The organism is Rosettibacter firmus (assembly GCF_036860695.1).
GTDB classification, from domain to species: domain Bacteria; phylum Bacteroidota; class Ignavibacteria; order Ignavibacteriales; family Melioribacteraceae; genus Rosettibacter; species Rosettibacter firmus.
In genome coordinates this window covers 649,044-706,714 of the sequence record NZ_JAYKGJ010000002.1, presented here as the reverse complement: position 1 = coordinate 706,714, position 57,671 = coordinate 649,044, and the positions used below count along the sequence as shown (strand labels likewise).

The 57,671-nt window shown below is 29.3% G+C and carries 62 protein-coding genes and 1 tRNA gene (2 of these 63 cut by a window edge); 16 read left to right on the top strand and 47 right to left on the bottom strand.

The window, feature by feature from the left end:
• From VJY38_RS09915 to VJY38_RS09875, 9 genes are all read right to left on the bottom strand, one after another.
• Positions 1-292: the beginning of a diacylglycerol/lipid kinase family protein gene (locus VJY38_RS09915; protein ID WP_353680536.1), read on the bottom strand. Its footprint begins 629 nt before the window's first position; only the first 292 of its 921 coding nucleotides appear in the window; its start codon is at positions 290-292; its stop codon lies off the left edge, out of view.
• 3 nt (positions 293-295) lie between these two features.
• Positions 296-1,219, bottom strand: a complete 924-nt coding sequence (gene ftsY / locus VJY38_RS09910) for a signal recognition particle-docking protein FtsY (RefSeq protein ID WP_353680535.1) — start codon at positions 1,217-1,219, stop codon at positions 296-298.
• A complete protein-coding gene (locus VJY38_RS09905) occupies positions 1,216-1,794 on the bottom strand; it encodes a CDP-alcohol phosphatidyltransferase family protein (protein WP_353680534.1) in 579 nt (192 codons plus the stop codon). The genes ftsY and VJY38_RS09905 overlap by 4 nt, the downstream gene beginning before the upstream one ends.
• On the bottom strand, positions 1,795-3,264 hold the full coding sequence (gene purF, locus VJY38_RS09900) for an amidophosphoribosyltransferase (RefSeq protein ID WP_353680533.1): 1,470 nt from the start codon (positions 3,262-3,264) through the stop codon (positions 1,795-1,797).
• A gap of 122 nt (positions 3,265-3,386) precedes the next feature.
• Positions 3,387-3,460: transfer RNA gene (locus VJY38_RS09895), tRNA-Pro, on the bottom strand.
• Position 3,461: 1 nt separating this feature from the next.
• The gene (locus tag VJY38_RS09890) at positions 3,462-3,833 is read right to left on the bottom strand and encodes a MerR family transcriptional regulator (RefSeq protein ID WP_353680532.1); all 372 of its coding nucleotides are present in this window, start codon (positions 3,831-3,833) and stop codon (positions 3,462-3,464) included.
• 66 nt (positions 3,834-3,899) lie between these two features.
• Positions 3,900-4,334 carry a type II 3-dehydroquinate dehydratase gene (locus tag VJY38_RS09885; protein WP_353680531.1) on the bottom strand — a complete coding sequence of 145 codons (435 nt, stop codon included), beginning with the start codon at positions 4,332-4,334 and terminating at the stop codon, positions 3,900-3,902.
• Entirely contained in the window at positions 4,331-4,603 is a 273-nt protein-coding gene (locus VJY38_RS09880) for a hypothetical protein (protein ID WP_353680530.1), read from the bottom strand. Before VJY38_RS09880 ends, VJY38_RS09885 begins: the two co-directional genes overlap by 4 nt.
• A complete protein-coding gene (locus tag VJY38_RS09875; RefSeq protein WP_353680529.1) occupies positions 4,600-5,115 on the bottom strand; it encodes a hypothetical protein in 516 nt (171 codons plus the stop codon). Before VJY38_RS09875 ends, VJY38_RS09880 begins: the two co-directional genes overlap by 4 nt.
• Positions 5,116-5,155: 40 nt before the next feature.
• Here VJY38_RS09875 and VJY38_RS09870 point away from each other — a divergent pair, with 40 nt between their 5' ends.
• Complete coding sequence (locus tag VJY38_RS09870) at positions 5,156-6,076, top strand: Ppx/GppA phosphatase family protein (protein WP_353680528.1); 921 nt, start codon at positions 5,156-5,158, stop codon at positions 6,074-6,076.
• Here the strand turns inward: VJY38_RS09870 and VJY38_RS09865 are convergent.
• The 9 genes from VJY38_RS09865 to VJY38_RS09825 are packed head-to-tail and all read right to left on the bottom strand — an operon-like array spanning position 6,052 to position 13,094.
• Positions 6,052-6,756 (bottom strand): hypothetical protein, encoded by a 705-nt coding sequence (locus VJY38_RS09865; protein ID WP_353680527.1) that lies wholly within the window; start codon positions 6,754-6,756, stop codon positions 6,052-6,054. The genes VJY38_RS09870 and VJY38_RS09865 overlap by 25 nt on opposite strands.
• A complete protein-coding gene (locus VJY38_RS09860; protein WP_353680526.1) occupies positions 6,753-7,250 on the bottom strand; it encodes a DUF5683 domain-containing protein in 498 nt (165 codons plus the stop codon). Before VJY38_RS09860 ends, VJY38_RS09865 begins: the two co-directional genes overlap by 4 nt.
• On the bottom strand, positions 7,234-8,175 hold the full coding sequence (locus VJY38_RS09855; RefSeq protein WP_353680525.1) for a ParB/RepB/Spo0J family partition protein: 942 nt from the start codon (positions 8,173-8,175) through the stop codon (positions 7,234-7,236). Before VJY38_RS09855 ends, VJY38_RS09860 begins: the two co-directional genes overlap by 17 nt.
• Positions 8,172-8,963: a ParA family protein gene (locus VJY38_RS09850; protein ID WP_353680524.1), complete on the bottom strand. Its 792-nt coding sequence runs from the start codon at positions 8,961-8,963 to the stop codon at positions 8,172-8,174. Before VJY38_RS09850 ends, VJY38_RS09855 begins: the two co-directional genes overlap by 4 nt.
• Before the next feature lie 8 nt (positions 8,964-8,971).
• Positions 8,972-9,649, bottom strand: coding sequence for a metal-dependent hydrolase (locus VJY38_RS09845; RefSeq protein ID WP_353680523.1), 678 nt, complete (start codon positions 9,647-9,649; stop codon positions 8,972-8,974).
• Between the two features lie 50 nt (positions 9,650-9,699).
• Positions 9,700-10,491: a diadenylate cyclase CdaA gene (gene cdaA / locus VJY38_RS09840; protein ID WP_353680522.1), complete on the bottom strand. Its 792-nt coding sequence runs from the start codon at positions 10,489-10,491 to the stop codon at positions 9,700-9,702.
• Complete coding sequence (gene folP, locus VJY38_RS09835) at positions 10,484-11,677, bottom strand: dihydropteroate synthase (RefSeq protein ID WP_353680521.1); 1,194 nt, start codon at positions 11,675-11,677, stop codon at positions 10,484-10,486. The genes cdaA and folP overlap by 8 nt, the downstream gene beginning before the upstream one ends.
• Before the next feature lie 13 nt (positions 11,678-11,690).
• Positions 11,691-12,359, bottom strand: coding sequence for a ribulose-phosphate 3-epimerase (gene rpe / locus VJY38_RS09830; RefSeq protein ID WP_434968564.1), 669 nt, complete (start codon positions 12,357-12,359; stop codon positions 11,691-11,693).
• 6 nt (positions 12,360-12,365) lie between these two features.
• Positions 12,366-13,094 (bottom strand): PASTA domain-containing protein, encoded by a 729-nt coding sequence (locus VJY38_RS09825; RefSeq protein WP_353680520.1) that lies wholly within the window; start codon positions 13,092-13,094, stop codon positions 12,366-12,368.
• A 194-nt stretch (positions 13,095-13,288) separates the two neighbouring features.
• On the opposite strand from VJY38_RS09825, the gene VJY38_RS09820 reads away from it, so the two are divergent.
• Genes VJY38_RS09820 through ispE form a run of 6 tightly spaced genes read left to right on the top strand, consistent with a single transcriptional unit; the run spans position 13,289 to position 19,800 of the window.
• Positions 13,289-14,884 carry an NFACT RNA binding domain-containing protein gene (locus VJY38_RS09820; RefSeq protein WP_353680519.1) on the top strand — a complete coding sequence of 532 codons (1,596 nt, stop codon included), beginning with the start codon at positions 13,289-13,291 and terminating at the stop codon, positions 14,882-14,884.
• Positions 14,885-14,886: 2 nt separating this feature from the next.
• Positions 14,887-15,909 (top strand): glycosyltransferase family 9 protein, encoded by a 1,023-nt coding sequence (locus VJY38_RS09815; RefSeq protein WP_353680518.1) that lies wholly within the window; start codon positions 14,887-14,889, stop codon positions 15,907-15,909.
• Between the two features lie 52 nt (positions 15,910-15,961).
• Positions 15,962-16,972: a glycosyltransferase family 9 protein gene (locus tag VJY38_RS09810; protein WP_353680517.1), complete on the top strand. Its 1,011-nt coding sequence runs from the start codon at positions 15,962-15,964 to the stop codon at positions 16,970-16,972.
• Positions 16,960-18,090, top strand: coding sequence for a glycosyltransferase family 9 protein (locus tag VJY38_RS09805; protein WP_353680516.1), 1,131 nt, complete (start codon positions 16,960-16,962; stop codon positions 18,088-18,090). The genes VJY38_RS09810 and VJY38_RS09805 overlap by 13 nt, the downstream gene beginning before the upstream one ends.
• On the top strand, positions 18,087-18,977 hold the full coding sequence (locus tag VJY38_RS09800) for a homocysteine S-methyltransferase family protein (RefSeq protein WP_353680515.1): 891 nt from the start codon (positions 18,087-18,089) through the stop codon (positions 18,975-18,977). The genes VJY38_RS09805 and VJY38_RS09800 overlap by 4 nt, the downstream gene beginning before the upstream one ends.
• Positions 18,958-19,800 carry a 4-(cytidine 5'-diphospho)-2-C-methyl-D-erythritol kinase gene (gene ispE / locus VJY38_RS09795; protein ID WP_353680514.1) on the top strand — a complete coding sequence of 281 codons (843 nt, stop codon included), beginning with the start codon at positions 18,958-18,960 and terminating at the stop codon, positions 19,798-19,800. The genes VJY38_RS09800 and ispE overlap by 20 nt, the downstream gene beginning before the upstream one ends.
• Here ispE and VJY38_RS09790 read toward each other — a convergent pair.
• The 11 genes from VJY38_RS09790 to nuoE (VJY38_RS09740) all read right to left on the bottom strand — a co-directional run bounded on the left by VJY38_RS09790 (position 19,745) and on the right by nuoE (VJY38_RS09740) (position 33,417).
• On the bottom strand, positions 19,745-21,205 hold the full coding sequence (locus tag VJY38_RS09790) for a sensor histidine kinase (protein WP_353680513.1): 1,461 nt from the start codon (positions 21,203-21,205) through the stop codon (positions 19,745-19,747). The genes ispE and VJY38_RS09790 overlap by 56 nt on opposite strands.
• 95 nt (positions 21,206-21,300) lie before the next feature.
• Positions 21,301-23,217, bottom strand: coding sequence for an NADH-dependent [FeFe] hydrogenase, group A6 (locus VJY38_RS09785; RefSeq protein ID WP_353680512.1), 1,917 nt, complete (start codon positions 23,215-23,217; stop codon positions 21,301-21,303).
• Entirely contained in the window at positions 23,207-24,403 is a 1,197-nt protein-coding gene (locus tag VJY38_RS09780) for a complex I 51 kDa subunit family protein (protein WP_353680511.1), read from the bottom strand. The genes VJY38_RS09785 and VJY38_RS09780 overlap by 11 nt, the downstream gene beginning before the upstream one ends.
• 8 nt (positions 24,404-24,411) lie before the next feature.
• Positions 24,412-24,885: an NADH-quinone oxidoreductase subunit NuoE gene (gene nuoE / locus VJY38_RS09775; protein ID WP_353680510.1), complete on the bottom strand. Its 474-nt coding sequence runs from the start codon at positions 24,883-24,885 to the stop codon at positions 24,412-24,414.
• 1 nt (position 24,886) lies between these two features.
• Entirely contained in the window at positions 24,887-25,264 is a 378-nt protein-coding gene (locus VJY38_RS09770) for a response regulator transcription factor (RefSeq protein WP_353680509.1), read from the bottom strand.
• Positions 25,265-25,286: 22 nt separating this feature from the next.
• Entirely contained in the window at positions 25,287-26,762 is a 1,476-nt protein-coding gene (locus VJY38_RS09765) for an ATP-binding response regulator (RefSeq protein WP_353680508.1), read from the bottom strand.
• 5 nt (positions 26,763-26,767) lie between these two features.
• Positions 26,768-27,166, bottom strand: a complete 399-nt coding sequence (locus VJY38_RS09760; RefSeq protein WP_353680507.1) for a response regulator — start codon at positions 27,164-27,166, stop codon at positions 26,768-26,770.
• A 14-nt stretch (positions 27,167-27,180) separates the two neighbouring features.
• A complete protein-coding gene (locus VJY38_RS09755) occupies positions 27,181-29,169 on the bottom strand; it encodes a [Fe-Fe] hydrogenase large subunit C-terminal domain-containing protein (protein WP_353680506.1) in 1,989 nt (662 codons plus the stop codon).
• 27 nt (positions 29,170-29,196) lie between these two features.
• A complete protein-coding gene (locus tag VJY38_RS09750; RefSeq protein WP_353680505.1) occupies positions 29,197-30,927 on the bottom strand; it encodes an NADH-dependent [FeFe] hydrogenase, group A6 in 1,731 nt (576 codons plus the stop codon).
• A 16-nt stretch (positions 30,928-30,943) separates the two neighbouring features.
• On the bottom strand, positions 30,944-32,929 hold the full coding sequence (locus tag VJY38_RS09745; RefSeq protein ID WP_353680504.1) for an NADH-ubiquinone oxidoreductase-F iron-sulfur binding region domain-containing protein: 1,986 nt from the start codon (positions 32,927-32,929) through the stop codon (positions 30,944-30,946).
• Positions 32,926-33,417 (bottom strand): NADH-quinone oxidoreductase subunit NuoE, encoded by a 492-nt coding sequence (gene nuoE, locus VJY38_RS09740; protein WP_353680503.1) that lies wholly within the window; start codon positions 33,415-33,417, stop codon positions 32,926-32,928. Before nuoE (VJY38_RS09740) ends, VJY38_RS09745 begins: the two co-directional genes overlap by 4 nt.
• 318 nt (positions 33,418-33,735) lie before the next feature.
• On the opposite strand from nuoE (VJY38_RS09740), the gene cdd reads away from it, so the two are divergent.
• From cdd to VJY38_RS09720, 4 genes are read left to right on the top strand one after another with little or no spacing between them, the layout of a single operon-like run.
• Positions 33,736-34,140: a cytidine deaminase gene (gene cdd, locus VJY38_RS09735; protein WP_353680502.1), complete on the top strand. Its 405-nt coding sequence runs from the start codon at positions 33,736-33,738 to the stop codon at positions 34,138-34,140.
• Positions 34,133-34,705 (top strand): thymidine kinase, encoded by a 573-nt coding sequence (locus tag VJY38_RS09730; protein ID WP_353680501.1) that lies wholly within the window; start codon positions 34,133-34,135, stop codon positions 34,703-34,705. The genes cdd and VJY38_RS09730 overlap by 8 nt, the downstream gene beginning before the upstream one ends.
• 15 nt (positions 34,706-34,720) lie before the next feature.
• On the top strand, positions 34,721-36,073 hold the full coding sequence (locus VJY38_RS09725) for a NupC/NupG family nucleoside CNT transporter (protein ID WP_353680500.1): 1,353 nt from the start codon (positions 34,721-34,723) through the stop codon (positions 36,071-36,073).
• A complete protein-coding gene (locus VJY38_RS09720; RefSeq protein WP_353680499.1) occupies positions 36,073-36,894 on the top strand; it encodes a purine-nucleoside phosphorylase in 822 nt (273 codons plus the stop codon). Before VJY38_RS09725 ends, VJY38_RS09720 begins: the two co-directional genes overlap by 1 nt.
• Here VJY38_RS09720 and VJY38_RS09715 read toward each other — a convergent pair.
• The 13 genes from VJY38_RS09715 to VJY38_RS09655 all read right to left on the bottom strand — a co-directional run bounded on the left by VJY38_RS09715 (position 36,878) and on the right by VJY38_RS09655 (position 48,498).
• The gene (locus VJY38_RS09715; protein ID WP_353680498.1) at positions 36,878-37,588 is read right to left on the bottom strand and encodes a 16S rRNA (uracil(1498)-N(3))-methyltransferase; all 711 of its coding nucleotides are present in this window, start codon (positions 37,586-37,588) and stop codon (positions 36,878-36,880) included. The two genes, VJY38_RS09720 and VJY38_RS09715, sit on opposite strands and share 17 nt — an antisense overlap.
• A gap of 8 nt (positions 37,589-37,596) precedes the next feature.
• Positions 37,597-38,019, bottom strand: a complete 423-nt coding sequence (locus VJY38_RS09710) for a CoA-binding protein (protein WP_353680497.1) — start codon at positions 38,017-38,019, stop codon at positions 37,597-37,599.
• Positions 38,016-40,907: an aminomethyl-transferring glycine dehydrogenase gene (gene gcvP, locus VJY38_RS09705; protein ID WP_353680496.1), complete on the bottom strand. Its 2,892-nt coding sequence runs from the start codon at positions 40,905-40,907 to the stop codon at positions 38,016-38,018. The genes VJY38_RS09710 and gcvP overlap by 4 nt, the downstream gene beginning before the upstream one ends.
• Before the next feature lie 190 nt (positions 40,908-41,097).
• Complete coding sequence (gene rnc / locus VJY38_RS09700) at positions 41,098-41,844, bottom strand: ribonuclease III (protein WP_353680628.1); 747 nt, start codon at positions 41,842-41,844, stop codon at positions 41,098-41,100.
• 14 nt (positions 41,845-41,858) lie between these two features.
• A complete protein-coding gene (gene fabF / locus VJY38_RS09695; protein WP_353680495.1) occupies positions 41,859-43,103 on the bottom strand; it encodes a beta-ketoacyl-ACP synthase II in 1,245 nt (414 codons plus the stop codon).
• 87 nt (positions 43,104-43,190) lie between these two features.
• A complete protein-coding gene (locus VJY38_RS09690) occupies positions 43,191-43,424 on the bottom strand; it encodes an acyl carrier protein (RefSeq protein ID WP_353680494.1) in 234 nt (77 codons plus the stop codon).
• 62 nt (positions 43,425-43,486) lie between these two features.
• Complete coding sequence (gene fabG / locus VJY38_RS09685; protein WP_353680493.1) at positions 43,487-44,254, bottom strand: 3-oxoacyl-[acyl-carrier-protein] reductase; 768 nt, start codon at positions 44,252-44,254, stop codon at positions 43,487-43,489.
• Positions 44,238-44,855, bottom strand: a complete 618-nt coding sequence (locus tag VJY38_RS09680) for a DUF3109 family protein (protein WP_353680492.1) — start codon at positions 44,853-44,855, stop codon at positions 44,238-44,240. The genes fabG and VJY38_RS09680 overlap by 17 nt, the downstream gene beginning before the upstream one ends.
• Entirely contained in the window at positions 44,855-45,769 is a 915-nt protein-coding gene (fabD, locus tag VJY38_RS09675; RefSeq protein WP_353680491.1) for an ACP S-malonyltransferase, read from the bottom strand. The genes VJY38_RS09680 and fabD overlap by 1 nt, the downstream gene beginning before the upstream one ends.
• A complete protein-coding gene (locus tag VJY38_RS09670) occupies positions 45,769-46,776 on the bottom strand; it encodes a beta-ketoacyl-ACP synthase III (RefSeq protein WP_353680490.1) in 1,008 nt (335 codons plus the stop codon). Before VJY38_RS09670 ends, fabD begins: the two co-directional genes overlap by 1 nt.
• Positions 46,751-47,794 (bottom strand): phosphate acyltransferase PlsX, encoded by a 1,044-nt coding sequence (gene plsX, locus VJY38_RS09665; RefSeq protein ID WP_353680489.1) that lies wholly within the window; start codon positions 47,792-47,794, stop codon positions 46,751-46,753. The genes VJY38_RS09670 and plsX overlap by 26 nt, the downstream gene beginning before the upstream one ends.
• A 13-nt stretch (positions 47,795-47,807) precedes the next feature.
• Positions 47,808-47,987 (bottom strand): 50S ribosomal protein L32, encoded by a 180-nt coding sequence (gene rpmF / locus VJY38_RS09660; protein ID WP_353680488.1) that lies wholly within the window; start codon positions 47,985-47,987, stop codon positions 47,808-47,810.
• A 13-nt stretch (positions 47,988-48,000) separates the two neighbouring features.
• Entirely contained in the window at positions 48,001-48,498 is a 498-nt protein-coding gene (locus VJY38_RS09655) for a DUF177 domain-containing protein (protein WP_353680487.1), read from the bottom strand.
• 93 nt (positions 48,499-48,591) lie between these two features.
• On the opposite strand from VJY38_RS09655, the gene VJY38_RS09650 reads away from it, so the two are divergent.
• From VJY38_RS09650 to VJY38_RS09630, 5 genes are all read left to right on the top strand, one after another.
• Positions 48,592-49,545 (top strand): PrsW family intramembrane metalloprotease, encoded by a 954-nt coding sequence (locus tag VJY38_RS09650; RefSeq protein ID WP_353680486.1) that lies wholly within the window; start codon positions 48,592-48,594, stop codon positions 49,543-49,545.
• 1 nt (position 49,546) lies between these two features.
• Positions 49,547-50,128: a nicotinate-nucleotide adenylyltransferase gene (gene nadD / locus VJY38_RS09645; RefSeq protein WP_353680485.1), complete on the top strand. Its 582-nt coding sequence runs from the start codon at positions 49,547-49,549 to the stop codon at positions 50,126-50,128.
• Positions 50,129-50,318: 190 nt separating this feature from the next.
• Positions 50,319-51,008, top strand: coding sequence for a hypothetical protein (locus VJY38_RS09640; RefSeq protein ID WP_353680484.1), 690 nt, complete (start codon positions 50,319-50,321; stop codon positions 51,006-51,008).
• Positions 51,008-52,360, top strand: coding sequence for a sigma-54-dependent transcriptional regulator (locus VJY38_RS09635; protein ID WP_353680483.1), 1,353 nt, complete (start codon positions 51,008-51,010; stop codon positions 52,358-52,360). The genes VJY38_RS09640 and VJY38_RS09635 overlap by 1 nt, the downstream gene beginning before the upstream one ends.
• Before the next feature lie 3 nt (positions 52,361-52,363).
• A complete protein-coding gene (locus VJY38_RS09630; protein ID WP_353680482.1) occupies positions 52,364-52,714 on the top strand; it encodes a histidine triad nucleotide-binding protein in 351 nt (116 codons plus the stop codon).
• Positions 52,715-52,721: 7 nt separating this feature from the next.
• Here the strand turns inward: VJY38_RS09630 and purD are convergent, their stop codons facing one another.
• From purD to recA, 5 genes are all read right to left on the bottom strand, one after another.
• Complete coding sequence (purD, locus tag VJY38_RS09625) at positions 52,722-53,996, bottom strand: phosphoribosylamine--glycine ligase (protein WP_353680481.1); 1,275 nt, start codon at positions 53,994-53,996, stop codon at positions 52,722-52,724.
• Positions 53,993-55,288, bottom strand: a complete 1,296-nt coding sequence (locus VJY38_RS09620; RefSeq protein WP_353680480.1) for a glycosyltransferase — start codon at positions 55,286-55,288, stop codon at positions 53,993-53,995. Before VJY38_RS09620 ends, purD begins: the two co-directional genes overlap by 4 nt.
• Positions 55,289-55,316: 28 nt before the next feature.
• A complete protein-coding gene (gene guaB, locus VJY38_RS09615) occupies positions 55,317-56,795 on the bottom strand; it encodes an IMP dehydrogenase (RefSeq protein WP_353680479.1) in 1,479 nt (492 codons plus the stop codon).
• A gap of 228 nt (positions 56,796-57,023) precedes the next feature.
• Positions 57,024-57,656, bottom strand: a complete 633-nt coding sequence (locus VJY38_RS09610) for a regulatory protein RecX (protein ID WP_353680478.1) — start codon at positions 57,654-57,656, stop codon at positions 57,024-57,026.
• A protein-coding gene (gene recA, locus VJY38_RS09605) for a recombinase RecA (RefSeq protein ID WP_353680477.1) crosses the window boundary here: on the bottom strand, positions 57,653-57,671 show its end. The gene runs 1,034 nt beyond the window's last position; only the last 19 of its 1,053 coding nucleotides appear in the window; the start codon falls outside the window, past its right edge; the stop codon is at positions 57,653-57,655. Before recA ends, VJY38_RS09610 begins: the two co-directional genes overlap by 4 nt.

The window sequence follows — 57,671 nt, the reverse complement described above, 5'->3', positions numbered from 1 at the left end:
CAAAATCATTTCCTGTACCAATTGGTAACAAGCCAATTGTATTAAAAGAATTAACATCTAATCCATTGATAAGTTCATTTAGTGTACCATCTCCTCCTACAGATATAAGATGAGTAAAATTCTTACTGAGTGTTTTAACAAGCTCACGAATATGTCCAGGAAATTGTGAAACTTCTATATGATGTGAAATTTTTTTCCTTGCCAGATATTTTTTGATTTTGTCAACTACTTTAAGTCCTCTCCAATTTCCAGCAGCGGGATTTATAATAAATAAATAGCTATTTGTTTTCATATTTCAATCAAATAATGCTTCAACAAAATCGATAGGAGAAAATGTTTGTAGATCTTCAATTCCTTCCCCTACTCCAATATATCTAATTGGAATCTTTTTTTCAGCTGCAATTCTAAATATTATACCACCTTTGGCTGTACCATCTAATTTAGTGACAATTAAACCAGTTATATTTGTGTATTTTTCAAATTCATTAACCTGATAAAGAGCATTTTGGCCATTAGTACCATCAATAACAAGAAAAATTTCATTTGGAGCATAAGGGAGTAAGTTATTTATTACTCTTTTTATTTTATTCAATTCATCCATTAAATTTTTTTGTGTATGTAATCTTCCAGCCGTATCAATTATTACAATATCTGAAAGATTTTTTTGTGCTGCTTTTATGGTATCGTAAGCTACAGCCGAAGGTTCTTTTGTATTAACATTAATAATATCGACGCCTGCTCTATTAGCCCAAATTTCTAATTGATCATTTGCTGCTGCTCTAAAAGTATCTGCTGAGCCAATTGTAACTTTTAAGTCGGCTTTTTTAAAATTATAAGCTAATTTACCTACTGTTGTAGTTTTTCCTGAGCCATTTACACCTATTACTAAAATTACAAAAGGTTTATAATTATCTAAATCAAAATTTTTATAAGTAATATTAACTATAGATATCAACTCATTTTTAATGATATCTTTAAGTTTTTCAATTGATCTGTCTTTTTCTTTTAATAATAAAGTTCTGGCACGATTGATAATATTTTCTGTTGTTACTGTACCAATATCGCTTGAGATTAAAATTTCTTCTATTTGTTCTAAGGTTGTTTCATCAATTTTAGCTTGTTTAGTTAAAGTTTCAGAAATTTTATTAAATATATTATTTCTTGTTTTTGTTAATCTCTCTTTTAGCTTTGTAAAATTAATGTTATTAAATAATTTCATTTTGCAACTCGCTTAATTGCTTCATAAGCTCTTAAGGAATAACCAATTACTGATAATATGCTTAATGTTATACTAAGGTAAAAGAATATTTTATAAAGCCAGAAAATTTTACTTACTCCAAGTACAGTCATAAATAAAAATATTCCTATTGATAGAACAGTAATTTTTCCTAATAAATTTGATGGTAAAACTTTACCTAATTTTTTACTAACAAAGATACCACCTATAAATATTATCACATCTCTTAAAAAAATTATCCAGAAATAAATACTTACTATCTCTCCTTTCATAAATAATTGAAAGACTAAAATGAAAATAAATATTTTGTCTGCTAATGGATCTATTATTTTGCCAAATTCGGTAACTAAATTTTTCTTTCTTGCAATGTAGCCATCAAGAAAATCACTAAAGAATGCAATTAAGATTAAAAGTAGAATAGCATAGCGAATATTTGGAGTTGTATCCAGGTATTGGAAAGAAATAAACAATGGTATACTTAATAGAAGTCTAAAAGTACTAATTAAATTTGGTAGATTTAGAACATTATCGAAAAAATATTTTGGGAATAAATTCATTTAATCATACTCTTCTTTTTTAAGTCCAAATTCAACTGGGATGGGGTAATTTCCTGAAAAGCAAGCAGTACAAAAATTTTCTTTTTTATGATCAACCATTGCATCGAGCATTTCATCTATTGTTAAATATTCAAGACTATCTACTTCTAAATACTCTCTTATTTTTTCAATGTCTTTATTAAATTTATTAGCAATTAACTCGTTTGCTGAAGGGAAATCCATTCCATAATAACACGGACTAATTATAGGTGGCGAAGAAATTCTTAAATGAATTTCTTTTGGTTTAGCTTCTCTTATTAATTTAACTAATTGTTTTGATGTAGTACCTCTTACGATTGAGTCATCTACTATGACAACTGTTTTATTTTCAAGAACTCCTTTTACTGTATTAAATTTTATTTTAACACCAATTTCTCTTGCTTTTTGACCTGGTAAAATAAAAGTTCTACCAATGTAGTGACTTCTTATTAATCCAATTTCTAATCGTGATGGAATTCCCTGTTTGGCTAATTGAGTTTGATATCCAATTGCAGCAGTATTTGAACTATCAGGAACACTTATTACAATTACTTTATCTCCATCTTTATCTATCACTGGATGTTTTTCAGCAAGAACTTTTCCTAATTTTCTTCTCATTTTATCTACATTCGAACCAAATATCTTGCTATCTGGTCTTGAAAAGTAAATATATTCAAATATACAATGTTGGATATTATTTTTTGTATTATGAATATCGAATGACTTAATAGTTCCATTTGATAAAGTATCTTTATCGATTACAATAAGTTCATTTGGATTTACATCTCGAATAAATTCAGCTGATAAAATATCGAAGGCACAGGTTTCAGAAGCAACAATATAAGAATTATTTAGTTTACCAATGGATAAAGGACGGAAACCGTGTGGATCTCTTGCTGCTATTAATTTATCATCAGTAAGAATAACTATACTGTATGCACCTTCTACTTTTCTTAAAGCTTCGATTATTTGTTCTATTTGGTTATCTAATTTACTTCGTGCAATTAAATGGAGAATTACTTCAGTATCACTTGTAGTTTGAAATATTGCTCCGTCATTTACTAATTGTTTACGCAGGTTTTTTGCATTTGTTAAATTACCATTATGAGCTATAGCAATATTACCTGATTTATAATTTACTACAAAAGGTTGTATGTTTTTTTCAGAGTCGGCTGATCCGGTAGTTGAATATCTATTATGTCCTATTGCGGATGTTCCTACTAAAATATTTTTGAAGATTTCCTGATTGTTATAAACTTCAGAGACTAAACCAAAGTTCTTATAAATATTAAAAATCTTTTTTTCATTATCTTTAATGTTTGATGTAACAATTCCAGTGGCTTCCTGACCTCTATGTTGTAATGCATGTAAGCCATAATAAGTTTTTATTGCTGCATCGTTACAGCCAAAGATACCAAATACTCCACAATTACATTTAGGTTTATCGTTCATAAAAGAAAAAATTTTTGGTGTGAAATATAAAGGTTGTATTTAATATAAAAAAGGATACTTAAAAATCTATTTGAATAAAAATAATGTTATGTTCTTAAAATTATTTTTTAATTAGTTCATTGTCGGAACGGCGGGATTTGAACCCGCGACCCCTTGAACCCCATTCAAGTGCGCTACCGGGCTGCGCTACGTTCCGATTATAGATTATTGTAAATATATGTTAATATTTCTTTTATCTCTTCTAAATCTTTCTTTAATGAAGTTTCGGATTTTAATTTATTTGTGTTTTCTTCATCTGATTTGTTGACTTGCTCTGTATTGAAATTCATTCCTGCTAATATTTTTTTAGCTCCTTCAATTGTATACTTTTCGTCGCGTAATAATTTTTTTATTTCTAAAATAAGTTTAATGTCCTTATTTGTATATATTCTATTCCCTGCTCTGTTTTTACTGGGTTTGAGTTGTTCAAATTCTGTTTCCCAGTATCTTAATATATATTGTTCTAAACCTGTTAATTTACTTACCTCGCTTATTGAGTAATATAACTTTTTAAGACCAAAGTCTTTCATGTATTTACCTTATAACTACTTTAGGTAAAATAAATTAATTCTATATAATTAGCAATATTAAACATTTTATTTGTTAATATTAATTAGGTTTATTAAAGCATAAACACCTAATATGTAACTATAAGATTTGAATCCACTTATATAGCCATCACAAACAGAAGCTGTAATTGATTTATTTCTAAAACTTTCTCGTGCCTGAATATTTGAGAGATGAACTTCAACCTTAGGAATTTTACAGATTTCCAGGGCATCTCTTATTGCTACACTCGTATGAGAGTAACCTCCAGGATTAATTATTAGCCCATCAAATTTGTTTGTAGCCTCATTTATAGATTTAATTATTGAACTCTCATCATATGATTGGAAGAATTCAAACTCAATATCAGGAAATTTGTTTTTTATAATTTCTTGGATTGAATTTAAATCCGTAGCCCCATAATAATCAGGGTTTCTTAATTTAAGTAGATTTAAGTTAGGACCGTTAATTATAAGTATTTTCATGAGCTCTCACTTAATTCTTCAATTATTTCTCTTAATTTTGGAGTAAGATAAACTTCGTCAATACCAAGTTCTTTAAGAGCTGATGATAGTATTAGAACTTTTTTTTGCAATGTGGATAGTTTATTTATTACTATTATTTTATCTTCTCTAATTATGCAATATCCACCTTTAAAGTCTCCTCTCTCAAACCGAACTTTTGCTCCCATCTGATTTGCAAGTTGTTTCAAATCCTGTAATATGTTTTCTAAATCTTTTTCTTTTATTTTCATTTTACTTTTCTTAATGGCTTGAAAACCAGTAGAAAGATAATTGCGCAATAAGAGAAAATTTCAATTAAAGAGAAACCATTTAAAGAAGTGATTCTTTCACGAATAAAATTGATAATTGTAACAGCATCGGTAAGATTATAATAAATACTCTTTGAGATTTGATAATCTTTGACCAGTAAATAAATTTCAAATGGTGCAGTAATTATGATTATCAAAGTTGTTATTAATAACCATCCTTCATTTTTCAAATTTATTTTTGAAATAAAAAGAAATAAAATAAATGTAATTAAAAAAATGATATAACTAATTATATTGAAAACGAATAATGGTAAAATGAGATACAAGTTTACATTTAGTGAATTATTTTGGAAGAGTGGTTTTAATTCAAGATTTTCCGGCTCGAAGAATTGATATATTACTAAATGACGAGCAACATATCCACCAAGCCAGAATATTAAAAATAATAATGTAATAAAAAGTATTGTTTTAGAAATATTGGTTAGTTTTTCCATAAAAGTTATATTTTTATAATAAAAAAAATAAGAAAAAATTATGATTATTGCTTCTATAGATATTGGATCAAATACAATATTATTACTTATCGCAAGGATTAATTTAGAAAAAGCTAAATTAGAAACAATACAAAATTATTATAGAGCACCAAGAATTTCTCAAGGTTTACTTGAAAATGGTAATATTTCTTCTGAAAAAATAAATAAGTTATTAAATGTACTTGAAGAGTATAAATCAATTATCGAGCAATATAATTGTAGTAAAGTTTTTATTGTAGCTACGAATGCTTTTAGAATTGCTAATAATGCAAAAGAAATTTTGGACTTAATTAAAATAAAATATAATTGGACGATTAATATTATTGATGGTGAAGAAGAAGCAAAACTTTCATATTTAGGAGCTACTTATGAATATTCAAGTAAAGAAAAAGTTGTAATCGATATTGGGGGTGGAAGCACAGAAATTATTTATGGTCAAAATGATGAAATAAGATTTAAAAAAAGTTTTCCGATAGGTGTGGTTTCACTAACGGAAAAATTTATTAAAAATGAAATTCCTACTGAGACAGAAATTATAAAATTAACAAATGAACTTAACGAAGTTTTCAAAATTCTTGATAATATTCCCAAGAAAATATTTACCATTGCAGTAGCTGGTACTCCTACTACACTTTCCTGCATCAAACAAAATATTAAAAATTACAATGAACAATTAGTTGATAATTCTATACTTACCTATAATGATGTTACTAACATAGCAGATACTCTTGCAAGTATGTCTGGCATGCAAATAAAAGAAAAATACGGTCAAGTAGTCGAAGGCCGGGAAGATGTTTTGTTTACCGGTACTATTATCCTAAAAACTATAATGGAAAAATTAGAATTAGAAAAGATTACGGTTAGTAACAAAGGATTAAGATATGGTGTAATAGTTGATTACATGAAAAATTTATTGCAATAAATAATGATTGGTAAAAATGTAATGGTTGTGAATGATATAGTTCCTATAACAATAGAGTAAATAAGATTTCTCGTTTGTACAAATGAAGAGATAATGAATAATAGATAACTCCATAAAATAAATATAGCTTCAATAAAATATAAAATGTAAGCTGGAACTTTTTTTATAATCAAAGGCGAAGGATTCGAAGTAAACCAATAATTTCCAAATATTGCATATTCAACAGGCGTTAATATCATTAAAGAAAAAATTATTGGTATAAAAGAAAAAGTGTAAATAGCAATATTATCTTTAAATCTGTTTTTGAGTTTAAAAAAGTTATTTGAAAGTGTTATTAATGTTGTCATTATAATAAATAACATTATAGCATATAAACTGATAAATAAAATATCTTTTAAGTAAGCACTGCTTTCACAGAAATTAATGATGTTATTTAATGTGAATAAATTAATTGAAATTTTTGTAACTGATAGAAAGATCAAAGTTAATAAATAGTTTTTATGTTCAGCATGAATTATATTTTCGAAGGCTAATTTAGGGGATTCAATTAACTTACCAATTGTTATCCACAGATCTATATTAGGAATCTTGGTTCTCAAAAAAGCTTTGCAATTCTTACAAATTAATGCATAAAATGGATTTTCGTAGTTACAGTTGCTGCATAAAATTACATTTTTCAAAAACTCAGCCTCACTTTTAAATTTATTTGATTCTTCATTAAAGATGGAGATACATCAAAATCATAAAAATGAGCATCAACATATGCATCTAAAATATTTAATAAGTAAGTTAGACCAATAAATACAGTTGTTAAATCACGCTGGTCTCTATAAAATTCTCGTAAATCTCTATATCTCAGATTTCCATTAGGATTCGAAGCAGTAATACTTTGATTGTATAAATCTCTGTAATTTTTATACTCTTTATTTTGATTATCCCAGTTGTATCCCAGATATATTAAAGCTCCCCAAATTATTGGAATTTTCCAGTAAGATTCATTATAAAATTGTCCAAAACCAGGTAATATTGCACTTCGTAACACAGCACCTGCAGGAGACTTTTTCATTATAAAATTAATTGTATCAACTTCTGTTGTATCTTTAGAATTTATAACTTCCTGTGCAAAGTTATTAGATAAAGCAATTAATAAAAGGATGTTAATGAGTATTCGCATTTATTATTTCAAAGAGTTCGAAAAGTCTTTCTAATTCATCATGAGAATAAAATTCAATAATAATCTGTCCAGTACCAGAATTATTTATTTTGCAATGTACTTTTGTACCAAGAATACCTTGAAGGCGTTCTTCTAAATTTTTTTGTGAAGCATTCATTAAATTATCTTTTATGGTGCTTAAATTTTTAGTGCCTTTACCGTTTTTTGATTCCAGGTATTTTCTTACTAATTCTTCTACTTTACGTACCGAGAGATTTTTTTTAATAATTTTATCGTGAATTTCGAGCTGGATAGTTTCGCTGGGTAAATTTATTAAAGCTCTTGCGTGACCAGTAGTAATTTTATTTTCTATTAAACTTTTTTGAATTATCTCGGGTAGTTTTAGAAGACGTATAAAATTTGTGATTGTTGTTCTATCTTTGCCTACTCTCTTAGCAATTTCTTCTTGAGAGAGATTACATTCTTCCATTAATCTTTTATATGCATTTGCCACTTCGATTGGATTTAATTTTTCTCGCTGTATATTTTCAATTAATGATAAGGCTAACATAGCCTCTTTTGTATCAACTTTAATTATGTAAGCAGGAATTTCTTTAATACCTATTTCTTTGCATGCTCTTAATCTTCTTTCACCTGAAATTAATTCATATTTATCCTTCCCTGCTCTTCTTACAGTTATTGGTTGTATTAATCCATTTTCTAATATTGATTTTTTCAACTCTTCTAAAGCAGAAGGTTCAAATACCGAGCGTGGTTGATAAGGATTAGGACTAATTTGCTCAACAGGTATTTTGATGAGAATGTCGATAGACTTACCATCATCTTTCGGTAATTCTTTACTCGAAATTGCTACGGGTGCATCAATTTTATCTTTAATTTGTGGATTTATCAGTGCATCAAGTCCTCTTCCTAAAGCTGATTTCATATTTCTTCTTCCTTTTCTTTTCGTATTTGTAAATTATTTCTTTCTAATATTTCTGAAGCAAGTGAAATATAATTTTGTGCACCAACCGAGCTTGCATCATATAATATTACTGGCTTTGCATAACTTGGTGATTCTGATAATCTTACATTACGATGAATAATTGTGTTATAAACTTTAGCACCAAAGTATTTTCTAACTTCTTCAACTACTTGTAGAGAAAGACGAAGTCTTTTGTCGAACATTGTTAGTAAAACGCCTTCAATCGTAAGATCTTCATTAAAATTTTTTTTCACAATATTAATTGTATTCAGAAGCTGTCCTAAACCTTCAAGTGCAAAATATTCACATTGAACAGGAATTAAAACAGAATCAGCTGCTACAAGGGCATTTAAAGTTAATAAACCAAGTGAAGGTGGACAATCAATAAAAATAAAATCATATTTATCTTCAATTGATTTGATAGCATTTTTAAGTAAGAACTCTCTATTTTCAACCGATACAAGTTCTACTTCAGCACCTACTAAATTAATTGTTGAAGGAAGAATATCAAGGAAAGGCATATACGTATTCAGAATACTTTCTTCTATGGTATTTATACCAACAAGAACTTCATATATTGTTTTATCAGATTTATCTGAACCTATGCCTGAAGTAGAATTTGCCTGGGGATCAATATCAATTAAAAGAGTTTTAAATTCTGCTGCAGCAATTGAAGCAGAAAGATTTATTGCGGTGGTTGTCTTCCCTACCCCACCCTTTTGATTAGCTATAACAATTTTTTTTGCCATAATAAAATTTATAATTCTATTTCCTGTCCGTATTCCATAACTATACAAGATTTCCCCATTTGTTCAATTTTGTTTTTGAACTCATAGGGATCTGCTTGAATTACCGGGAATGTATTATAATGCATTGGTATTGCAATTTTGGGATTTGCTAATTCAACAGCTTTTACTGCATCTGTTATACCCATTGTAAAATTATCTCCAATAGGAACCAGCATATAATCTAATGGTGTCATTTCTCCAATAAGTTTCATATCATAAAATAATCCTGTATCACCAGTATGATAAATATTTTTTCCGTCAATAGATAGAATTACACCTGATGGTTCACCTGCATAATAGTTATCGGATGTCATTGAACCATGATGTGCTATTGTTAATTTAACTCTACCAAATTCAAAATTATATGAACCACCAATGTGCATGTTATGAGCATTAAAACCTTTACTTATACAATAGTTGGCTAATTCATTTACGCAAATAAACATAGAATTACTTCTTTTAGCAATCTTGAAAGCATCACCAATGTGGTCGCCATGACCATGAGTTAAAATAATATAATTTGCTGAAACTTCATCTGATTTAACTGGAGAAGTAGGATTGCCATCAAAGAACGGGTCAATTAATATTTTTATTCCATTATTTGTAGTTATTTGAAAAGCCGAATGAGAAAAATATTTTAATTTCATATGACCCTCCTTTTATTAATTTTAAAATATAATTTCCATCAATTTGCAACTTAATTTACTTCTCTTTTATGTTTTCTTTGACTGAAGTTTTTTAAAAGGTAATTTTTTAATGACTCTTTTGATAAACCTCTAATTAATTTTCCATTTTCTGCAATTGAAATACTTGCTGTTTCTTCTGATACAATAACACAAATTACATCTGCTTGTTCTGAAATTCCAAGTCCTGCCCGATGTCTCATTCCTAATGGAATTCCATCAATTTGTGTGACACTTGATAAAGGTAATGTACATCTTGCAGCTTCAATAATTCCATTATTAATTATAACTGCACCATCATGCAAAGGTGAGCGAGGATAAAATATTGAGCGTAATAAATTTTTTGTAACTCGTGAATTAATTATCTCACCTGTTTCTACAATACCTCTTATTCCTACTGATTTAACAATTACAATTAAAGCACCATGTTGATTTTGAGCTAATTCGAAAGCAGTATCTGCAATAATTTCAGCAATGTTATGTTGATCTGTTTTAATAAAAAATCTTAGAAGCGGACTTCTACCTACAAGAACTAATAATCTTCTTATTTCAGGTTGAAATAGTATAATAAATGCTATAACCCAGATATCAGAAATTAATTTTAATAACCAGCCTGTAGCTTTGAAATTTGCAACCTGTGCAATAAAAGATAAAAATAAAACAATTAGTAATCCATAAAAAATTTGAGCAGCAATCGTTCCTTTAATTGTATTATATAATTTAAAAAATATGAAAGATATTAGAATTATATCTAAAATGTCTGTAAACTTAACCGATATAAAACCAATCTTAAAAATCTCAAACATTATTTAATAACTCAGGTTTATCAATAAATTGATTGATTAACGAAGCATATCTGGCATTTTTTACGTTATGAGTTCTAATAAATCTTGCTCCATTCTGAATAGCGATTGTTTCAGCAATTAATGTTGCTTCTTCTCTCTCATCGATTCCTAAATTAAGTGCTTTTCCTAAAAAAGATTTTCGGGATAAACCTATATAAATTGGAAATCCCAAACCCTTAAATTCATTTAATCTTCTAATTAATTCATAATTATCCAGTACTCGTTTACCAAATCCAATACCAGGATCAATTAAAATATTTTTTATTCCACCTTTTTGAGTCTCATTAATTTTACAAATAAAAAATTCGTATAACTCTGAAACTACATCTTCGTAATAAGGATTATCTTGCATTGTTTGTGGATTACCTTTCATATGCATTAAAACATAAGTGGCATTATGTTTTTTTACAATATCAAGCATATTCGGATCAAAATTGAACGAGCTAATATCGTTAATTATTTTAGCTCCAATTGATAAAGCTGAATCTGCTACTTTTGATTTTGTTGTATCAACAGAAATAATTGCATCGGGTTTTATTTTTAAAATTTCTTCTATTACTGGAAGAACTCTTTTTTCTTCTTCAGATTCACTGATTGGCATTGCTCCTGGTCTACTGGATTCACCTCCAATATCAATAATTTCAGCTCCCTCTTCCAGAAGTTTTAGTGCATGTTCTACAGCAGCATTTTTTTCATAATATTTACCACCATCTGAAAATGAATCAGGCGTTACATTAAGAATTCCAACAAGATGAGCTTTGTTCATCTCAAAATTTTTATTCCCGATTTGAATGTTTCTGGTGTCATAATCAATTATGTTTTGGATTACTTTATTAATTTTAAATCCAATGTCCTCGTTCCCTATTGCAATTATTTCTTTTGCTAATTCTTTAAAGATTGATAACGTTCCCAGTGATAATATATCAACCAGCTGTGGATCTTTTGTTTGTACTAAATAACAAATTTCTTTATTTGATAATATGATTTTTTTAATTCGTTGTCCCAGTTTAAAATCTACATTTCTAATTTCTAATCCAAATAAATCTTTTTCATATAATTCACGATAAATATTATACCTGGAGCTATATTTCTTAAAAACATCAGCGTGATGAAGATTGATGAATTGTATTATTAAGTTATTTTTCACTTCCAATATAATCTTAGTTTTGTAATAATAAATTTTTAAACTCTGTAGTTACAGCAGTTTTATTGTCATTGCCAAAAATTGACCAGCCTACAACAAAAACATTACAACCAGCTTCCGATATTTCTTTAATATTTTCCTTTGTAATACCTCCATCTACTTCAATTAAAAAATTATAACCCATTGCTTCTCGCATTTCAGAAAGCTCTTTTATTTTTCGAATGCTACCTGGAATAAATTTTTGTCCACCAAAACCAGGATTAACAGACATAATTAAAACAAGATCCACATCTTCCAGAATTTCTTTCAACATATTTACTGGTGTAGCTGGATTAATAGATACACCTGCTTTAACACCTTTACTTTTAATGTAATTTATAGTTCGATGTAAATGAACTGTAGCTTCTTGATGTACCGTTAAATAATTTACCCCTGCTTCGATGAAATTATCAATCATATTTTCTGGATTTTCAACCATTAGATGAGCATCAATTGGAAGATTCGTTACTTTTTTGATAGCATTAATTATTAATGGTCCAAATGTTAAATTTGGAACAAATCTTCCATCCATAACATCACAATGAATTATATCTGCACCACCTAATTCAACATACCTTATTTGTTGAGAGAGATTTGAAAAATCTGCTGAAAGAATTGAAGGAGCCAATAGTTTAATATTTTTCATGGTAACTCACTTATTTAGTGTTACAACAACGTTAATACTATCACCAACATTTAGTAATGTATTTTCTGAAGGTTGCTGGTCAACTATTGTATTAGGTAAAAGTGATTTTGAATAAATATATGTTTTTAATCCAATTTTTAAAGAATAATTTTTAAGTATTTTTTCTGCTTCAATTAACGATTTGCCTATTAGATTTGGAGCTTTAATCTTTCCTATTTGTGGACCTATACTAACTTTTAATCTTACTTTAGTACCAACAGGTAATTCCATTCCTTCTGGATATTGTTGTTCTGCAATAGTATTTGGTGGAAAATCGGATACAATATTTTCCAGCGAGTCTATTACAAGACCTAATTTTTGAAGTGTTATTTGAGCATCTCTTACAGATTTATTTATTAAGAATGGCATTTTAACAGTTTGCAGTCCCCCACTAATTGTTAAATATATTTTACGATTTTCTTTAACATAAGTATTTGGCAATGGCTTCTGAAATATGACGTAATCTTTATCATATTTTTCATCGTATCTCGAAGTAGTTATAATGGGATTGAGATTTAAATCTCTTAAAAGTTCTATAGCTTTATCTTTATGCATTCCTATTACATTAGGTACTTTGAGCTCATCACCGCTAACATAATAAGGCATTATAATAGAATTGATTATAATTATAGTAACTATAAAAGATAATCCATATAAGGATAATTTGAATAAGGTATTTTTAGAAATTATTCTCATGACGAAAAATTAATTATTCTATAAGTAAAAATAATAAACTTTATTGTGAATATAATTTGAATAAATATATTTTTGCTACTTTAGTATAGTTACTTTGTAACAAACTTATTAAAAAGTGCCGTCTATCTAATAATGTTAATTTGAAGCTTAACATAAAAGCATATTTATTGTTATATAATATATAAAATTAATCAATGTACAAGAATTATTTGTATTTACTACGTGGTTTTAATGAGATTCAACCATTAATAATTAACCAGACAGTATTAGAAATTTATACACAGGAAAAAGATAAATTATTTATATCTATTCCTCTAAAGGATAAAGATTATTTTCATATTGTTGTTTCTTCGAATCCACAATTCCCTTATTTAATTATTAAAAATGAACATCATAAAGCAAAAAAAAATGTTTTGAATTTTTTTAAAGAATTTTTACCTGCAAAGTTAGATAATATAGAAATTGCTTATGCTGATAGAATTATCAAATTCTCACTTTCTACTTGCTCTCTGTTTTTCAAAGTGCAGGGGCCATTTACCAATTTCTATTTAATAGATGCTAATAAAAAATTAATTCCCTTTAAAAAAATTGATAAACTCGATGAGAATGAGATTCTCCTTGAATTATTAAATGCCAGGTATATAAATGAACCGAATAAATTCTTTCAAGAACTTCAAAATAAAACCGACGAACAAATTTTAAACGAATATAAATTTATCGATAAATCTATAATAAATGAGCTAAAAGTTCGTAATGGTGATTCAATCAAAAATATTTTCAGTGAAATTATTTATGACGATATAAGAATTTCAATCTCTCCTAACGAAGGTATTGTCAAATTTGAACCTGCAAAATTCTATTTACCTCAAAATTACAATATACTCGCTTACTATAAGAGTTATTATGATGCTTTGAATGACTATTTAATTGAGTTTAATAAACTTAAAAAAAGAAAAGAACTTTACTTAGAAATAAAGAAATTTTTGAACAAAGAAATAGAAAGAATTTCGAACAAGCTAAACAATATAAAAGCAAAAATTGATGAGGGTTCAAAATCTGAATATTATTCTAAATTGGGAAATCTATTACTTTCAAATATCTTTCTTTTGAAAAAAGGGATGAAAGAAATTGAATTAATTGATAATGAGAATAATAAGGTTCATATTGAGTTAGACGAAAAATTATCTCCTAATCAAAATATTGATAGTTATTTTGAGAAAGCAAGAAATGAAAAAATACAGTTTGAGAAGTTCCAGAATCTTTATGAAGAATTAAAGAATAAATATCAAGAATTAATAGAAATGCATAATAAGTTAGAAAATAATTTAGATGATGAAGAATTATTGAAAATGAAAAAAGAATTAAAAGTAAAACAAATGACTCTTGAAAAAAGTGAAAACTCAAAAATTAATTTTCGACATTACATAATTGAAAATAAATATCATTTGTTTGTTGGAAAAGATAGCTATAATAATGATGAACTAACTTTAAAGTTTGCTAAACCAAATGATTATTGGTTTCATGCTCGTTCTGTTAAAGGTTCTCATGTTGTATTAAGAGTAGAAAATTCTAAGGAATCAATTCCTAAAAAAATTATAGAAAAATCAGCATCCATTGCTGCTTATTATAGTAAAGCTCGAACATCTGGTTTAGCTCCGGTAAGCTATACTCTTAAGAAGTATGTAGTTAAAAGAAAAGGAATGGAACCTGGACAGGTTTCTTTATTAAAAGAAGATGTTATAATTGTAAAACCTGAAATACCGGCAAATTGTGTATTAATTACAGAATAATTATGATTGATAAAAGCATAAAAAAAATTCTCGTTATAAAATTAAGGGGCATAGGCGATATAGTTCTTTCAACTATAATTCTTGATAACTTGAAACAACACTTTCCTGATGCAAAAATTGATTACTTAACAGATCCAGCGGGAAAACCTGGACTTGAAGGCCTCCCTCAGATAAATTCTGTAATTTTATTTCCAAGAAATAATTTATTAGAAAGATTAACATTGATATATAAAATATTTAGAGAAAACTATGATGTTGTATTTGATTTTTTTTCTAATCCTTCCACAGCATTAATAACATTTTTTAGCAGAGCAAAATATAGAGTTGGATTTCCTTATAGAGGCAGAAAATATGCATATAATTTATTTGGTCCTAATGAAAGAGGAAAATATCATTCAGCGATATTGCATTTAAAATTACTCGAAGGAATTGGTATTGTTACAAAATTTTCTAATTTACATTTTTATATATCAGACAAAGATCAAAAATTTGCTGATGAATTTTTTGAATCTCAAAATCTTAAAGGAAAATTTGTTATTGGTATATCACCATCTGGAGGATGGCAATCAAAGAAATGTGATCCAGAAAAATTTGCTGAATTTGCTAATGCATTAAAAGACAAATATAATTGCAGTATTTTAATTCTCTGGGGTCCCGAAGATAAAAATGATGCTCTCATAATAAACAATTTAGTAGAAAAATCTATACTTGCTCCGCCCTCAACAATAAGAGAGATGGCTGCTCTCATTAAAAATTGTAGTATTTTAATTGCAAATGATAGTGGGCCAATGCACATATCTACGGCAGTAGGAACTCCAGTTTTAAGTTTACATGGTCCAACAAATCCAGAACATCAAGGACCTTTTGGTGATAATCACGAATATATTATTTTAGATGATTTAGATTGTATAAAATGTAATTTGTTAGTTTGTCCATATGAACACGAATGCTTTAAAAATATTAATGTAGATTTAGTTTTAGATAAAATTAATAACATTATAAAAAGAAATAAAATAGAGATATAACTTGAAACATATTGAAATATTTTTACGAAGATTTATTCTGAGGCTATTTTTATTGTTCATTAGAAAGAGAAAAAGAGCAGATAAAATTGTTTTAAATGATAACTCAAAAATACTTTTTATTAGATTAAATAGAATTGGAGATGCTTTAGTATCTACCTCATTGTTGTATAACATAAAATCAAAAACGAATTATAAAATATTTGTTGTGGCAAGCAAGTACAATCACTTTATTTTTAACTCAGAAGAATTATGTGATGAAGTAATAGTTTATGATAAAAATGAGATAAATTTTTTGAAATTGATCAAAATTATAAATTCAATAAAACCTGATGCTATCATCGATCTTCACAATGATGTTTCCACAACCGGGAGTTTTATATTAGCTTTTTCAAAAGCAAAATTTAAGATTGGTTTTAATAAATGGAATAATAAATTATATGATTATGTAATTGAACAACAATCAAAAACTCATATAGTAGATAGATTAATGAGTTTTTCTCAAATACTAAATGTGCCTTACAATAAAGATGAAATAAATATTCATTATAAAGTAAGTGAAAATGCATTAAGTAATATTTGTAATTATATAAATAATAATAAATTAAATAATGTATTTAAAATTGGAATTAATATTTCTGCAGGTAATGATTCCAGATTCTGGTCAATTGAAAATTATAAAAGATTATTAAAAGATCTTAGTATATATAAAAATGCTGGTCTGATAGTATTATGTTCTCCAAATGATGTGACTAAAGCAAAAGAAATTGCTGATGATAAATATCCTATATTTTATAATAACTCATTTGAAATTTTTACTGCTCTTATTAGCAAGTTGAATTTATTAATTACACCAGATACTTCGGTTGTCCATGTGGCATCTGCATATAAAGTCCCAGTATTCGGTCTTTATGTTAAATACAAGACATCTGAAATGATCTGGTATCCATATAAATCAAAATTTGAATGTGTAATTACAGAAGAACCTACACTACATAATATTAAATACGAATCTGTTATAAATAAATTAAAACCATTTATTGAAGAGTTATTATGGAAAAATTAAATATACCTGATTGCAAAAATTTTACAGGTTATAAACCATGTTATCCAGGATACAATTGCCTGGAGCAAGGTTGTAAAGATGAAAATAAATTCGGGAAAAAGATTCTCATAATTGCTTTAGAAGCAATGGGAAGTGTATTAATGACCACTGCTCAACTCCCGGCTATAAAAAGAAAATATCCTGAATCAACCATTTACTGGTTAACACTAAAAAATTCAGCGGATATTCTGAAAAATAATCCATACATAGATAAATTATTTATATATGACTATGAAAACATTTCAATATTAACAGAAATGGAATTCGATTTAGTTTTGAATTCAGATAAATCGGTTAAGGCTGGTGCTCTTACAATGAAATTAAAAGCTAAAGAGAAACTTGGTTTTGGTATTAATAAGAATATGCAAATAATACCTTTAAATGATGGTGCCTTATATAATTATAAACTTGGACTTGATGATAATCTTAAGTTTAAGATTAATCAAAAAACAGGTCAGCAAATTTTAGCAGAAACATTTGAATTAGAATACAATCGTGATGAATATGTTTTTGAATTTACTGAAGAAGAAAAATTATTTATTGATGAGTATAAAAAAAATATTGGTATTAAAGATACTGATGAAGTTATTGGTTTTAATACAGGATGCTCCCTGCTTTATCCTAATAAGAAAATGACAATAGAACAGCATTTAATATTAATAGAAAAATTCCTTTCTTTTAATAGATTTAAAATAATGTTACTTGGTGGTCCAGAAGATACTGAAAGGAATAAAATCATAAGCGATTTCTTTAAAAACGAAATAATAAATACACCTACTAATGAAGGTATAAGAAAAGGTGCTTGTTACGAAAGTATACCACAAGTTATCATAACTGGCGATTCTTTTGGTATGCACTTGGCAATTGCTTTAAAAAAATATGTTATAGCCTGGTTTGGATTAAGTTGCTGGACAGAAATTGATCTTTATGACAGAGGTGTTAAACTCTATCCTGATGGTTTATTTTGTGCTCCCTGCTGGAAAAAAGAATGTCCTTACAATCTTGAATGTATTCAAATGATAGATTTAGAAAGAATAATAAATGAAACAGTTAAATACTTTGATAGTTTGAAAAAATGAGTGAGAGATTAAATTTATTAAAATTACATAATCAATTGAAAAGACCATTGATACTTGATGGTGCAATGGGAAGCCTGCTAATTGATAAAGGTGTTATAAGTCATCCATTGCTGTGGACTGCATTATCTAACATTAACAATCCAGATTTAGTTAAAAATATACATTATGAATACATAAAATCTGGAGCAGAAATTATAATAACCAATACATTTAGAACAAATCCATATGTAATTAACAAATCAAATATGAATATTAACACAAATGATATTGTTAAAAAGGCAATAGAAATTGCTTTTGAATCACGAGGTGAAAAAGAAATAATTATTGCTGGTTCAAATGCTCCTGCAGAAGATTGCTATCAAAGAGAAAGAACAATTTCGTACAAAGAATTAGAGTATAATCACAAAACACATATTGATATTTTATGGGAAAATAATGTTGATATAATCTGGAATGAGACTCAAAGCCATAAAGATGAGATTGAAATTATTTGTAATCATTGTTATAAAAACAAAATTCCTTTTGTTGTAAGTTTGTTTTTTGATGAAGATCTAAAAATACTCAGTGGTGAATATCTATATGATATTGTTGAATACATAAATTCATTTGAACCAGCTGCAATTGGTTTTAATTGTATAAAGCCTTCAGCATTTATTAAATACATAGAAAAATATTCATTACCACCAAGATGGGGATTTTATTTTAATTGTGGTGCAGGTAATTATAATGATGAAAATATTGTTTGTGGAATATCTCCAGAAAATTATGTGAACATTGTAAAATCTTTACTTGATTTAAAACCTATTTTTGTAGGCACTTGCTGTGGATCAAATCCATCTCATATAAAAGCAATTAAGGATTTATTTAATGAGATATATAGAAATTAAAGCACCAGCCAAAATTAATATCGGTTTAAGAGTATTAGAAAAAAGAAATGATGGATATCATAATATTTATACTCTTTTCTATCCAATTAAAGATTTATATGATACCATCACTTTTGAATTATCAGAAAAATTCGAGTTTAATTCTAATCTAAAAATTACAGATAATGAAGAAGAAAATTTGATAATAAAAGCAAAAAACTTACTCGAAAAATTTTATAATAAACGAGTAAATGTAAAAATTAATCTCATTAAAAGGATACCAATTGGTGCAGGTTTAGGAGGTGGAAGTTCAGATGCTGCAGCTACTTTAATTTGCTTAAATGAATTATTTAATCTTGGTCTAAGCTATGAAGAACTTATCAAAATAAGTTTGGAGTTAGGTTCAGATATTCCATTTTTTTTAAAAGCTTTGCCTGCAATTGGTAAAGGAAGAGGTGAAAATTTAGAATTAATAACCATTGATAATCCATTGCCAGTTTTAATTGTAAATCCTAAAATTCATATTTCCACAAAAGAAGCTTATGAATCAATAATTCCTGAACCTGATTTTGTTGATTATAAACAAGTATTAAATAATAATTTATTAAACTATGAATTAATGAAAGAAAAAATAGTTAATGATTTTGAGAAAATAATATTTGAATGGCATCCTGAAATAAAAGAAATTAAAGAAGATTTATATAAATCTGGTGCGGTATACGCATCTATGAGTGGAACTGGTTCAACTGTTTTTGGTTTTTTTGAAGATTATACAAAAGCACAGAATGCTATGAATCGCTTCCCTCGAGAGTATTTTTGCTGGATAAGTAATCCTCTGGATTAACTTCAAAAATATCATAAGTGGAAGGTTTAAAGTAATACGGTGTAATAATTTTGAAACAACTTCCAGGAAAATTATCGTGCGCTAATCTTGAAGGACTTATAACATTTATTTCTCCTCCTAACCTTTCAATTATTTCTTTTGTAATTGCCAGACCCATACCACTTCCTTCGTGTTTTGTTTTGTCTATATTCGAAGCTCTATAAAATTGATTAAATATTTTTGGTAAATCTTCTTTAGGTATGCCAATTCCATTATCACACACTTCAATTGATATTTTATCATCAACATCATCTATTATTACTTCTATCCTCCCGTTTTGATTAACATATTTTATTGAATTGCTTATTATATTAGATAAGGCAAGCTCTAATAATATCATATCAGATTTAATAAATTTCTTAACTTTTCTTCTGTCTTCAAATAATAACTCAATATTTTTTGCTTTAATGCTTTCATTTTGTTTTTCTATTATATTTTGAATAAAAGAATTTATATCTATTTCTTCAGCGGAACGAATATCTAAAAGTTTGAGTCGTGATATTCTCAAAACATTATTGAGCAAACTCAAAGTTTCTTCGGTTCTAATTTTAGCACGGTTTAATTTTTCTTCTGCTTCTTTACTTATTGCTCCAACATAATGTTGAAGAACAACATCTATTATTGATTTTATTGCTGTTACTGGTGTTTTAATTTCGTGAACAATTCCAATAATATATTTTTGTTTTGATTTTTCAGCTTCATCAATTTTTTGAAGTGATGTTCTTAAAAGTTGTTCCCTACGATACAATTGTCTTGCAATATTATTGGCTAAATAAACACTTGCAAATAACATCATTATGAATGAGACTAATGTTATTAACTCATATGATAATGTATTATTAACTGGAGAAGAATATAAACCATTAATCAAATGTATTTTTATTAATGAAATCTTACTTAATGCTATTAACAATGTAAACAGGAAACTAACTACTCCAGCCATTACATAAACAAGATAACCTGGAAGTATTAAGCTTCCAATTATCATGTGGAATATGAAAAAAATATATAATGGAGATTCGATTAAACCAGTAAAATAGACCAATAATAATAATGCTATTAAATCCAGTATCATTTGAATTAAAGAAAGATGAAGGCTATTAAATTTATCTGGGGAACATCCAACGTATTTTCTAAAGATATGTAATAAAATATTATAAACTAAAATGGAGAAAGTAATTGTAGAGATGGCAATTATCTGTGTTCTTGTAAAATTGAATTTAAATAAAAATTCACCTGATAGTAAGAAGCATATCAATAAGATTACAACAAGATATCTTAATTTAATAAACCATAAATTTCTTATTTGAATTGCTCGCCAGAACTCACCATAATTTTTTGCCCAATCAGGAAGAAGTAAAAGCATAATAAAAATGTTTTTATGTTTGAGTGAAAAATATAAATACGATACATTAAAGTAAACAAAAAGAGGCTGCCTATTTTGGACAGCCTCTGATTGGTTTAAGCAATATATCTACCTCGTTTTACATAATGAGTATGTAATAATTTATGTGATAGATGACTGCAAGGACCTTCAGTTAGAAATTCTTTATAGAGTCTAATAACATTCGGATTTTCATGTGATTTTCTAATTTCAAGAGATTCATCTTCTGCATAAATTGCTTCAGCACGTTTTTTTCTAATTTCAGGATTTGTTGGTATTGGTTGACCTCCGCCACCCAGACAACCACCTGGACAAGCCATAAACTCAATAAAATGACATTCAGAAAATTTTCCACCTGCTTTGATATCTTCCATAATTTTCTTTGCATTTGCTGTTCCATGAGCAACTGCAACTTTGAGTGTAGCTCCTTTCAACCAATTCCAATCTGGAATTAAATGTTTAATTAAATCTGGAACAGGTCCAACTTTATTACCAATAGGAATTTCCATGTATCTAATACCTTCAAAACCACGTAATGGGATTATATTTGCTCTTTCAAAAATATCTTCTGTTTTGTTGCCAGTAATAAATTCGACAACAGTTCTTAAAGCCGCTTCCATAACACCACCTGTAGCACCAAAAATTAATCCTGCACCAGATGCTTCTCCAAACGGTGAATCGAAATCACTCTTAGGCATTTCAGGTAAATTTATTCCTGCTTCTTTTATCATTTGTGCTAATTCACGAGTTGTTAATCCATAATCTACATCTTTGAAACCACTTGAATTCATTTCTGGTCTATTGCATTCGAATTTCTTTGCAGAACAAGGCATTAAAGCTACAGAAACAATATTCTCTGGATCAATTCCAGCTTTCTGTGCATAAAAGGTTTTAATTAATGCACCAAACATTTGTTGTGGTGATTTTGCAGAACTCATATGGTCAAGATACTCTGGATAAAAATGTTCAATGTATTTAACCCAACCTGGAGAGCAAGAAGTAAACTGAGGGAGAGCAACAGGTTCTTTTTTCACAAGAGCTTTATAAAGCCTAAGAATGAGTTCAGTCCCTTCTTCTATAATTGTTAAGTCAGCAGCAAAATTTGTATCGAATACTTTATCAAATCCGATTCTTCTAAGAGCAGTATTTAATTCTCTTGTCATAGATGTTCCAGCAGGTAGACCAAATTCTTCGCCAATAGCAGCACGTGGAGATGGTGCTGTTTGAATTACAACATGTTTAGTAGGATCGTCAATTGCTTTCCATATTTCATCTGATGGATCGTTTGCTCTTAATGCTGCAGTTGGGCAACGATTAATACATTGTCCACAATTAATGCATATAACATCAGCAAGTGGTTTATCAAGAAATGTTCCTATATGAGTATTATCACCTCTTCCTATTGCTTCGAGTACACCAACTTCCTGTAAATCTATGCATGTTCTAACACATCTTTTACACAAAATACATTTACTCATATCTCTAATAACAGAGTAAGAAGATCTATCAACTTCGTATCTTGGTTTATTTACATGACCAAATGTATAATTATCAACACCATATTCTTTTGCAAGTTTTTGTAATTCACAATTTCCATTACGAAAACAGGAATAACATTCACCATAGTGTTCGCTTAACAATAAATCGAGAATATGTCTGCGTGCTTTTCTTACTGTTGGTGTAGAAGTTTTAATCTTGATTGGTGTAGTTATTGGATAAGAACAACTTGCTTGCAATGTTCTCATTCCTTCAACTTCTACAACACAAATTCTACAAACACCTGCAATACATAAATCATCATGATGACATAAAGTAGGGATAGAAATTCCAACCTGTCTACATGCTTCCAGTATTGTTGTTCCCAACGGTACGGAGACTTTCTTTTCATTAATTTCTACTGTTACAGTTCCACCTATGCCTGAAGTATCTTTTGGAATTTCTACTTTATGAGCTGTTTGACTTACAGGTACTCTGAAATCTCCTCTACTTTCCATTTTGACCTCCGTTGCCGTTAAAAATTTCTTCTTTAAAATTTTCTAAGATTGATAAGAATGCATTTGGGCTCGATTGTCCCAATCCACACTTTGAAGCTACTTGCATTGTTCTTCCTAATTCTTTCAAGTTATTGATATATGCAAAAGTATAATTGCCTTTTTCAATCATTTCTATTCCTTCTAATAATTTTACATTACCAATTCTGCATGGAGTACATTGTCCACAGGATTCTTCAACAAAAAACTCCATAAAATTTTTCAGAATATGTAACATATTTCTACTTTCGTTAAAAATAATTATTGAACCTCCAGTGGCAGCATCTTCGTAAGCAAGAGTTCTATCGAATTGAGATTTAGGAATGCAAATTCCAGAAGCACCACCTACCTGGACAGCTTTAGTATTTTTTGCTCCAACTAATTCAAGTAATTCAGAAATTTTAGTTCCCCATGGCAATTCGTATACTCCAGGTTTTTCACAATCACCTGAAACAGAGAATAATTTTGAGCCTGTTGATTTATCAGTACCATATTTTCTAAACCAATTACCACCTTTTGTAACTATATGTGGGACTGAAGCTAAAGTTTCTACATTGTTTACAACAGTCGGTTTTCCTAAAAATCCAGTATTGACTGGATAAGGAGGTCGATTACGTGCTTCGCCCCTATGCCCTTCAAGTGATTCGATTAAAGCAGTTTCTTCGCCACAAACATAAGCACCAGAACCCAAGCGAATTGTTATATCAAAATTAAATCCTTCTTTTCCTAATATATTATTACCTAATAAATTGTCTTTTCTCATTTGTTCAAGATAATCTTCAAGAAATTTAAGCATGTATTCATATTCACCCCTGAGATAAACTATACCTTTAGTAGCACCTATTGTATAACCTGCTATTACCATTCCATCAAAAACTAATTCAGGATATTCCATTAGAAGTACTCTATCTTTAAATGTACCTGGTTCACCTTCATCAGCATTACAGATAACATATTTTTGATCAGCCGAGGCTGCAGCAACTAAAGTCCATTTGGTGGCAGTTGGGAATCCAGCTCCACCTCTTCCTCTTAAATTTGATTCGCGTAGTTCAAATAAAATATCTTCTCTCGATGATTCTAAAGCTTTTTTAATCCCAGCTCCACGACTATATTCAGAAAAAATTAATATGCCATTTCTTTTCTTTTCCATAATTCACCTCACTTCAGTTCATTTAATATTTGGATAGCTTTTTCTGGAGTTAGCTTTGTATAGACTCTTTCATTTACAATCATTGCTGGACCCTGATCACACATACCCAAGCAATTAGTATATTCAAGTGTAAACTTTTTATCTTTTGTAGTTTCGCCAAAATTAATTCCTAACTCTCTTTGAATTGCTTTAGCAACAGCAGATTTTCCCTGCATATCGCAAGAAATAGTTTTGCACAAGCGTACAATGTATCTTCCTTTAGGTTCTGTACTAAGGAATGAATAAAAAGAGATAACACTATATACTTCAACTGGATGAATATCGAGAAGTCTTGCAATTTCCTGTTGAGCAAAGTCTGGAATATGTTTGTATTTTCTTTGTATATCTTGAAGTATTGGAAGAAGTGATGAACGTTCTTTTCCATACTTAGTAACAAGTTTTTCAATTTCTTCGGTCAAAGTATTTCTTTCCAAAACCAGCATTTCAGTTACCCTCCTTCTTTAATAATTTTTCTACTTTTTGGATAAGTTCTTCTGGCGAAATAGGTTTTTCAACGAAATCTTCAACCGGAACCATTTCACTTTTCTCAAATTCTAAGCCTGTTGCTTTAGAAACCGATGTGTACATTAAGATTGGAGTTGTAATTCCTTCTTTACGAAATTTTTGTGCTAAATAAAATCCATCATCTGGTTCATCCATCATAACATCAAGAATAATTAAATCTGGTTTTTCCTTTGTAACTAGTTTGTAACCATCATCAGGATTCGAAGCAGAAATAATCGTATGTCCTTTTGATTTTAAGATTATACTACTAGCATCAATGATATCTGGATCATCATCAATAATTGCTATTAGAGCCATATTTCATCTCCTTAGTTTATTTTTATATGTTAATAGGTAAATTGATTATAAATGTTGTTCCTTTTCCAAATTCGGAAACAACATCAATTTTACCGTAATAAGAATCCACAATTTTTTTTACAATGCTTAATCCTAAACCAGTACCACTAATGCCTCGCGTTTTTTCATTTTTAGCTCTAAAAAATTCATTAAATAATTTTGACTTTTCTTCTGGCTTCAGTCCAATACCGGTATCTGTAATTTTTATTTCCAAATAATTTGTTGACGATGATATGTCGATAATGATTTTACCATTATCCTTATTATATTTTATTGCATTGCTAAGGAGATTTGTAATAAGACGGGATATTTCATTCTGATCTGCTTTTATTGTAGGCAAATTTTCGGCAATATTAATTTCTAAATTTAAACCTCTTTTTTTAATATCAATTTCAAAAAACTGGATTAAATTTTTGATAATATCTCTAATATCTACATCTTCAATTTCTCTAAACTTGGTTTTTAGTTCCATCCTTGAAATATCAAGAAGATCATTTACAAGATCACTAAGGCTTTTTAATCTTATTAATGAGCGATTTAAGTAATCTTTTCTTTTTTCTTCTGGTAGATTGATCTTTTCATCAGTTAATAAATTTAAATAACCTTGAACAGCAGCAAGTGGAGCTTTAAGTTCGTGAGCAACCATTGAAACAAACTGAGATTTAATTAATTCAATTTTTTTGAATTCTGTAATATTACTCAAGACAATTACAACACCTGCCAGTGTACCATCTGGATGTGGTATTGGAGTTGCAGCTGCTTCTACTATTAATTCATTATCTGGTTTTAATTCGATTTGAGTTGTATAACTTTTTAATAAAATTGTCTCCGAAGAAAAGATCTTTTCTACTATTTGTACAATTTTTTCATTTAATAGTGGAAGAATCTTATCTCCAATTTTTATATCAGATAAATCAAGAAATTTTAATGCGGCATAATTATAATAAGCTAATTCTCCATTTTTATTAATTACAAGTACTCCATCACTTATAGATTTAATAATTGCATTCAGTCTAGATTTTTCTGAAGCTAATTCTAAAAGATTTTCTTCTCTTTCTTTTTTCAATTTTTCTGATTCTAATATTAATTTTCTCTGTTTAATTCCCTGTTCAATTTGGTAAAGAAATTCATCTGGTGTAAAAGGTTTTGGTATGTAACCAAATGCACCAAGTCTTGTTGATTGTATTGCGGTTTCATAACTAGCAAATGCAGTTGCTATGAAACAAACAGTAAGTGGTCGATTAGTTTTAATTTTTTGCAAAACTTCAAGACCATCATAATCTGGCATTTTTAAATCGATAACAGCAATATCAAAATCATTTCTGGTACCGATTCGAATGCCTTCTTCACCTGTTTCGACTGCAGTTACATCATAACCTTCTTCTTCAAGCAATCTTTGTGTACCAATTCTTAAGCCTTTTTCGTCATCGATAATTAATATTTTTGGTTTGTTATTCATCTTAATCAATGAAAGTTTTCTATTTTTGCTAATAATTCTTCGATTACTACAGGTTTGTTTAATATACCATCACATTTAATCCATTCTTTTTCTTCTGGTGTTGATGCACTGAATTTAAAACCAGTCGTATAAGTAGCCGAAGTAAGAATAAATACTGGAATATTTTTTCCGTGTTCTGTTTTTTTAATTTTATAACACAGAACAAAACCAGAATCAGATTCTTCCATTATTAAATCAACAATTGCTGCATCAGGTTTTTCATCTTGAAATTTTTTCCAGCCTTCAGTGCTATTTTCAGCAGTTATAACAGTAAAACCTTTGCTTTCGAGTAGAATTTTATTTTGTTCAAGTAAATCGATGTCGTCATCAACTATTAGTATTTTCTTAACTTTTGATAATTCCATTTTATTAACCTCGTTTAATTTTCTATTAAAATATTTTGTTTGATTGGTAGAGTAATAATAAAACTTGTTCCTTTTCCAACTTCACTGTTAACTTTAATATCTCCCTTGTGCATTTTAATTATACCATAAGTAATGGCAAGACCAAGCCCTGTTCCCTTTCCAATTTTTTTTGTTGTAAAAAAAGGAGTAAATATTTTACTTAGATTTTCAGGTGGAATTCCGGCACCGGTATCAGAAATTTTTATTAACAATTTATCTTTATCATCAGCATATGATATTGTTACTACCTTTTCATCTTTATTTTCTACTGCTTCGCAGGCGTTAATAATCACATTTAATAATGCTTGTTTTAACTGATCAAAATCACCTTCTATTGTTTTATTGCCACCATTATAATTTTCAATTATAGTCACATCAGAAAATTCTTGTTTAACTTTAATTAATCTTATTACATCATTAACAATTTCACAAACATTAACTTGGGTTATTCTTAGTTTTCCTTGTCGAGCAAAATTCAAAAGGTTTGAAACTATATTCTTGCATCTATTTGCTTCTTCCAATATTAATTTCAAATCTTCTACATATTGTGGTTCGTTAATAATTTTTCCAATCTTTTTAATAAGCAGTGATGCATATATCATTATAGAACCAAGCGGATTATTAATTTCGTGAGCAACACCTGCAGCTAATTGACCAATTGAAGCTAATTTTTCTGCATGAGCAAGTTGTTCTTGTGTTTCTTTAATTTCTTTATTGGCAAGTTCAAGTTTTTCTATTAAATAAGGTAAGCACATATCTTCTTCTGCTAAATCTTTAGCAATTGCAATTGCATATTCTCTACAAGTAGGATAGCCACAGGCACCACAATTTAATTCATCAGATTTACTGAACTTATTAGTTTTAGCAAGAATAGATTTTATTAAATCTTCAGAAGGATCTGGCTTTTTCTGATTTTTAGGTTGAAATTTTCTACTAAGGTCCAAATCTCGGTTGTTAAAAAGTGTACTTTGCCATACTCTTTTATCGAATGAATTTATGTTATCCTCGATATATGATATAACTTTTTCTCTTCTTGAATAATAATTCAGATTAGAATCAATTGCGGGTCCATTAATACAACCTTCACAAAATAAAATATCAATAAACTTGGATTTAATTTTTTTATCAGCTATTTCTTTTAATATCTCCTGCACTTTATCTTTTCCTTCAACAATTATTATTTCTTTTTCTAAAATATCTCCGTGTGTATTTGTAGTTTTTAGTAAACCACCAGTTAGTGGATATGCTTTCCCCATATAGGCAAATGGAGGATCAAAATTTGAATCCTCAAGATCAGACAAAGATATTTCATTCTCTTCAATTATTTCTTTTAATTCCTTAAAAGTTAATACAGCATCAATTGCACCGGAAACATTTTCATCACGGTATTCACTTTTTTTTGCAATACATGGACCGATAAAAACTACTTTAATATCATTTCCATAATTCTTCTTCAAATATCTTCCCATTGCAATCATAGGAGATACTACTTCAGCAAGATTCTCAACAATATCTGTAAAATATTTTTCGATCCATATATAAATTGCTGGACATGGACTACTGATGATTGTTTTATTATCTGATTTTTCAAGATATTTTATGTAATAATTGCTAATTAAATCTGCACCAAATGTTGCTTCTCCTACAAAACTAAATCCAAGTTTTCTTAATGCAGCGATTAATTTTTTTTCTGCACCGGGAAATGAAGCCGGGAATGATGGTGCAATTATTGCGAATGTTTTATTATTTAGTAAGTAATCATTCATAACCACATCTTTATCATTTAAGACACTTTTTGCATTTTGAGAGCATACCTTAACACAGTGACCACATGTTATGCATCTTTCTTCAATCACAACAGCTTGACCATTAATCACTTTAATTGCGCGAGCAGGACATTCTCTTATACAAGAATAACATCTTTTACATTTCTGTCCTATTGTTGTTACTATTCCTGCTGACATATTGTTTATAATAAATGTATAAGCATTTTAAACTTCTTCGAGAATTTTTTTACGATTTATATAAGTTGTATGTAAGATTTCATGTGACAGATGACCACAGGGTTCACCTAAAAATTCTTTATATAATTTTTTTATTGACTCATTTTCATGTGACCGTCTATTTTTCATTTTTGCATCTATTTCATAAAGAGCCTGTGCACGTTTTCTTACTTTTTCTGGATTTTGATGTATTGGTTGTCCGCCACCATTAACACATCCACCAGGACAAGCCATAACTTCTATGAAATGGTATTTTGAATTGCCCTGCTCAACTTCTTCTAATATTTTTTTAACATTACCAATTCCATTTACAACAGCTATATTAATTGTCATTCCATTAATTGAAACGGAACTTTCTTTTATTCCACTCATTCCTCTAACATCTACGAAATCGAGTTGATTTAGTTCTTTACCAGATATTTTATAATATGCAGTTCTTAAAGCTGCTTCCATTACCCCACCACTTGTACCAAATATTGCAGCGGCACCAGTAGATTCACCAAGTGGATTATCAAAATTATCTTCTGGTAAATCATTGAAGTCGATACCAGCAACTTTAAATAATCTTACAAGTTCTCGTGTTGTTAATACTGCATCTACATCCGGGAAATAATTCTCACTTAATTCAGGTCTACTTGATTCAAATTTTTTAACTGTACATGGCATTATTGACACTACGAAAATATCTTTTGGATTCAATCCCATTTTCTTAGCATAATAAGTTTTAATAATTGCCCCTTCCATTTCATGTGGCGATTTACATGTAGAAATATGATTTAAAAGATGAGGATAATTTTGTTCTGCATATTTTATCCATCCCGGGCAACAGCTTGTAAACATTGGAAGTGTTTCATTATTTTTTATACGATTAACTAATTCAGTTGCTTCTTCAAGAATTGTTAAATCAGCTCCGAAGTTTGTATCAAATACTTTTTTAAATCCAAGACGTCTTAAACCTGTGATTATTTGTCCAGTTACATTAGTTCCAAGTGGAAGATTATATTCTTCTCCTAAAGTTGCACGAACTGCTGGAGCGATTTGTGCAACTGTAAATTTATTTTTATCGTTAAGTGCAGCAACAACTTCTTTAGCATGACTTTTCTCTCTCAAAGCAGCTGTTGGACAGACGAGAATACATTGTCCACAGAGAATACAATCACTAACATTTAATCCTTTATTAAAAGGAGTAGTAACATTACTTCTAAAGCCACGATTTGTAAAATCGATAGCTCCAATTTTTTGTATTTCATTACATGTTCTAACACATCTACCACATAAAATACATTTTGCCGGATCTCTTTCCATCGAAGCGCTGGAAATATCAATCGCATGACTTTTCTTTTCACCAGCATAACGATGTTCTCTTACACTGTATCTTTCTGCTAAATCCTGTAATTCACAATTTTTATTTCTTACACAGATTAAACAATCCTGAGGATGATTTTCTATCAAAAGTTCAACAATGGTTTTTCGTGCTACTCTTACTCTAAGAGAGTTAGTTTGAACTTTCATTCCATTCATAGCAGGATATGCGCAACTGGGAATCAAACCTCTCATTCCTTCAACTTCGACCACACAAATTCTACAAGCACCTGTAGGAAATAAATTTTTCAAATGACACAATGTTGGAATATATATGCCAACAGATTTTGCAGCATCAAGAATAGTCATTCCTTCTTCTGCTTTTACTTTTATATCGTTAATAGTTAATTCTACCATTTTATTCTCCGTTGAATTAATAAACATTAACAGCTTCAAATCGGCATGATTCAAAACACATACCGCATTTTGTACATTTAATCTGGATGATTTGATGAGGTTGTTTCTTTTCTCCAATTATTGCATCTGCAGGACAATTTCTTAAACAAACACCACATCCATTACATAAATCTGGATCAATTTCATAAGTTAATAATTCTTTACATACTTTAGCTTTACATTTTCTTTCAAACAAATGTTCTTCGTATTCATCTCTAAAATATTTTAGTCCAGATAGAACTGGATTAGGAGCACTTTGTCCCAAGCCACAAAGTGAAGTATCTTTTATTACATCAGCTAATCTTTGTAAATAAATAATGCCTTTGAATCTTTGAAGTTGTTCTGTTTTATTTCCACTATTTCCATATCGAACAGGAATTCTCTCAATAATTTCGAGCATTCTTTTTGTACCTTCGCGGCATGGAACACATTTTCCACAAGATTCATTTTGAATAAATGTTAAGAAAAATTTTGCAACATCAACCATACATGTATCTTCGTCCATCACAACAAATCCACCTGAGCCCATCATTGCACCTACATTACGAAGAGATTCATAATCTACTTTAGTATCAATGACTGACTCTGGAAGACATCCACCCGAAGGGCCACCAATTTGAATAGCTTTGAATTTTTTATTATTAGGAATTCCTCCGCCAATTTCAAAAACTACTTCTCGCAATGTTATTCCCATTGGAACTTCTACGAGTCCTCCATTAACAACTTTACCACTAAGAGCAAATACTTTTGTTCCTTTACTACTTTCTGTTCCTATTGATGAAAACCATTGCTGACCATGATTTATAATTGAAGGTATATTAGCAAAAGTTTCTACATTATTTATAACAGTTGGTTTACCCCAAAGACCAGATTCAACTGGATAAGGTGGACGTGGTCTTGGCATTCCTCTTTTCCCTTCAATCGAAGCTATTAATGCAGTTTCTTCACCACAAACAAAAGCACCAGCACCTTTTTTAATTTTTAATTCAAAATCGAAATCGCTGTTTAAAATGTTTTTCCCAAGTAATCCATATTCCTTACACTTTCTTATTGCATTTTCAAGTCTTTCTATAGCAAGAGGATATTCAGCACGACAATATATATATCCATAAGAAGCACCAATTGCATATGCACCAATAATAATTCCTTCAATTACTCTAAATGGATCACTTTCAAGAACTGAACGATCCATAAATGCACCTGGATCACCTTCGTCTGCATTACATATGATATATTTAGTATCAGACTCCTTATTGTAAGCAAGTTCCCATTTAAGTCCAGTTAAAAAACCAGCTCCACCCCTTCCTCTTAGGCCACTTTCTTTTACTGTTTGTATAACTTTTTCTGGGGTTAATAATCTTAGAGATTTGTCTAATGCTTTAAATCCACCAGAAGAGATATATTCATCAATAGATGTAGGATTTATAACACCACAATTTTCCAGAACTATTTTTAATTGTCTTTTGAAAAATGGAATTTCATTAATGTTTGGGATTGCATCAGAACCTTTGCCATAAGTGCCTAACAATTTTTTCTTATAAATGTTACAATCAATTAATGTGGTTTTAATTAATTCATGAACATCTTTAGGAAGTATTTCACAATATGAAATTCTATCTTTGCCAGGAAGTTTAATATCAACAATTGGTTCTTTAGCACAATAACCAATACAACCAGTAGGAATAATTTGTGCTTGGATATTATACTTTTCTAATTCTTCTTCTATTGCTTTTTTAACTTTATCTGCTCCTGAAGCCAGACCACATGTTCCCATTCCAATAAAAATTAATGGAATATCATGTTCATAATATTTTAATGAAGAATTTAGTTTCTGGAATTTTTCTTTACATTTAATATCTTGATGGCAAAGAGGACCATCTATACAACATGCAATAAATTGTTCACATGGTGTTTCTGAAGTATGCCAGCATTGTTCGCAGCATTTTTCGATGAAACTTTTCATTCTGCACTCTCGATTTGTTCCTGTTTACGTTTTGATAATTCTTCTTTACGATACTTATTGAGTATCCTGGGAATTTCTTTAACTGTAACTCTTCCATAATATTCATCATTAATATTTATTACTGGTGCAATACTACATGCACCAATACATGCTACTGTTTCAAGTGTAAATAACTTATCTCTTGTTGTTTTTCCAGCAGTAATACCCAGTTCATTCTCAAGAGCTATCAGAAGATTAGCAGAGTTTTTTACATGACAGGCAGTTCCTCTGCAAACTCTAATAACATTTTTTCCTAAAGGAGTTAATCTGAATTGATTATAAAATGTAGCTACACCATAAACACTGCTCAAAGAAATATTTAAATGTTCGGATATATCTTTTAATGCTTCTTCTGGTAAATAACCATAAATATCCTGAACATCTTGCAATAGAGCTATTAAATTACTTCTATCATTTTTAGGATATTTTTGAAAAAGATGATTATGCATTTACTCACTCACTTTAATTGTTATCATATATTTACAGAATATATGCCAATTTAATTAGGACTTTGATAGCTCATTATTTTTAAAAAAAATGAGTTTTGATTAAAGATTTTAATCTTTTATTCTTATGAATGAGAAAATGAGAAATTAATTTTCTAATGATAAATCAGGAATTAAGCTCTTTTAATTCTTTGAAGATGATAACTAATTCATAAAATTTTTATTAAACGATTTCGGAACTAATCGATGAATTACTCTTAAAAAAAGAATTTTTTTTGTAAAAGTATTTCTGCTATTTTTGAAATAAAAATATTCTACGAAATGCTTACCAATAAAGAACTTGCTTATAAAGCCATTGAAGCTAAATCAAAATCAGTAGCCCCATATTCAAAATTTCGTGTTGGTGCTGCATTACTTACAGAAGATGGAAAAGTTTATTTAGGTGCCAATATTGAAAGTTCATCTTACAGTTTAACAATATGTGCAGAGCGAACAGCAGTATTTCAGGCAATACTCGAAGGCGAAAGAAAATTCAAAGCAATTGCAATAGCAAGCGATGCAGAAGATTTTTGTCCACCATGTGGTGCCTGCCGTCAGGTTTTATTAGATTTATGTGGAAAAGAACTTGAAGTAGTTATGATTAATCAAAAGGATGAAATAAAATCTTTTCTATTAAAAGAACTAATTCCATTTTCATTTGGGGAGGAATATTTAAATCATGATTGAACACTCACCTCATTTGATGCCTAAAAATATTGGATGGATTGAAGTAATTGCTGGTTGTATGTTCAGTGGAAAAACTGAAGAATTGATTAGAAGATTGCGAAGAGCAAAAATTGCAAAACAAAATGTTAAAATATTTAAACCCAGGATCGATGTTCGTTATTCTACCAGTGATATTGTTTCGCATAGCGAGCAATCGATGCCTTCAATTTTAGTTGAATCTGCAAAAGAAATTTTAGAATATACATCCGAAGCTCAGGTTGTTGGAATTGACGAAGCTCAATTTTTTGATATGACATTAGTTGACGTTTGCAATCAATTAGCTAATGAAGGTAAAAGAGTTATTGTTGCAGGTTTAGATCAAGATTATAGAGGAATTCCTTTCGAACCAATACCACAATTATTAGCTATTGCAGAATACATCACAAAAACTCTTGCTATTTGTGTAGTATGTGGTAATCCCGCCGATAGAACTCAAAGAAAAGTATTATCTTCAGAAAGAGTACTTGTTGGAGCTACAGAAAGTTATGAAGCAAGATGTAGAAAATGTCATTACATCCCAGAATAATTCCGAGAAAATAATATGAATATAATTTCTTTAATTCGTGGAATAATTGGTATTGCTCTCATTATTGGTATTGCTTTTATATTATCAAATAATAAGAAAAAAATTAATTGGCGACTTGTATTAAGTGGATTACTCATTCAAATTACTTTTGCAATTTTAATTCTCAAAGGAGATCAATTAAGCAAATTTTTTTTACCACTTGGTTGGCCTAAAGAATTTTTTAGATTTATCAGTAGTTTCTTTGTTTTGATTTTAAATTTTACATCAGAAGGAGCGAAATTTGTTTTTGGTAATTTAGGTTTAGGTCCAGGTAACGAAGGAAGTCTTGGTGTTTTTTTTGCATTTCAAGTTTTACCAACTATTGTATTTTTTGCAAGCTTAATGTCTGTACTTTATTATCTTGGAATTATGCAAAAAGTTGTTCAGGGAATGGCATGGGTAATGGCAAGATTAATGGGTACAAGTGGTGCCGAGTCACTTTCTTGCACAGCTAATATTTTTGTTGGTCAAACAGAAGCTCCATTAATGATCAAACCATATTTGAAAGGAATGACACAAAGTGAACTTCTTACAATTATGGTTGGTGGTATGGCTACTATAGCAGGTGGAGTAATGGCTGCTTATATTCAAATGCTTGGTTCAGCTTTTGCGCAGGCACATAATATTCCATTAGAAGAAGCTCAATTAATTTTTGCAACTCATCTACTTGGTGCAAGTGTTATGGCTGCACCAGCAGCTTTATTAATTTCAAAAATAATATATCCCGAAACTGAAGTACCTGAAACAATGGGAACAGTAAAAGTAAAAGTAGAAAAAAATGCATCGAATATAATTGAAGCAGCTGCTTCTGGTGCTACAGATGGTTTAACTCTCGCACTCAATGTTGCTGCAATGCTTATTGCATTTATTTCTCTTATAGCTTTAATAAATTACTTTTTAGGTTGGGTTGGTAATACATTTGGGTTTAATAATTTTTTAATTTCAAAATTTGGTAATCCTTTAAGTCTTCAATTAATATTTGGTTCTATCTTACAGTTTCTGGCTTTTGGTATTGGAGTTCCCTGGGATAGTGCATATAATTTCGGAAGTTTGATAGGGACTAAAATTGTTTTAAATGAATTTGTAGCATATCTTGACATGAGTAAATTAATTGAAACAAAAGTTTTAATTAACGACAAGGCAATTTTGATGGCTACATATGCACTTTGTGGATTTGCTAATTTTAGCTCAATTGCAATTCAAATAGGTGGAATATCACCACTGGCACCAGGTCGAAGAGCTGATTTAGCTAAATTAGGTATTAGAGCAGTCATTGGTGGTACTTTAGCAAATTTAATGACAGCAACTCTGGCAGGTATTCTCTTTTAATGATTAATCTTAATTCAAAATACAGACAAATTCTTGAAAGAATAAAGGATGATATCCCATTCGAACCAGAGATTTGTATTGTTCTGGGAAGCGGATTAGGAGATTTTGCAAATAAAATTGAAACTATAAAATCAATCTCAACTTCTAATTTGCCTGAATATCCTGTTTCAACTATTCCTGGACATAAAGGCTATCTTCATTTTTCAAAATATGCTGATAAAAAATTATTTGTCGTTCAAGGTAGAATTCATTTCTATGAAGGATATAAAATTTCTGAATGTGTATTGCCAATTCATTTAGCTGCAAAATTAAATTGTAAAAAAATTATTTTAACAAATGCTGCAGGTGGTGTTAATCCCAACCTTATTCCAGGTGATTTGATGCTTATTAGATCTTTTATTTCTTTTAACATTAAAAAAGAACTAACTGAACTTGTAGGACTTGCATCGATTGATATAAAAAATTCAATGCTCGATTTTCCATCGGAAGAATTAAATGAAATTATAATTCAAGCTGCTCTTCAAGAAAAAATACTTTTACGAGAAGGCAATTACTGGTATACAAAAGGTCCAAATTATGAAACACCTTCCGAAATAAAAATGATACAAAAATTCGGTGGCGATGCTGTTGGTATGTCTACTGTTCACGAAGCATTTTATGCAAACATAATGAAAATGAAAGTGGCTGCAATTTCGTGTATTACAAATTATGCTGCAGGATTATCTTCAATAAAATTATCTCACGATGAAGTTATTGAAACAGCTGAAAAAGCAAAAAGTAAATTCGAAAGGTTAATTAAAAAGTCTATTGAATTAATGTAGCTATTAATGATGCAGTTGTTATAATAGCAGTTTCACTTCTAAGTCTGTTTTCTGTAAGTCGTAATAAATTTACTGAGTTTAAGTTATTAATTTCTTTTTCTGTAAAACCACCTTCAGGACCAAAAATAAAATAAGTTTTTTCATTAATTATTTTATCTTTATTCTTAAACAAAAAATCTACAAGTAAATCATTGGTATTTTGTTCAAGTAGTATTTTTCTACCTTCGTAGTTATTTAAATCGGAGATATTTTTTACATAATTTATTTCAGGAAGCCATGCACGAAGTGATTGCTTTAATGAAGATATTAATAATTTTTTAATTCTTTCTTCTTTTATACTTTGCTTGATTGTTCTTTCTGAACTAAAGAATATAAAATTAGTAATTCCTAATTCTACGCATTTTTCAATAGCAAATTCGAATCGATCATTGTTTTTTAATTTAGGAATGCAGAAATAAATATTAAGTAAATGGTTATGAAAAGTATAAGTTTCTATAATGTTACAGTTTACTTTATCTTTTGATATATTATCAATTACACACTTAATAATGTTCCCTTTTCCATTTGTGACATAAATTTCATCACCAATTTTATGCCTCATCACATTTTTTAAATGGTGAATTTCTTCCCCCTTAAGTAAAACATTTTTATTATCGGATAAATCCGAGTAATAAAGTTCTATACCCAATAGCATTGATTTAATTAGAAATTATTGAATTTATTTTTACAAATATTATAACACACCATTATACATTCATCTTGAATTGTGATAATTCCAGAATCAATTACTGGTTTAACCGCAGCATCATTTCTAATTCCCTGTTGCAACCATAGTGCTTTAGGTTTTTTAGTAAGTACATCTGGAATAATTTGATGAATATCTTCTGATTTTCTAAAAACATTAACAATATCAATATCATCAGGAATGTCTACCAAACTTGGATAAACTTTAATTCCATTTGCATTTTCGAAAGCAGGATTTACTCCATAAACTTTATAACCTTTATTTACCAGAAATTCTGCAATAATCCTGCTTATTTTATCTGGATTGCGGGATATACCAATCACCGCAATCCTTTTGGAAGATTTAAGTAAATTACATTTTATAATTAATTCGTCATTCATGTATTTACTTCAATTTTTTCGTATTCACTAATTGGTGGACAAACACAAAATAGATTTCTATCGCCATAGGCATTGTTTATTCTTCCTACAGCTGGCCAGAATTTATTTTCCAGAGCATATTTAGATGGAAAAGCAGCTTTTCTTCTAGAGTATGAATGATTCCAGTTATCACTAATAACATCTTCAGCAGTGTGAGGTGCATTTTTAAGTACATTATCTTCTTTATTATATATTCCATTTTCGATTTCTTCAATTTCTTTTCTTATAGAAATCATTGCGTCACAAAATTTATCTAATTCTCTCAGAGATTCACTTTCAGTTGGTTCCACCATTAATGTACCCGGTACAGGGAAAGAAACAGTAGGAGCGTGATAGCCATAATCCATTAATCTTTTTGCAATGTCGTCTACATCAATATTTGCAGTTTGTTTAAATTTTCTTGTATCAAAAATTAATTCATGAGCTACAAAACCATTTTTACCAGTGTAAAGTGTTTGATAATAATTTTTTAATTTTGCTTTAATATAATTTGCATTTAGAATTGCTACTTTAGTAGCTTTTGTAAGACCATCAGCTCCCATCATTTTAATATAGGCATATGAAATAGGTAAGATACTTGCACTTCCCCAGGGTGCTGATGCAACTGCTGGGATAGGCTTTTCTCCACCAACTTTTACTATTGGGTGTCCAGGTAAAAATGGTGCAAGATGTTTAGCAACAGCAATAGGTCCTACTCCTGGTCCCCCACCTCCATGAGGGATTGCAAAAGTTTTATGAAGATTCAAATGACATACATCTGCACCAATCAAAGCTGGATTTGTTAAACCTACTTGAGCATTCAAGTTGGCACCATCCATATAAACTAATCCACCATTTTTATGTATGATATCGCAAATTTCAACAATAGCTTCTTCAAATACTCCATGTGTTGATGGATAGGTAACCATTAATGCAGATAAGTTTTCTTTATATTGTTCAGCTTTTTCTTTCAAATCATTTACATCAATATTTCCTGATTCGTCACATTTAACAACAATCACTTTATTACCAGCCATTACAGCACTTGCCGGGTTTGTTCCATGTGCAGACGAGGGAATTAAAACAATATTTCTATGAGATTCTCCACGACTATGATGATACGCACGTATAACCATCAATCCTGTAAATTCACCCTGAGCACCAGAATTTGGTTGAAGTGAAACGGCATCAAAACCTGTTATTTTTTTCAAGTCTTCTTCAAGTTCTTTAAATAATTGTAAATAACCTTCTGCTTGATCCAGAGGTGCAAATGGATGCAAATCAGAAAATTCACTCCAGGATAAAGCTAATAACTCAGTAGCAGCATTGAGTTTCATTGTGCATGAACCAAGAGAAATCATCGAAGTAGTAAGAGATAAATCTTTTCTTTCAAGATTTTTTATGTAACGCATCATTTCAGTTTCTGAGTAATAAGAATTAAAAACTGGATGAGTGAGATACTTACTTTTTCGTTTCAAATTTTCTGGAAATTCTTTGTATTGATTTATTAAAATATTCTCATCAAATTTTTTATTAAGAGCTTCAGCGAAAATTTTTAATAATAATTTTATATCATCAAGTGTATCTACTTCACTAATAGAAATTCCAATTGTTATTGAATCAATATATCTAAAGTTAATTTTATTTTTAATTGCAATTGACTTTACTTTTTCTAATTCTTCTTTTGAGTTCATTAAAATTTTCAAAGTATCAAAATAGTTTTTATTTAATTGTTTAATACCCATTGCATTCAAACCATAATCAAGAATAGAAGCAAGATTATGAATTCTTTCAGCAATAGCTCTAATTCCTTTTGGACCATGATATACAGCATACATACCAGCCATTATTGCAAGTAAAACCTGTGCTGTACAAATATTACTTGTTGCATGTTCACGTTTAATGTGTTGTTCTCTTGTTTGAAGTGCCATTCTTAAAGCAGGTTTACCATGTGAATCAATAGATACTCCAATTATTCTACCTGGTATTTGTCTTTTAAATTCTTCTTTAGTTGCAAAGTAAGCAGCATGAGGTCCACCAAATCCCATTGGAACACCAAATCTTTGTGTTGAACCAACAACAACGTCTGCACCAAATTCTCCAGGAGGAGTTAAGACAGCAAGACTCATTAAATCTGCAGCAACAGCTTTATAAATTCCTTTTGAATCAGCTTCTTTGAAAAGATCAGAATAATCATATATTTCGCCATCAGCTGCTGGATATTGAACAAGTATTCCAAATACATCTTCTGTTAGTTCTATATTACTTATTTTTCCAATTCTCAATTCAATACCATGTGGTTCACTTCTGGCTTTAAGAACATCAATTGTTTGAGGGAAAACATCATCAGAAACTAAAAAAACATTAGAATTTTTTTTGTTGGACTTTCTTGAAGCATATAGCATCGACATTGCTTCTGCTGCAGCAGTTCCTTCATCTAAGAGTGATGCATTTGCTATTTGCATTTTGGTTAAATCAATAATCATGGTCTGGAAATTTAATAATGCTTCAAGTCTTCCCTGCGAAATTTCTGCTTGATATGGTGTGTATTGAGTATACCAGCCTGGATTTTCAAGTATATTTCTTTTAATAACTGATGGTGTAATTGTTGGATAATAACCCAGACCAATATAACACTTGAAAACCTTATTTTTTGATGCTATTTCTTTTAAACGTGCAATTAATTGATATTCTGTAATTGGTTCTTCAAGCTCGAGTTTGTCTTTTAATCTAATATTGGATGGTACTGTTTTATCAATTAACTCGTCAAGTGAATTTACACCAATTACACTACACATTTTTTCAATATCTTCGTCGCTTGGACCAATATGCCTATCGACGAATCTGTCATAAAAAATATTAGACTCCATAATTAAAACCTTTAAATATTTTTAAATATTTTAGTAAGTAAATATAGTTAAAATGGTTAGAATACATTATGACAAATATTAAAATAAAAATGGCAGTCAAATAAAAATTTAGTATAAACTTTTAAGCAAGATTTATTAAGATATGTTAATAAATAGGTGTGTAAAAAAATTTTAGTTAAGAAAATAAAATTCAATCCAGATTTTTACTTAATTTCATTAAAGCAATTCTCGATGCATTTTGTTCAGCTGTTTTTTTGTTTTTTCCTTTCCCTGTCCCCATTTTTTCATTCCCAATATAAACATCCACAACAAACACTTTTTTGTGCTCAGGTCCTTCTTCGCTTATAACTACATATTTTGGTGTTTGAAGTTTATTTGCATGTGTAAATTCAAGTAATTGTCCTTTATAATTAGTATCAATAAGATACTCATGATTTTTTTCATATGGTTTAATAATTTTTTTGATAATAAACTCAGAAGCAACATTAAAACCTCTATCTGAAAAGATTGCACCTATAAGTGCTTCTAAAGTATCTGCTAATATTGTTTTAAAACCTTCATCATTTTTGTCAACATATTTTTCATTGTATAAAAGAAAATCCTTTAGATTAAGTTTTTCTGCTATTTCATATAATCGATTTCTATTTACAAGAGAAGCTCTCACTTTAGTTAAAAATCCTTCTCCTTCATTTCTATATTTTTCGAAAAGATAATGTGCAACAACTAAGTTTAAAACAGAATCTCCAAGAAATTCAAGTCGTTCATTAGATTTTTCAAGTTCTGGATGTGTTTCGATAAAAGATGAATGAGTTAATGCCTTGAGGTATAGTATTTTATTTTTAATCTTAAATCCTAATAGAGATTCAAGAGCTTTTTTATTTATCAGGTGATTAAAATTAACTTTTATATTGTCTTTTTTAAAAAGCTTCTTTAACACTATCAAAAATTGAATTAACCTTCAAATTTTTTAAATAAAATAGATGCATTATGACCACCAAAACCAAATGTATTGCTAAGTGCATAATTAATTTCTCTTTTAACTGCTTTTTTAGGAGTATAGTTTAAATCGCATTCAGGATCTGGTTCATCTAAATTAATCGTTGGAGGAACAGTACTATTAACAATAGCAAGAGTTGTTATAATAGCTTCTACAGCTCCAGCCGCACCAAGTAAGTGTCCTGTCATAGATTTAGTTGAGCTAATAGCTAATTTGTAAGCATGTTCACCAAATACAGTTTTAATTGCTTTTGTTTCGTTAACGTCGTTTAATTCTGTAGATGTACCATGAGCATTTATGTAATCAACAACTGAAGGATCAACATTGGCATCTCGTAGTGCTTCTTTCATTGAACGGACTGCACCTTCTCCATTAGGTGCAGGAGCAGTTATATGAAAAGCATCACCTGTTAAACCAACGCCCACAATTTCGGCATAAATTTTTGCACCTCTATTTAATGCATGTTCAAGTTCTTCAATAATAAGAACGCCACCACCTTCACCCATAACAAAACCATTTCTATCCTTATCAAAAGGTCGACAAGCTTCGAGATATCTATCATTCCAGGTAGATAAAGCACGAGCAGCATTAAACCCAGCGATTGACATTTGTGTAATTGGAGCTTCTGATCCACCACAAATCATTACATCAGCAGAACCACGCTGAATAAGAATAAATGCATCGGCTATTGCATGAGATGAAGTTGCACAAGCAGAAACAGTTGCATAGTTGGGACCCTTAAATCCATATTTTATTGAAATATAGCCAGCTGCAATATCAGGAATCATCATAGGAACAAAAAATGGACTAACACGTTTTACTCCTCCTTCAAGAAATGCATTATGTTGTTCTTCAAATGTATAAATGCCTCCTATACCACTTCCAAAAACAACACCTGCTCTTTCTAAATTAATTTTAGATAAATCTAATTTAGAATCTTCCAATGCCATTGCAGCAGAAGCAAGAGCAAAATGTGTATATAAATCCATTCTTTTTAATTCTTTTTTATCTATATAAAGAGAAGGATCAAAATTTTTTACTTCACAGGCAAATTGAGTAGCAAATTTCGAAGTGTCAAATCGAGTTATCTTTCCTGCCCCATTTCTTCCAGTAATTATACCTTCCCATAATTCTTGAACATTATTTCCTATTGGTGTCACTGCACCAAGTCCAGTAATTACTACTCTTCTTTTATTCATAATGTTTCTCTCTTCTCAATGTATAAAATAATATTAATTTTTAGGCTGTCTATATCAAATGTAAATTTATAGACAGCCTTTATTAAATTAACTTACTTTTTCTTTTAAATATTTTATAGCATCACCAACAGTAGAGATTTTTTCTGCATCTTCATCGGAAATTGAAATTCCGAATGCAGATTCAAAACCCATAACTAATTCGACTATATCGAGTGAATCTGCACCTAAATCTTTTGTAAAGGATGCTTCCGGTGTTATTTGGGACTCTTCAACACCGAGTTTATCCATAATAATTTCTTTTACTTTTGCTTCGATATCCATTTTTTCTCCTTTACTGTTATTAAATATGGTTATTTAGAAATTTATTCTAAGTTTAATTGATATTACATAGCCATTCCGCCATCAACAGAAATTACCTGTCCAGTTATATAATTTGCATCATCGCTACATAAAAATGCAACTACTTTAGCTACATCTTCTGGTGTACCAAATCTTTTAAGCGGGACAAAATTTAAATAGGCTTCTCTTTGTTGCTCTGTTAATTTGCGAGTCATATCTGTCTCTATAAAACCTGGGGCAACTGCATTAATATTAATATTTCTGGAAGCAAATTCCTTTGCATTGGATTTTGTTAATCCAATAACTCCAGCTTTAGAAGCTACATAATTTGCCTGACCTGGATTACCAATAATTCCAACAACTGAACTTATATTAACTATTTTTCCGTAACGTTGTGCTATCATGTTTTTTATTACTGCTTTAGTATAATTAAAAACGCTTTTTAGATTTATGTTAAGAACCAGGTCAAAATCTTCTTCACTCATTCTTAGTAATAAATTATCTTTAGTTATTCCAACATTGTTTACTAATATATCAATGCTACCAAATTTTTCCAAAGTAAAATTTACAGTATCCTGAGCTGCTTTAAACGAAGATGCATCTGCAACATATCCAATTACCTTAACATTATCTGTATTTAATTCTGCTTCGACCTTTTTTGCATTTTCTTCTTCAATTTTTAATAATTCTTCATTTGGGGCAAAATATGTAAAAACAACGCTGCAGCCTTCACGTGCTAATTGTTCTACAATTGCTTTACCAATTCCTCTTGAACCACCAGTTACAATTGCTTTTTTATTTTGTAATTTCATCTTTAATTCCCTCACTTTTTATTTGATTAAAATATTCATTACGGTATTCCAGAAGTTCTTGATAACCTTTTTCTCCAAGTAAATGTAAAAGTTCATGTTTACATGCATCAAAAACAGTAGAAACCTGATTTTGAATTTTATTACAATAATGCATTCTACTTAAATGGTCATCATCAATAGTAAGTACACCTTCATAAACTACAAGTGGAAATAGTATACAATATAAAGGTTTGTATTTCCATTTATATTCACCATTCATTAATGCAATTTTTTGAAGTGTACAAAAACCCTGTTTATCAAGAAAAACACATTTACCATTGTACACTTCTGTGCCTATTGCAATTCCAGATTCAAAATCTTTATCTTCTTCAGGTTCTTCAAACCACTTATCTGGATCTTTGCATTGTGAATCATCCATAATAGATATTATTTGATCTTTTATAGAAAGAATTTTTTCATATTCTTTCTTATCGGTATAAACACCATAATAACAGCATTCACCCGAACAAATACACACATCACAACGGTTAACAAATTTATGTGTGAAAATAATTGGATCAATATAAAGTCCATTAATTTTCTTTTCAAATTGATTTGACATTAAATATACCTTTCAACTTCAGAATATTTATCTATTCCAAAAATTTTAACATCTGGATTAATTCTTTTAACCAAACCCTGTAATACTTTACCCGGACCAATTTCATAGAATTCATCAGCTCCATCATTTATCATATTAATTATAGTTTCTTCCCACCTAACAGGATTTACGATCTGATCAAAAAGTAATTTTTTAATTTCTTCTTTATTTTGAACAGGTTTTGCTGTTACATTTGCATAAACAGGAACTTTAGCATCGTATAAATTAACAGACGAAAGAGATTCAGCAAATTTTTCCTGAGCATTTTTCATTAATTGAGAATGAAATGCACCACTAACTACAAGTTCTTTTACAAGTTTAGCTCCAGCTTCTTTAGCTAATTGCATTGCTTTTTGAACACCTTCTACCGAACCAGAAATTACAATTTGACCTGGAGAATTAAAATTAGCACATTGAACTATTCCATCATTTGCTGCAATTTCACAAATTTCAATTAACTTATCCTGTGATAGTCCAATAATTGCAGCCATAGTTCCTTTATTTTCTAAACTTGCTTTTGCCATGGCTTTTCCACGTAAATGCACAAGTTTAATAGCATCATAAAACTGGATTGCATTTGCAGAAAACAACGCTGAATATTCTCCTAATGAATGTCCTGCTACCATATCGGGCTGGATTGTTCTTATCAATCCAATAAGAATTGCACTATGCAAAAATATTGCTAATTGAGTAATCTCTGTTTGTTTTAATGTTTCTTCGGGACCATAAAACATAATTTGAGATAATGGCATATTAACTGCTTCTTCAGCAGTTTGAATCATTTCTTTTGCTTCTATAGAATTTTCATATAAATCTTTAGTCATACCAACATATTGAGAACCCTGACCGGGGAAAATAAATGCTTTTTTACCCATTAATCTAAACTCCAGGTTAAATAAATAGCACCCCAGGTATAACCAGCTCCGAAAGCAGAAAGTATTAAATTATCTCCTTTTTTCAATTTACCAGCTTTATAATATTCTGTCAAACATAAAGGAATAGTAGCAGCTGTTGTATTTCCATATCGATCAATATTTATCATTACTTTATCTCTTGAAATACCCATTCTTTCGGCTGTAGCATCAATAATTCTCATATTAGCTTGATGAGGTACAAGATAAGCTATATCATCAGAAGTCAAATTATTTCTTTTCATAATTTCATAAGATACATCAGCCATACCTTTAACTGCAGCTTTAAATACAGTTTTACCATCCTGATAAATATAATGCCATCTATTTGCAACGGTTTCTTGAGAAGCTGGAAAAAGGCTACCGCCTGCTTTCATATAAAGAGTATCTTTTCCGGAACCATCACAGTAAAGAATTGAATCTTTAATTCCATAATTTAAGTCTTCAATTGGTTCTACCAAAACAACAGATGCAGCATCTCCAAATAAAATGCAATTATTTCTATCTGTATAATCTGTAATGCTACTCATTTTATCTGCACCTACAACAAGAATCTTTTTATATCTACCACTTTCTATAAAACTTGCTGCAGTTTGTAGTGCAAATAAAAAACCAGAACAAGCCGCAGATAAATCGAAACCCCAGGCATTTTTAGCTCCAATTTTTTCCTGGATTAAACATGCTGTAGATGGAAAAAACATATCTGGAGTTATTGTTGCAACTATTATTAAATCAATTTCTTCGGGATTTAAAGGAAAGTTTTTCATTAAATCTTTTATAGCTTCAACAGCCATAAAACTTGTTCCACCGTTTTCTAAGATTCTTCTTTCTTTGATACCTGTTCGTGTTGTTATCCATTCATCACTTGTATCAACAATGGATTCAAAGTATTTATTATCTAATATTTTTTCCGGTACATACATACCAACTGCAGTTATGGTAGCATTAATAGGTTTGTGAGATTTTTGCATTTTGAGTAATAGCCTCCTGAAATTTTTGTATTAATTTTTTTTCGTACATTTCTTTTGCTCTCAGCACCATATTTTTAATTGCAAGTGGAGAACTTGAACCGTGTCCTATAATACTAATTCCATTAACACCAAGTAAAGGAACACCTCCATAGTATTGATAATCCATATCTTTTAAAGAAACTTTCAAAACACTTTTAACAACAAGTGCTTTTAATTTATTTAATAAACCCTTCTTTGCATAATTCTTTATTTTTGTTTTTAATAGCGATAAAACACTTTCTCCAAATTTGAGTATTATATTTCCAACAAAACCATCACATACGACTATATCCACAGTTCCTTTTAATATATCTCTTCCTTCAACATTACCAAAAAAATTTAAATTAGAATCCTTCAATAATTTATAAGTAGAAAATACAAGTTCATTTCCTTTGGATTCTTCTTCGCCAACACTTAGAATACCAATAGAAGGATTAGGAATACCATAAATTTCTCTTGCAAAGATGGAACCTAAGACAGCATATTCATATAGATGCTGAGGTTTACTATCAACACTTGCACCTGCGTCAAAAACAATACAATATTTATTTTTTTCAGTAGGAAAAGTTGCTCCAATTGTTGGTCTACTTACGCCTTTAATTCTACCCATAATTAAAGTTGAAACAGCCATCACAGCACCAGTATTACCAGCACTTACGAATGCATCAGCTTTTTTTTCTTTAACTAATTTGGCACCTATAACTATAGATGATTCTGGTTTAGATTTAATAGCTGTAACAGGAGTTTCATCCATACCAATAACATCTGGTGCGTGATAAATTAAATTTTCATCTAATTCTATTTTTTCTTGTTTTGCAGTCTGAAGAATTTTTTCTTTATTGCCTACAAGGATCAGTTCAAAGTCAGCAGATTCATTATAAGCTTGTAGTGCACCAAGAATAACATTTAAAGGGGCATAATCGCCCCCCATAGCATCAACTGCAATTCTACATTTGATGTCTGATTGATTTTCTATCATTTAATTTAATTACTTATGATTCTGGTACGAACATCGATCTGCCGGCGTAGTAACCGCAATTTGGACATGCTCTATGACTCAACTTTAATTCTCCGCAATTTGAACAGCGGCTTAAGGTAGGTATAGTTGCTTTATAGTGAGTCCTGCGCTTGTCTCTTCTACTCTTAGACATCTTTCGTTTTGGATTAGGCATCTTTTAACCCTTTTTAATTATTGAATTTCAATTTTTTTAATGGTTCCCAAATATCATTTTTTGTATTTAAATGACAATCGCACTGTTTTTCATTTAGGTTTGTTCCACATACTGGGCATAAACCTTTACAATCTTCTCTACATAATTTTTTCATCGGTATTGCTAATTCAACATAATCAAAAACATCCTGATCAATATCAATTTTATCTTCGTCTGGCGATAAATATTTTACATTGAATTCATCTAATCGTTTTGCATCTCTTACAAATAGATAACTCATCTGAAAGTGATTAGTCAATTTTGCATCGTATTCAGAATTACACCTATCACAAATTAAATGTGATGTTGCTTCAACATCAAAATCAATAACTATTTGATGAATAGACTTATCCATTCTACAGTTGACTAATACATTACCAAAAAATGATTCGTCCAAACCTAAATTTTCTACTGGTTCGTTAAAACTTATTAGATGTATACCGTCAGAAAAATTTGTATATTTTATTATCATTTTAACAAAGAGCAAAAATTTGTTTCAAAATATACTCATGATGATTTTTATAATCAAGAAAAACCCTTTTCATTTTAATAAGGTTAAATTATAATGTTTCTATATACTTCTTTACTGGCATCAATATTACCAATGACATTGTATTTAGTTATGTTATGGTATATGGATAAATATGAACGTGAACCATTAAGTTATGTATTATTACATTTTTTGTGGGGAGCTTTAGGAGCGATATTTTTCGGAGCTCTCGGAAATTATTTAATTTCATCTTTAGTAATAATTTTATCCAAATCAACAATTAGCAGTTCAATATTATCTAACATAATAGCTGCTCCTATTGCAGAAGAAATATCAAAAGCATTGTTTCTATTCTATAGTTTTCGTTCAACAAAATTTGATAATTTTACAGATGGATTAGTATACGGCGGTGCAATTGGACTTGGATTTGGTATGACAGAAAATTTTATTTACTTCATTACTTTTGGTACTACAATTGAGATTTTAATTATACTTATTTTATTAAGATCTTCTTTCTCAGCTGTTATGCATTGTATTTCAACTTCAATATTTGGTGCATCATTGGGAATGATAAAATTCTCTTCTTACTCATTAAAAATTTTATATCCTGTTTTTGGTATTCTTCTATCTATCTTAATTCATTTTATGTGGAATTTATCGGTTAGTAAATCGGAAACATTATTGTTTGGATTTTTATTTATGATTTTACTTATAATATTATTTGTATCTATTTTTATATATTCTTTGAAGAGAGAAAAAGAAATTATAATAAATGAATTACTGGAAGAAACTAAAATAGATATTATTCCCGAATCTCACATAAACATTATAAGTTCAAAATCAAGATTTCGTAAAGGATGGATTGATGAACAAATTCGTAAAAAATATTTTAGAACTGCCATTAATCTTGCATTTAATAAAGTACATTATAAAAATTCAAAAGGAACAAAAAAAGATTTTTATGAAATTGAGATTGAAAAAAATCGAGCTAAATTAAAAGAACTATTGTCAAACTATAAATCAGGTTAATATGGATAAAAGAATAGGGATTTTTGGTGGTACATTCGATCCTGTTCATGTAGGACATTTAATAACAACACAATATGTTTTTGAACAAAGAAAGTTGGATAAAATAATTTTTATACCATGTTTTATTTCACCACATAAAACAAATCAAAATTCATCAAATCCAGTTCATAGATTAAATATGCTGAGACTTGCAATAGAAAATATTCCATACTTTGAAATAAATGATTACGAGATAAGAAAAGGAACAATTTCTTATACATATGATACTATTGTTGAGCTAAAAAAATCTTACAATTACATAGAACTAATAATTGGTTATGATAATTTAATTGTTTTTGATAAATGGCATAAGCCAGATGAAATTCTTGATTTAGCAAAATTAGTTGTAATGAAAAGAAGTATAGATAAAGAAGTAGAACAAAAACATAAATATTTTGAAAAAGCAATTATACTTAATACACCTACTATTGAAATATCATCGACAGATATTCGTGAAAGAGTTAAAAATAATTTATCAATTGATTTTTTAGTTCCGCCCAAAGTAAAAGAATATATAATGAAAAATAAACTTTATTGTGATTAAAAATTGTTGAGATTAATATGAAGTTTAAAGTAGAACAAAATTGAGTTCTAAGAAAATCTAATTTATTAAGGAAATCATTTGTAAAGTATGCAAACAATCTATTATAAATTATAAACTGTTACACATTCTCAATTCAAAATGCCAGAAGATTTTATTGATTATTCTTTTATTCCTGAATTAAAAAAATTGTATGAATAAATTATATTCAATTCTAAATTCAAATTATGTAATGTTATTAATAACAACTTTTATTGTTTTGAATATTTTTACTAAACAAGTCTATTCACAAAAATTATATGAAAAAAATTTTTATGGTGGTCTGCATTACTTATCAGATTACATAAGTTCTGTAGAATTTCAAAACCTGAAAGAAAACATAAATCATACACAACTTGTGGATTCAATTTACTTAAAAGCATTAAAATTTTTTAATAATGATATATCCGAAGCACTTTTATGTTTGACATTTTCATGCTTACCTTTTGAGAAAATTAGACTTCGTTTTTTATTTGATATTCAATTAGCTATTCCTCTCCCTTCTCCACCAAATGAAGTTTTTAAAAAACGATTAAATAATCTCCCACAAAAATTATTCTTTGATTCTCCAAGAACTGAATCTGGTGATAAAGATAAACTTTCTCACTTTTTCGGGAATGCGTTTTTATCCTATAATACTGGCTCGTTTAATTTATCTAAATTAATAGGTATTTTTGTAGAAACAATTGAAGATGCAATTTTTATTGATGGTAGTTATGATATGCGTGATATTTTAATTAATTATCTTGGTAGTTTATATGGTAATGTATTAAGAAATAAAAAAAATATTCTCCCATCAGATATATTGAAAATTTATCAGTTACTATTTATAAGGATTTACTAATGAGATCAATTTTGATAATTGATGACGAATTAGAAATTTGTGAATCAATTAAAATGATTCTTGAGTACGAAAATTATGTAGTTGATTACTCTACTGATTCGAATATAGGAATGCAAAAAATTGAGCACGGTGATTATGATGTTTTACTGCTTGATATTCAAATGCCAGATAAAAATGGCTTTGATATTTTAAACTGGTTGAACGAAAAAAATATTGATTTAAAAGTAATTATTATTTCCGCACACGCAAATATTCAAAATGCAATACTGGCTACAAAGTTAGGAGCTTTTGATTTTCTGGAAAAGCCAATTGATAGAGACAAACTATTAATTTCAGTTCGAAATGCTTATGAACAATCAAATTTAGTTAAAGAGTACAAAAAGTTAAAAAGTGTTGTAAGCTCAGAAGAAAAAATTATAGGCAAAAGCTCAGCAATACAAAAAATTCTTGAGACAATCTTAAAGGTAGCTAAAACCGATGCAAGAATTTTAATTACTGGAGAAAATGGAACTGGAAAAGAACTCGTTGCCCAGGAAATTCACAAACAAAGTAATCGTTCTCATAAAGAATTAATCGAAGTTAATTGTGCAGCCATTCCTCAAGAATTAATTGAATCAGAATTATTTGGTCACGAAAAAGGTTCTTTTACTGGTGCAATTAAGCAAAGAATTGGAAAATTTGAATTAGCAAATGGTAGTAATCTTTTTTTAGATGAAATTGGTGATATGAGTTTGCAGGCACAAGCAAAAGTACTTCGTGCTATTGAAGAAGGAAAAATTGAAAGAGTTGGTGGTTCATCAAAAATTGAAGTTGATGTTAGAATAATTTCTGCTACTAATAAAGATTTAGAAAAAGAGATTGAGAAAGGAAATTTTAGAGAAGATTTATATCACAGATTAAACGTAATTCCAATTCATATACCTCCCCTGCGAGAAAGAAAAGAAGATATTCCATTGCTGATTGAACATTTCACAAAAATTATTTGTGAAAAAAATAAATTCCCTATTAAAACATGGGATATTAATGCTATTGAAATACTAAAAAATTTGCCATGGAAAGGGAATGTAAGAGAATTAAGAAATTTTATAGAAAGAGTTGTAATAATGGAATCAGCTACAGTGATAACTCCCAGAGAAGTTAATCAATATATTTCCAATACTGTAACAAGGATTGATGATATTCTTAGTACAACAAATACATTCCAGGAATTCAAAGAAAAAGCAGAAAGAGCTTTTATTATAAAACAGCTTGAATCAAATGGCTGGAATATAAGTAAAACTGCAGAATTACTTGGTATTCAAAGAAGTCATTTATATAATAAAATTAAAAAGTATGGAATAGAAAAGAGGTGAAAAATGGGAGAAACAATTTTTGCAAAAATAATTCGTAAAGAAATTCCTGCTGAAATAGTTTACGAAACGGATACTGTACTTGCTTTTAAAGACATTAAACCACAAGCTCCTGTTCATATTTTGATTATCCCTAAAATTACAGAGATTACTACTACAAAAGATATTAATGGGAAATTGCATGCTCCGATTTTAGGAGATTTATTTGATGCAGCAAATAAAATCGCAAAAGATTTTGGGATTAGTGAATCAGGCTATAGAATTGTGATAAATAGTGGTCCAGATGCTGGCCAGGAAGTATATCATTTGCATTTACATTTACTTGGTGGAAGAAAAATGAACTGGCCTCCAGGTTGATAAGTAATTATTTTAAAGCTTTATCAGCAATATCTCTACGATAATAAATACCATCGAAGTTTATTTTTGAAAGAACTTCGTAACATCTTTGTTTTGCATAAGATAGATTATTTTCCTTTAATATAGATGTAATGCCTAAAACTCTACCACCATTGGTCAGAATTTTACCATTTTGCTCTTTAGTTCCTGCATGATAAATAATTATATCTTTATCATTTATTAAGTCCAATCCAAAAATTTCTTTACCTACATCATATTTATCTGGATAACCTTTAGAAGCAGCTACTACACAGACAGATGCTCCTCCGTTATAAAATACTGATTCTTTTATAGAACCTGATGCTGCTGAGTAAAGCAATTCAAGAAAATCTCCTTCAAGGAGTGGCAAGATTACTTGAGTTTCTGGATCTCCAAAGCGACAATTAAATTCCACAACCTTAGGTCCATCATCTGTCAACATTAAACCGCAGTATAAACAGCCAACATATTTATTATTTGTAATATTTAATGCATTTAATGTAGGTTTTATAATTTTATTAGAAATCTCATCCATTAATTTATCGTTTACAAAAGGTGTTGGAGCGTATGCTCCCATGCCACCAGTATTTTTACCTGTATCTCCTTCCCCAATTCTTTTATGGTCCTGAGCAGGAGGAAGTAAAACAAAATTATTTCCATCTGTAATTGCAAACACAGATGCTTCTTGACCACTCATAAATTCTTCAATAACAACTTTTTTACCTGCATTGCCAAGTATCGATTTTATGAAATAATCTTCTATTGTATTTTGAGCAGATTTATAATCATCACAAATAACCACTCCTTTCCCTGCTGCAATACCATCTGCTTTAATTACAATGGGATAATTTGTGTTACTTAAATATTCAAGTGCCTCTTTATATTGTTCGCTTGAAAATACTTCATAGTTGGCAGTTGATATATTAAATTTCTTCATTAAATCTTTTGCAAAAGATTTTTCGCCTTCAATTCGTGCTGCATTTTTTGTTGGACCAAATACTTTTATTCCCTGACCAATTAAAACATCAGCTATTCCATCTATCAAAGGTTTTTCTGGTCCAACCACTACAAGATCAATTTTTCTATCCACACAAAATCTAACAATCTCATTAATGTTATTAGGATCAATTAAAACATTCTCGCCTAATTGTTTTGTACCTGGATTTCCTGGAATTATAAATAATTTATCGAGTAGTTTACTTTGAGAAATTTTCCATGCAAGAGCATGTTCTCTTCCACCTGAACCTATTAATACAACTTTCATGGTAAATCCTTTAAACTAAATTGGAATTGTGTTATAAGTTGTTCAGTTAATAAAATTCTATTATGTCTTTGAACAAACTCTTCGTTAGGTTTTGGTAACATATTATTACTGTATAGAGAATGAATTTCAATTATTTTTTCTTTTATTTCATCAACATCATCTGGAGAAGTTATAAATGAAGCCCCATATTCTATCAAAGCAGATTTTGCTGCTCCATTAGGTACACATCCAAGAATAGGTTTTCGTGTTCCAAAATATTCGTATAATTTACTTGTTGAAATTGTATCAACATTTTTTACATTTTTTCCTACCATCATCCATAGAATATCTGAACTCATAATTTTTTTTATTGCTTCCTTATGTTCAAGATAGCCATAAATTTTTACAAACTCATTTAATTTTAGATCATTAATTAATTTTATGTACTCATCTCTCATTAAACCAACAAATTCAAGTTCGATATTTGCTGTAATATCTGGTCTTTCAATCGAAAGTTTTTTAAAAGCATTTAAAAAGTATTTTGGTGTATTGTTCTCATAGAAAAGACCAGAATAAGTAAATCTCATTTTAGTTTTTTCTTTGACTAAATCATCTATGTTAATATTAAAGTCTTCTGGGTCAAAACCATGAGGAATAATTATAATTTCATCATATGTAAGGAATGGATAATCAGTAAGTAATTTTTCTTTTATCCTTCTATTTATTACAATAATTCTATCTGCAGCTTTTAAGGAATTATATTCTAATTTTTTATTTTTTCTTTTATGATAAGGAGTTGGATAAAATGAAAAATGGTTTTCGTACCATAAATCTCTATAATCTACAATTAATGGTATATTAAATTCCTTCTTTAAATTTGCTGCATAAATAAAGCTGGAAAAAGGTGGACAGGTAACAAACAGAACATCATATTTTTCTTTTTGTAACAATTCTCTAGCAATTGCGTAAGATTTTTTTGCCCAGGATTTTTTATTATCAGGGATAAAAAGGATTTTAGAAAAATATGAATAAATCTTTCTTAAGAATTCTTTAGGAACATTTACAGTATGAAATTTTTTACCAATTATAGAGTTTATATCAAAAGAATCTGTTCTTATAATTTTAACACCAGCTTCTTCTGCCTCTCTTAAAAGACTAAAATCGTGGGCATAATAAGCAGCATTTCCTGTAGTTATAACAGTTGGATGCCAATTAAATTTTGGCATGTACTTAGTAAATTTCAGTGTACGTTGAACTCCACTTAAACCCATTGGAGGATAGTAATACGCCAGAATAAGAACTTTAAACATCATGACACCTTAAATGCAACAGAATATTTTATTAAATCTTATTTATTGTTTGATAATTAGGAGCTTCTTCTGTAATAATAACATCATGAGGATGACTTTCTCGCAATCCAGCAAGTGTTATTTTAACAAATTTAGCTTTAGTTTTTAGTTCTTTAATATTTCTAACTCCACAATAACCCATAGCAGCTCTAAGACCACCAACAAATTGATAAATTGTATCTGCAAGTGCACCTTTATATGGGACTCTTCCTTCAATTCCTTCAGGTACCAGCTTTTTAATATCTTCTTCAACATCTTGAAAATATCTATCGCTACTTCCCTGTTTCATAGCTCCTAGTGAACCCATTCCACGATAAACTTTAAAACTTCTCCCCTCAAAAAGAACTTTTTCTCCTGGGGCTTCATCACAACCAGCAAACATAGCACCCATCATTACTGTATCGGCACCAGCTGCAATAGCCTTTGCAACGTCTCCTGTTTGTTTTATTCCACCATCGGCTATTATTGGAATATTTTTTCCTTTAAGAGCTTTTGCCACTGCCATAATAGAACTTATCTGTGGAACACCTACACCTGCAATAACTCGCGTAGTACAAATTGATGCAGGTCCAATTCCGACTTTAACAGCATCAACTCCGCAGGCAACCAGCTCAAGGGCTGCTTCGCCTGTGACAATATTCCCAGCAATTAATTGTATATCTTTAAACTTCTTTCTTATCTGTTTCACCATTTTAATTACACCTTCAGAGTGTCCATGAGCAGTGTCTATAACAATTACATCAACATTTGCCTTGACGAGAGCTTCTACTCTTTCGATTGTATCTTTTGCAATACCTACAGCAGCTCCAACTCTTAACCTTCCGAGTTCATCTTTACAAGCGTTAGGAAACTTTTTCTTTTTCATTATATCTTTATAAGTAATAAGACCTTTTAGATAACCTTTTTTATCAACAACTGGTAATTTTTCAATTCTGTTTTTATGTAATATTTTCTCGGCATCTTCAAGTGTTGTTCCTATTGGAGCTGTAATCAAATTATCTTTTGTCATTAGTTGTTCTACAGTGAGTTCTCTATTATGTTCAAATCTCAGGTCTCTGTTAGTTAATATTCCGATTAATTTACCTTCCTTATCTACAATTGGAATACCTGAAATATGGTATTTAGCCATAATTTCTTCGGCTTCATAAATTTTTTTATCTGGTGTTAAAGTGATAGGATTTACAATCATTCCACTTTCTGATCTTTTAACTTTATCAACTTCTTCTGCCTGGCGTTCTATTGACATATTTTTGTGAATAATGCCGATTCCTCCCTGAGCAGCCATTGCTATTGCCATTTGCGATTCAGTAACAGTATCCATAGCAGCTGATACAAAAGGAATGTTTAATTTTATTTCTCTTGTTAAATAAGAAGTTATATCAGTTTCTCTTGGCAGAACAGAAGATCTTGCAGGTATCAGAAGTATATCGTCAAAAGTCAAACCTTCGAACTCTATTTTTGAATTTTTCATTTATTCCTCCTGAAAAATAAATATTAATAATTCCTAATAAACAAAAAAAGACCACACAAAGTGGCCTTTCATTTTACGATGAAAAATAATTAATTCTTTCTTTACATTTAATAATAGACTTCACCATTAAAGTGCCAGTTAGAATTAGCTTTAAGGTTTTTAATTAAGAATGAGAAATTTTTCAAAATTTAGGTGTAAAAATACATATAATGATTCTATCTACAAAATTTACAAAGCTTCTTCATCGAGATTTAATTTTTTTAATACCTTTAAAATAATATCTGTCTGAAAACCCTTCGATACTAAAAATGAATATAACTTTTGTTGTTTTTTTTGTTTATCTAATTTTTTATGCTGGATTAATCTCAATTTTTTTATTGCTACTTCATAAGCGTTGTTTAAAGATGCATTCTCATCTGCTTCATTTATTACTTCATCTATTATTTTTTTTTCTACACCTTTTTTTAGTAATTCTAACTTTATTTTATTTATTCCTATTTTTTTTCTTACGAAGCGTTCTTCAAAATATGCTTTGCAAAATTCTAAATCGTTCAAATAATTTTTTGATATTAATTCGTTTATAACTTCATTAATCAGCTCTTTATTGAAATTTTTTTTTAATAATTTATTCTTTAATTCCTGAACAGAATGCAATCTTCTTAAGATAAATTTTAATGCTGTATTTTTTATTATGAATTTTTCATTTAAATGTAATAATTCATTCTTTTTACTTTCTGTAATTACATCGTTTTTTCTTAAACCATTATCGATTACTACTCTATGATCAAGTAATATTGGTTTACCTTCATCAAATTGAATTTCAACATTATTCCCTTTTTTTTTAATTGATGTTATGATCATTTAGTTTTTTTATTT

Excerpts from the sequence above, each read along its gene's own strand:
- ftsY (WP_353680535.1), bottom strand. The coding sequence starts at position 1,219 with ATGAAATTATTTAATAACATTAATTTTACAAAGCTAAAAGAGAGATTA.
- VJY38_RS09905 (WP_353680534.1), bottom strand. The coding sequence starts at position 1,794 with ATGAATTTATTCCCAAAATATTTTTTCGATAATGTTCTAAATCTACCA.
- purF (WP_353680533.1), bottom strand. The coding sequence starts at position 3,264 with ATGAACGATAAACCTAAATGTAATTGTGGAGTATTTGGTATCTTTGGC.
- VJY38_RS09890 (WP_353680532.1), bottom strand. The coding sequence starts at position 3,833 with ATGAAAGACTTTGGTCTTAAAAAGTTATATTACTCAATAAGCGAGGTA.
- VJY38_RS09885 (WP_353680531.1), bottom strand. The coding sequence starts at position 4,334 with ATGAAAATACTTATAATTAACGGTCCTAACTTAAATCTACTTAAATTA.
- VJY38_RS09880 (WP_353680530.1), bottom strand. The coding sequence starts at position 4,603 with ATGAAAATAAAAGAAAAAGATTTAGAAAACATATTACAGGATTTGAAA.
- VJY38_RS09875 (WP_353680529.1), bottom strand. The coding sequence starts at position 5,115 with ATGGAAAAACTAACCAATATTTCTAAAACAATACTTTTTATTACATTA.
- VJY38_RS09870 (WP_353680528.1), top strand. The coding sequence starts at position 5,156 with ATGATTATTGCTTCTATAGATATTGGATCAAATACAATATTATTACTT.
- VJY38_RS09860 (WP_353680526.1), bottom strand. The coding sequence starts at position 7,250 with ATGCGAATACTCATTAACATCCTTTTATTAATTGCTTTATCTAATAAC.
- VJY38_RS09855 (WP_353680525.1), bottom strand. The coding sequence starts at position 8,175 with ATGAAATCAGCTTTAGGAAGAGGACTTGATGCACTGATAAATCCACAA.
- VJY38_RS09850 (WP_353680524.1), bottom strand. The coding sequence starts at position 8,963 with ATGGCAAAAAAAATTGTTATAGCTAATCAAAAGGGTGGGGTAGGGAAG.
- VJY38_RS09845 (WP_353680523.1), bottom strand. The coding sequence starts at position 9,649 with ATGAAATTAAAATATTTTTCTCATTCGGCTTTTCAAATAACTACAAAT.
- cdaA (WP_353680522.1), bottom strand. The coding sequence starts at position 10,491 with ATGTTTGAGATTTTTAAGATTGGTTTTATATCGGTTAAGTTTACAGAC.
- rpe (WP_434968564.1), bottom strand. The coding sequence starts at position 12,359 with ATGAAAAATATTAAACTATTGGCTCCTTCAATTCTTTCAGCAGATTTT.
- VJY38_RS09825 (WP_353680520.1), bottom strand. The coding sequence starts at position 13,094 with ATGAGAATAATTTCTAAAAATACCTTATTCAAATTATCCTTATATGGA.
- VJY38_RS09820 (WP_353680519.1), top strand. The coding sequence starts at position 13,289 with ATGTACAAGAATTATTTGTATTTACTACGTGGTTTTAATGAGATTCAA.
- VJY38_RS09815 (WP_353680518.1), top strand. The coding sequence starts at position 14,887 with ATGATTGATAAAAGCATAAAAAAAATTCTCGTTATAAAATTAAGGGGC.
- VJY38_RS09805 (WP_353680516.1), top strand. The coding sequence starts at position 16,960 with ATGGAAAAATTAAATATACCTGATTGCAAAAATTTTACAGGTTATAAA.
- VJY38_RS09800 (WP_353680515.1), top strand. The coding sequence starts at position 18,087 with ATGAGTGAGAGATTAAATTTATTAAAATTACATAATCAATTGAAAAGA.
- ispE (WP_353680514.1), top strand. The coding sequence starts at position 18,958 with ATGAGATATATAGAAATTAAAGCACCAGCCAAAATTAATATCGGTTTA.
- VJY38_RS09790 (WP_353680513.1), bottom strand. The coding sequence starts at position 21,205 with ATGCTTTTACTTCTTCCTGATTGGGCAAAAAATTATGGTGAGTTCTGG.
- VJY38_RS09785 (WP_353680512.1), bottom strand. The coding sequence starts at position 23,217 with ATGGAAAGTAGAGGAGATTTCAGAGTACCTGTAAGTCAAACAGCTCAT.
- VJY38_RS09780 (WP_353680511.1), bottom strand. The coding sequence starts at position 24,403 with ATGGAAAAGAAAAGAAATGGCATATTAATTTTTTCTGAATATAGTCGT.
- nuoE (WP_353680510.1), bottom strand. The coding sequence starts at position 24,885 with ATGCTGGTTTTGGAAAGAAATACTTTGACCGAAGAAATTGAAAAACTT.
- VJY38_RS09770 (WP_353680509.1), bottom strand. The coding sequence starts at position 25,264 with ATGGCTCTAATAGCAATTATTGATGATGATCCAGATATCATTGATGCT.
- VJY38_RS09765 (WP_353680508.1), bottom strand. The coding sequence starts at position 26,762 with ATGAATAACAAACCAAAAATATTAATTATCGATGACGAAAAAGGCTTA.
- VJY38_RS09760 (WP_353680507.1), bottom strand. The coding sequence starts at position 27,166 with ATGGAATTATCAAAAGTTAAGAAAATACTAATAGTTGATGACGACATC.
- VJY38_RS09755 (WP_353680506.1), bottom strand. The coding sequence starts at position 29,169 with ATGTCAGCAGGAATAGTAACAACAATAGGACAGAAATGTAAAAGATGT.
- VJY38_RS09750 (WP_353680505.1), bottom strand. The coding sequence starts at position 30,927 with ATGGTAGAATTAACTATTAACGATATAAAAGTAAAAGCAGAAGAAGGA.
- VJY38_RS09745 (WP_353680504.1), bottom strand. The coding sequence starts at position 32,929 with ATGAAAAGTTTCATCGAAAAATGCTGCGAACAATGCTGGCATACTTCA.
- nuoE (WP_353680503.1), bottom strand. The coding sequence starts at position 33,417 with ATGCATAATCATCTTTTTCAAAAATATCCTAAAAATGATAGAAGTAAT.
- cdd (WP_353680502.1), top strand. The coding sequence starts at position 33,736 with ATGCTTACCAATAAAGAACTTGCTTATAAAGCCATTGAAGCTAAATCA.
- VJY38_RS09730 (WP_353680501.1), top strand. The coding sequence starts at position 34,133 with ATGATTGAACACTCACCTCATTTGATGCCTAAAAATATTGGATGGATT.
- VJY38_RS09725 (WP_353680500.1), top strand. The coding sequence starts at position 34,721 with ATGAATATAATTTCTTTAATTCGTGGAATAATTGGTATTGCTCTCATT.
- VJY38_RS09720 (WP_353680499.1), top strand. The coding sequence starts at position 36,073 with ATGATTAATCTTAATTCAAAATACAGACAAATTCTTGAAAGAATAAAG.
- VJY38_RS09715 (WP_353680498.1), bottom strand. The coding sequence starts at position 37,588 with ATGCTATTGGGTATAGAACTTTATTACTCGGATTTATCCGATAATAAA.
- VJY38_RS09710 (WP_353680497.1), bottom strand. The coding sequence starts at position 38,019 with ATGAATGACGAATTAATTATAAAATGTAATTTACTTAAATCTTCCAAA.
- gcvP (WP_353680496.1), bottom strand. The coding sequence starts at position 40,907 with ATGGAGTCTAATATTTTTTATGACAGATTCGTCGATAGGCATATTGGT.
- fabF (WP_353680495.1), bottom strand. The coding sequence starts at position 43,103 with ATGAATAAAAGAAGAGTAGTAATTACTGGACTTGGTGCAGTGACACCA.
- VJY38_RS09690 (WP_353680494.1), bottom strand. The coding sequence starts at position 43,424 with ATGGATATCGAAGCAAAAGTAAAAGAAATTATTATGGATAAACTCGGT.
- fabG (WP_353680493.1), bottom strand. The coding sequence starts at position 44,254 with ATGAAATTACAAAATAAAAAAGCAATTGTAACTGGTGGTTCAAGAGGA.
- VJY38_RS09680 (WP_353680492.1), bottom strand. The coding sequence starts at position 44,855 with ATGTCAAATCAATTTGAAAAGAAAATTAATGGACTTTATATTGATCCA.
- fabD (WP_353680491.1), bottom strand. The coding sequence starts at position 45,769 with ATGGGTAAAAAAGCATTTATTTTCCCCGGTCAGGGTTCTCAATATGTT.
- VJY38_RS09670 (WP_353680490.1), bottom strand. The coding sequence starts at position 46,776 with ATGCAAAAATCTCACAAACCTATTAATGCTACCATAACTGCAGTTGGT.
- plsX (WP_353680489.1), bottom strand. The coding sequence starts at position 47,794 with ATGATAGAAAATCAATCAGACATCAAATGTAGAATTGCAGTTGATGCT.
- rpmF (WP_353680488.1), bottom strand. The coding sequence starts at position 47,987 with ATGCCTAATCCAAAACGAAAGATGTCTAAGAGTAGAAGAGACAAGCGC.
- VJY38_RS09655 (WP_353680487.1), bottom strand. The coding sequence starts at position 48,498 with ATGATAATAAAATATACAAATTTTTCTGACGGTATACATCTAATAAGT.
- VJY38_RS09650 (WP_353680486.1), top strand. The coding sequence starts at position 48,592 with ATGTTTCTATATACTTCTTTACTGGCATCAATATTACCAATGACATTG.
- nadD (WP_353680485.1), top strand. The coding sequence starts at position 49,547 with ATGGATAAAAGAATAGGGATTTTTGGTGGTACATTCGATCCTGTTCAT.
- VJY38_RS09640 (WP_353680484.1), top strand. The coding sequence starts at position 50,319 with ATGAATAAATTATATTCAATTCTAAATTCAAATTATGTAATGTTATTA.
- VJY38_RS09635 (WP_353680483.1), top strand. The coding sequence starts at position 51,008 with ATGAGATCAATTTTGATAATTGATGACGAATTAGAAATTTGTGAATCA.
- VJY38_RS09630 (WP_353680482.1), top strand. The coding sequence starts at position 52,364 with ATGGGAGAAACAATTTTTGCAAAAATAATTCGTAAAGAAATTCCTGCT.
- purD (WP_353680481.1), bottom strand. The coding sequence starts at position 53,996 with ATGAAAGTTGTATTAATAGGTTCAGGTGGAAGAGAACATGCTCTTGCA.
- VJY38_RS09620 (WP_353680480.1), bottom strand. The coding sequence starts at position 55,288 with ATGATGTTTAAAGTTCTTATTCTGGCGTATTACTATCCTCCAATGGGT.
- guaB (WP_353680479.1), bottom strand. The coding sequence starts at position 56,795 with ATGAAAAATTCAAAAATAGAGTTCGAAGGTTTGACTTTTGACGATATA.
- VJY38_RS09610 (WP_353680478.1), bottom strand. The coding sequence starts at position 57,656 with ATGATCATAACATCAATTAAAAAAAAAGGGAATAATGTTGAAATTCAA.